Below are 49863 nucleotides of genomic sequence, written 5' to 3'. Positions count from 1 at the left end.
CGGAGCCCAGCCGGTCGCGGTCGGCGATGCGCAGCCCCAGGTCGGCGCCGTAGGCATCGAGGGAGACGGCCGAGACCGCGTCGCTGGCGGTGGTGACCACCGGGCGGGTGCCGAGCACCGAGGAGACGCGGGTCGCCAGGGCGTTCGCCCCGTAGTGGCCGCCGAGCACGGCGACGGCGTGCTCCAGCCCCTCGTCGACGCAGACCACCGCCGGGTCGGTGGTCTTTCCGCCGAGCAGCGGGGCCAGCACCCGGACGGTGGCTCCGACGGCGAGCATGCTCACCACCGCCCCGCACTCGGCGAAGGCGGTGCGCAGGGCGTCGGCCGGCCGCTCGGCCTCGACGATGCGCACCTCATCGGGCCAGGCCTGGGCCAGGCTCTCGGCGGCCACCCGGCCGCGTGCGGTGACGGCGATGACGCCGATGTCGCTCATGTCCACCTTTCCGGAAGGGGTCAGGGAATCAGGATCGGGGTGCGGTCAGGGGCCGGAGGGCGCAGAGCCGTCCGGGGCCGCGGTCCCCCACAGCAGTGTCACCGGGTTGGCGGCGGCCAGCCGCAGCGACCCGTTGGGCAGCGGGGCCAGGCGGGAGGCCTGGAGCTGGGTCCCCCCGACGTCGTACCCCGCGTCACAGAGCAGTGCGTGCACGGTCCCGACCCGGTCGACCGATGCCAGGGCCGCCACCGCGCGCGCGGGGCGGAAGCGGCGCAGGGCCTCGGCGGCCACGCGGTCGTCGCCCCCTCCGAGGAACACCGCGTCCGGGGCGGGGACCCCGTCGTCACCGGGGGCGCCGGGGAAGGCCTCGGGGAGGCGGCCGTGGCGGACGTCCACGTGCACGCCGTACTCAAGAGCGTTGGCCCGGATGCGCGCACAGTCCTCGCCGCTCTGCTCGAAGGCGACGGCGTGCGCGCCGAAGCGGGCGCACTCGACGGCCACCGATCCGCTGCACGCGCCGACGTCCCAGACCACGGTGCCGGGCCGGGGGGCCAGGCGGGCCAGGGCCAGGGCGCGCACCTCGGGCTTGGTGACCATGGAGGCACGGTGCTCGAAGGCGTCCTCGGGCAGCGCCCACCCGTCGGGGGCGCCCTGGTGGCCGGGCATCCACGCCATGGACGGGGCGACCGCGCGGGCGGGGTCGACCGACAGCACGACGTTGGGGTGCGCCCAGTCGGTGCGGTCGGCGTCGTCCGCTCCCGCCTCGACCACCGACTCCTCGGGGGTCTCCAGCCGCTGGGCCACGTAGACCGTGCGGCCGGCCCGCAGCAGGGGGCCGACGAAGGCCTCGGGGCCGGCACCGCCGGGGGCGGTCAGCACGGCGGCCTTGGGGTGGGCGAGCGCGGCGGCCAGGGCGCGCTCTGCGGAGCGGCCCGATTCGGCGCGGCCGTGCGCCGAGACCACGACGGCGTCGTCCCACGGCAGTCCGGCGCGGGCGAAGGCCGCGGCCACGGAGGAGACGGCGGGGTGCACCCGGGGGGTCAGGCCGCGCTCGCGCAGGGCGCGGACGATCCCGAAGAAGCCGGGGTCGCCGGAGGCCAGGACGGCGGCGGGCTCGCTCGAGGCGGCGATCCGGTCGAGGACGGGGTCGAGCCGCCCGAGCTTGACCAGCTCGGTCCCGGAGGGGACGAGGCCGGCGACGGCGTCCAGGTGGCGTGCGGCCCCGGCGACGGTCCGCGCGGTCCACAGCGCCCGCCGGGCCTCGGCGGGGAGCCGGCGCCCGTCCATGCCGATGACGGTGATGCCGGGGGATGCGGAGAGCCTGGTCATACCGCCTCCGCTTCCGCTTCTGCCGCCCGTGCTCGGGCCGGTTCCGGCGTTCTCGGTGTTCCGGGAGCCGCGGCTCCGACGCAGGACAGGGGTGAGTCGGCCGCCCCAAGCTGCCTGCGGCCGTGCTTCCACCGCCCTCGGCCCGCCACGGGGCATCGGCCCCCCGGCGGCCCGGCCCTGCCCGTACGGCTCGCGAACGGCTCGGTAGCGAGGCCGTCGGAAGCCGCGCGGGAACCACCCACGACAGGACGCCCCCCTGTCGTCGATCTCGGGGACGCCGGTCCTGTCAGGGCCCTCGCAAGGTCGGCGTCCCCGAGACCGACGCGGGTTCGGCAGGCTCGGGAGCGCGCACGCCCCCGGCACGGCACCGGCCCATCGGCCTGGGCCCCCGTACCCGCGCGGCCCCGAAAATCCTCAGGACGCACGAACAAGCCGCTCCCGCGGACACTCCCCAGGCGGGCGGTCGGCGCCCTGGAGGTACGGGCGGCGGCACCGCCATCGGCGACGCTGTCCCCTGCCCGCAAGGGGCTCCCGCTCATGCGCACGCTCACTGCCCCTCCTCCCGGGGCGGGTAGGCGGCCATGATGCGCTTGCCGGTGAAGTCCACCATGGCCACCTCGGCCTCCATCGCCCCTTCGGTGAAGCGGGACAGCACATCGGCGACCCTGTGGCACAGGACGTCCCCGGCGGTGCGCAGGAGCCCGGCCTCCTCCCACAGCTCGTAGGCGTGGCGGCCGGTGTTCGCGACGTCCACCCGGGCGGCCAGCTCCTCTCCCCCGCCGACCTCGCGGGTGATGTCGCCCAGCAGCCGCGTCGACACCTTCGACCGGGTGTAGTGGGTCATCAGCACCCCGGCGGCCAGTTTGGTCAGCTTGCCCGCCATGCCGACGAAGACCACCTTCGACAGCCCGTACCCGGCCGCGCGCCGCAGCGCGGCGCCGGTGAAGTCGCCCACCTCGACGAAGCACACCTCGGGCAGGTGCGGCAGCATCTGCATGGCGCCCTTCTCGGTGCGCCCGCCGGTGCACAGCACCAGGGTGTCCTCGCCCTGGGCCGCCATCACCGACACCGCCTGCTCCACGCTCGCCCGCCAGGACGCGGTGGAGAACGGGCGCACGATGCCGGTGGTGCCCAGGATCGAGATGCCGCCGATGATCCCCAGCTTGGCGTTGGTCGTCTTGCGCGCCATCCGCTCGCCGTCGGGGACGCTGATCACCACGGTCAGCTCCTGGCCGTCGGCGTCGGCGGCCTCGCGCACCGCCTCGCCGATCATCTGCCGGGGCACCGGGTTGATCGCCGCCTCGCCCGGCTCCAGCCCCAGCCCGGGCCGGGTGACCACGCCGACGCCGATCCCGCCGTCCAACCGCAGCCCGCTGCCGGGGGCGCGGGTCACGGTGGCGGTGATGTGCGCCCCGTGCGTCACGTCCGGGTCGTCCCCGGCGTCCTTGACCACGACCGCCTCGGCCCGGTCGGCGGAGAGCAGCGCGCACCGCTCGGTGGCGAAGGTCACCCGCCGCCCGGAGGGCAGGCCGATCTCCACGACCTCGACCGGCTCCCCGGTCGCCAGCGCCTGCGCGGCGGCCTTGGCGGCCGCCGACGCACACGCACCGGTGGTCCACCCGGTGCGCAGGGCCTTCTGCCGGACCTTCGCGGTGCGCGGCAGGTCGGGTTCGCGCAGTTCGGGTGCTGCGGCCCCGGGGTCGGCGGCGTCCGGTCCAGAGCCCGAACCGCCTCCGGCCCCGGTCCCGGCGTCGGTCCCGGTCCCGGTGTCGGCGGTCCGGGCATCGCCGCCGCGCCCGGGGCGGGTGCCGCTCGTGCGCTCAGGCTCGTCCGTACTCACCGTGGACGCCCTCCTGCGGTCGCCTCTGGTCTGCCGGCACCCGTGCCGGGGCCGGCGTTCGGCCGGCGGGGCGCCCCATGGCCGCCCTCGTCCGGCCCTCGTGCCCGCACTCACGCATGTGAGCGGTTCGCGGGAGCATCCGCCCCGCGGCCGGCGGGGGCGGCGCGGGGCGACCCCCTTCCGTGATTCCCGTGCTTCGGCGGGGGACCGCGGTCGCCACGGCGTGCGGCCGGGGCCGAGGACCGCTCCCGCGCGGCGCCGGCGCCGCGCGCGGGCCGCCCGCTCCACCGCGGGGTCCGGCGGCCGCCGGACCCCGTGCGCCTCCGGCCGCGCCGGAGGTCACGACCCCGCCCGCGACGCGCGCAGGGCGCGGCGGGCGTCGCGGTCGGCACGGCGGTAACCGTGGAAGTGGCCCGGGTGGTACAGGTGCGAGCGGGTGCCGCCCGCGTTCAGCGCCGGGCCGACCAGCACCAGGGTGTGCTTCCACAGCCGGTGCTCCTTGATCGTGGCCTCCAGCTCGCCCAGGGTGCACCGCGCGATCAGCTCGTCCGGCCAGGTCGCCTGGTAGGCCACCACGCACGGGGTGTCCTCGGGGTAGCCGCCCTCCAGCAGCTCGGTCTGCAGCTGCCCCGAGCGCGCCGCCGAGAGGAACAGCGCCATGGTGGTGCCGTGGCGCGCGAACTCGCGCACCTCCTCGCCCTCGGGCATGGGGGTCTTGCCCCCGCCCAGGCGGGTCAGCACCACGGACTGGGCCACCTCGGGGATGGTCAGCTCGCGCCCGGCGATGGCGGCGACGGCGCTGAACGCCGGCACCCCGGGGATGATCTCGGTGTCCAGGCCCATCCGCTCGCACTGGTCGAACTGCTCCTGGACCGCGCCCCACAGCGACGGGTCGCCGGAGTGGATGCGGGCGACCTGCAGCCCCTCGCGCGCCGCCCGCTCGTAGTAGGGCATGACGCCCTCCATGGGCAGCTTCGCCGAGTCGACGATCTCCGCGCCCTCGGCGGCGTGCTCCAGCACGTCCTCGTGCACCAGGCTGGCGGCCCAGATGACGATGTCGGCCTCGGCGATGGCGCGGGCCGCGCGGAGGGTCAGCAGGTCGGCGGCGCCCGGCCCGGCCCCCACGAAGACCACCCTGCCCCGGGCCCCTGGGGCCTCCGGTCCGGTGTCCGCGTCCGTTCCGGCGGTGCGCGCCGGGTCCTCCATCACAGCTTGCCTCCACGTCCGTTGCGGGGCGCCGGGGCGATCAGGGTCGACAGGTACGGCAGCTCGCACGCCCTGTCGCCGAGGTCGCCCACCGGCGCCACCTCCTCGTCGGGCAGTCCCAGCCGGGAACCGTACACGGCCTGGTCGTCGCGCCCCGAATCACGCAGCGCCTCGACGGTGTCGGCGGCGAACCGGCCGAACTTGTAGGCCACCACCGTCGCATCGCCGTCCAGCGCCTCCCGCAGCCGCTCCACTCCGCCGGTGACCGGCATCAGGGTGAGCGGCTCGGTCCCCTCCACCAGCACCCGCCCCGACCGGGCGGCCAGGTCCTGCATGGCGGTGATGCCGGGCAGGGTCTCGACCCGCGTGCGCGGGTCGCCCTCGCGCACCGTCTGCGCCAGGTAGGTGAAGGTGGAGTAGATGTTGGGGTCGCCGATGGTGGCGAAGGCGACCGTGCCCGCGCCGCGCTCGAAGCGGTCCAGCACCGTGCGGGCGGCCTCGTCCCAGGCGCGCACCCGGCGCTCGCTGCGGCCGCCGCGGTCGTTGAGGGCGAACACCACCCGCTCGATCCGGTCGGCGGGAACATGCGCGCGCACCGTCGCCTCGGCCCGTCCCGGCTCGTCCGGCGCCATCACCGGCACCAGGACGACGTCGGCCTCGCGCATGCGCCGCACCGCCTTGACCGTCACCTGCTCGGGGTCTCCGGGGCCGACGCCGACCCCGACGAGCGTCCTGCTCGCGCCCATCCCACCGCTTTCTGCTCGGGTTCTGGCGGCCTGAGCCGCGTCCGTGTCCTGCGGCCCGGCCGCGCCGCGGCGGGCCGGACCGCAGGACAGCGTATCGGTGCGGCCCGCGCGCGCCGTCGGCCGCCCTGCGCGTACCCTTGGCGGTCGCCGCCGGGGCCGGGTCCCGGGCGGCGCACGGTCGGCGGAGCGAGCAGGAGGGAGGCCCGGGTGGCGGTACCGCGTGTGGTGGTCGCGGCCCCCGCGTCGGGGAGCGGGAAGACCACGGTGGCCACAGGGCTGATGGCGGCGTTCGCCGCTCGGGGGGACCGGGTCTCCGGCCACAAGGTGGGTCCGGACTACATCGACCCCGGGTACCACGCGCTGGCCACGGGGCGGCCGCCGCGCAACCTGGACCCGGTGCTGTGCGGGGAGGGGCGGGTGGCCCCGCTGTTCCTGCACGGGTCGGCGGGCGCCGACATCGCCGTGGTGGAAGGGGTCATGGGGCTCTTCGACGGGGCCTCCCGGCCGCGGCACCACGCCGGCGCGGGCGACTTCGCCTCGACGGCGCACGTGGCCGGGCTGCTGCGGGCGCCGGTGGTGCTGGTGGTGGACGCCGCCCGCGCCTCCCGCTCGGTGGCGGCGCTGGTGCACGGGTTCTGCACCTACGACACCCGGGTGCGGGTCGGCGGCGTGATCCTCAACCGGGTCGGCTCCGACCGGCACGAGGAGCTGCTGCGCGCGGCCATGGACGACGCCGGGGTGCCGGTGCTGGGGGCGCTGCGCCGGCACGACTCGGTGGAGACGCCCGCCCGCCACCTGGGGCTGATCCCGGCGGCCGAGCGGGCCGCGGAGGCGTCCGAGGCGGTGCGGGCGCTAGGGAGCCTGGTCGCCGACTCCTGCGACCTGGACGCGGTGGCGGCACTGGCGCGCACCGCCGGCCCGCTGGACGGCCCGGCGTGGAGCCCCGCGGACGAGGCGGCGGCGCTGGACGCGGTCCCGGGCACCGGTCCGGCCCCCGTGGTGGCCGCGGCCGGCGGGGAGGCGTTCACCTTCGCCTACACCGAGAACACCGAGCTGCTGCGGGCGGGCGGCGCCGAGGTGCGCACGGTCGACCCGCTGCGGGACGAGAAGCTCCCGGAGGGGACGACGGGGCTCGTCGTGGGCGGCGGGTTCCCCGAGATGCACGCCGAGCGGCTGTCGGCCAACGCACCGCTGCGCGGGCGTGTGGCCTCCTTCGCCGCCGCCGGGGGCCCACTGGCCGCCGAGTGCGCGGGGCTGCTGTACCTGTCGGAGAGCCTGGACGGGGCGCCCATGTGCGGGGTGCTCCCGGCCAAGGCCCGGATGACCGGGCGGCTGACGCTGGGCTACCGGGAGGCGGTCGCGGTCGGCGACTCGGTGCTGGCCGCGGCGGGCACCCGGGTGCACGGGCACGAGTTCCACCGGACGGCGGTGGACCCGGCCCACGGGTCCGCGCCCGCCTGGCAGTGGAGCCCCGACGCCCCGGAGGGGTTCGGCGGGGCGACGATGTGCGCGTCCTACCTGCACCTGCACTGGGCCGGCGCGCCGGGTATCGCCGCCCGCTTCCTGGAGGCGGCACGCACCCACGCGGAGAGGGGGCGCTCGTGAGCACGGGCGGTGCGGGGACCGAGCGGATGCCCATGGTGGTCCTGGAGACCGAGCGGCTGGTCCTGCGGGCGTTCACCGAGGCCGACGTGGACGGCGTGCTGGAGGCGGCCTCGGCTCCGTCCACACAGGAGTGGGTCCCGATGCCCGCGCCGGGGGTGCCCTACACCCGGGACGAGGCGGAGAAGTGGTGCACGGTCACCGCCCCGGCGCTGCGGGCCTCGGGCGACGGGCAGCAGTGGGCGGCCTGCGACGCCGCGACGGGGCGGTTCGTGGGGGCGATCGGCCTGCTGCGGACGCTGTGGAAGGCGCGCACGACCGAGGTCGGGTACTGGTTCTCCCCCTGGGCCCGCGGCCGGGGCATGGCGACCGAGGCGGTGCTGGCGGTGAGCCGGTGGGCCATCGCCGACCAGGGCTTCGAACGGGTGGAACTGAAGGCGGCCACGGGGAACCGGGCCTCGAGGAGGGTGGCCGAGAAGACGGGCTTCACGTTCGAGGGCATCGAACGCAACGCCATGCCCCTCCACGAGGGCCGGACCGGCCTGGCGGTGTACAGCCTGATCCCGTCCGACCTGGTCTGAAGGTGCGACCGCTGATCGCTCGCCCTCCTTCCTTGTTGATCTCGGGAAAGTCGGGGTAATACCGGCGAGTATTACCCCGACTTTCCCGAGATCAACAAGGGTGTCGATGCGGGCGGCCAGCGGCTGACAGGCCCGGGCCCCACCACCCTTCGTCGCTGCCCGCACGCGGGACCGCTGCCGGCCTGGCGCCCGGCAGGCCGCCGAGGGGCGCGGTACCTGCTGCTCCGTCGCCGCTCTCGTCCGCGACCGTCCGCACGCCCGGTACCCGGCGGCGCTGCCCGGACATCCGCGGCCCTCGTCCTCGTCGCCGTCCCCTTGCACTCCGCCGGCCCGACACCCGGCCGACAGGCGTGAGCGGGGGACCCTGGGCTGCGGTCGGTCCGACGGACGGCGACGGTCGGGAAGAAGCACAAACATCGCCGCCCGCCGGAAGCGCCGAACCGAGCGCGGTCCCGGCCCCCGGCCGGGCGGCCGGCCGACCGGGGGGCCGGGACCGCCGCGACCGGGAATGGTGCATCGGTTCGCCGGACGCGCTCCCGGCGGTGCGCATATACCGTCCCGGGGCTCGCTGGTTCGCGGACGCCCGGGGACGTCCCGGAGGCGTCCTCCGGGACGGCGGGGTCACCACTCGATGCCGCGCTGGCCCTTCTGGCCGTTGTCCATCGGGTGCTTGACCTTGGTCATCTCCGTCACCAGGTCCGCCGCCTCCAGCAGGCGCGGGTCGGCGTCGCGGCCGGTGATCACCACGTGCTGGGTCCCGGGCCGGTTGCGCAGCGTCTCGACGACGTCCTCGGGGTCCACCCACCCCCACTTCATCGGGTAGGTGAACTCGTCCAGCACGTACATCCGGTAGGTCTCGGCCGCCAGGTCGCGCTTGATCTGGGCCCAGCCCTCGGCGGCGTCGGCGGCGTGGTCCTGCTCGCTGCCCGGGCGCTGGATCCAGGACCACCCCTCGCCCATCTTGTTCCAGGTGACCGCGCCGCCCTCGCCGGTGGCCCCCAGCACCTGCAGCGCCTTCTCCTCCCCGATGCGCCACTTGGCCGACTTCACGAACTGGAACACGCCGATGTCCCACCCCTGCGCCCACGCACGGGTGGCCAGCCCGAAGGCCGCCGTCGACTTGCCCTTGCCCGGCCCGGTGTGCACGACCACCAGCGGCCGGTGCCGCCGCTGCCGCGTGGTCAGCCCGTCGTCGGGGACGTAGTTGGGTTTGCCCTGAGGCATGTGCTCTTCCTGCTTTCTGTTCCGATGCCCGGTGGTGGGTGCGGGGTCGAGGCCGGTCTCGGGCCGCCCTCAGGCGACGCGGCCGCGTGTGCCGCGCACCAGCCCGGTGAGGGCCTCGGCCCCCAGCTCCTCCAGGCGGACCGCCTCGCCTCCGGCCTGGGCCGCCAGCCGCTCGGCCAGCCCCAGGCGGACCGGCCCCGACTCGCAGTCCACGACCACCGTCTGCACGTCCTGGGCGCCGATCCACGCCGCCGCCCGCAGTGCGTCGTCGAGGCCGCCGTGGGTGGCGCGCCCGTCGGTGACGAGCACCAGCAGCGGCCGGCGGCGCGCGTCGCGCAGCCGCTCCACACGCAGCACGTCCGCCGCCTGCAGCAGCCCCGCCGCCAGCGGGGTGCGCCCCCCGGTGCGCAGGTCGTGCAGCCGCCGTGCCCCCGCCTCCACCGAAGAGGTGGGCGGCAGCTCCACCCGGCCCTCACGGCCGCGGAAGGTCACCAGCCCGACCTTGTCACGACGCTGGTAGGCGTCCAGGAGCAGGCTCAGCACCGCCCCCTTGACCGCCCGCATGCGCTGCCGCGCCGCCATCGACCCGCTGGCGTCCACGCAGAACAGCACCAGGTTGCCCTCCCGGCCCTCGCGCACCGCCTCGCGCAGGTCGCCGCGGCGCAGGACCAGGCCGGCGCCGGTGCGCCCGCGCGCCCGCTGGTGCGGTGCGGCCGCGCGCAGCGTCGCGGTCAGGTGCAGCGGCCCGCGGCCCTCGCCGGGCCGGCGGGCGCCGGAGGCGCGGCCGAACGGGGTCTCCGCCCGCGAGCGGCGGCCGGGCGCGCCCGCGCCGATCCCCTTGACGCTGAACAGCCGGGGACGGAAGGTCTCGCCGGCCTCGGAGGACTGCTCGCCTCCGGCGCCGGCACCCTTCCGCTGCTCGTTCTCCCCGTCCTCCCCGGCCGGCCGCTCCTGCGGCCGGCCGGGAGGGGGGTCGGCGGGCGCCTCGCCCTCCTGCGCGGACTCCTCGGGGCCGCCGTCGCGGCCGTCGTCGTCCTCACGGGCCTCGCCGGCCTCGGGCGCCGGGCCCTGCCCGCCGCCGTCACCGCCGTTCCCGTCACCGCCGTCGTCGCCGTCACCGCCCTGTCCGCCGCCGTCTGGACTCCCCGGGCCGTCCGGGTCGTCCTCAGGGCCTTTTGGGTCCTGCTCACCCGCCTCCTGCAGGGCGTCGGAGAGCCGGTCCTCGTCCAGGCCCGGAGCGTCGAAGGGGTCGCGGCGCCGGCGGTGCGGCAGCGACAGCCGGGCGGCGTCGCGCACGTCGTCGGAGGTGACCTCGGTGCGGTCCCGCCAGGCGGCCAGCGCCATCGCGGCGCGCGCGGTCACGATGTCCGCACGCAGCCCGTCCACCTCGAAGGCCGCGCACACGGCGGTGACCTGGCGCAGCGCCGCGTCGGTGAGCACCACGCCGGGCAGCCGCTTGCGGGCCGCGCGGATCCGCTCGGCCAGCTCGCGCTCCTCGTGCTGGAAGCCCGCCGCGAACCCGGCGGGGTCGGTCTCGAAGGCCAGGCGGCGGCGCACCACCTCGGCCCGCTCGGCCGGGTCGCGGGTGGCGGCGACCTCCACGGTCAGGCCGAAGCGGTCCAGCAGCTGCGGCCGCAGCTCCCCCTCCTCGGGGTTCATGGTGCCGACCAGGATGAACCGGGCGGCGTGCCGCACCGAGACGCCCTCGCGCTCGACGTGGCAGGTGCCCATGGCGGCCGCGTCCAGCATGAGGTCGACCAGGTGGTCGTGGAGCAGGTTCACCTCGTCCACGTACAGCACCCCGCGGTGCGCGGCGGCGAGCAGGCCGGGCTCGAAGGCCGTCACGCCCTCGGTGAGGGCGCGCTCGATGTCGAGGGAACCGACGAGCCGGTCCTCGCTGGCGCCCACCGGCAGCTCCACCAGCCGGGCCGGGCGGTCTTCGGGGACCGCGCCGGCGGGGTGCGGGCCGTCCGGGCACTCGGGGTCGGGGGCGTCGGGGTCGCAGCCGAACCGGCACCCGGCCACCGCCTGCTGGTCGGGCAGCAGCGTCGCCAGTGCGCGCACCGCGGTCGACTTTGCGGTGCCCTTCTCGCCGCGGACCAGGACCCCGCCGACCGCCGGGGAGACCGCGTTGACGAGCAGGGCAAGTTTCAGGTCGTCCATGCCGACGACCGCGCTGAAGGGATAGCGAGCGGTAGCGCTCACGCGGGTCAGTCCTTCCTCGGGAGTCCACGCCCATAGGGGTCGGTCGCGGCGCCGTGCAGTGTCCTGGCTCCCGGATCGGCGCTCGCCCGCCGCCTNCCCCCCCCCCCCCCTCCCCGCCGCACACATCGGCGGTGGCGTCCTCCCGCGGGTCCGCTCCCCGGTCACAGTGGCGGGTCCGCCCCGGCCTCACACCGGCGTTCCTGCCTCGGCACCGCCCTACACAGTCTCATACGACGTGTTCCGGGCCGTTTCCGGCCAGGGGTCGAACCGGCGACCGGCCCGCCCCGGACGCCCCGGACGACGCCCTCCGGCACCGGCCCTTCCCCCCGAAATGGAACGCGTTCTACCATGCAGGCCACCCGACCCCTGGGGAGGCGCCGTGGCCACGGATATGAGGATCGGGCTCGCCCTCGGCTACTGGGGGGCCGAAGGCGAGGACGCCTCCGCCACCGTGCGCACCGCCGAGGCGCTCGGGTACGACTCGGTGTGGACCGCCGAAGCCTACGGCTCCGACGCCTTCACCCCGCTCGCCTGGTACGGCGCGCAGACCCGGCGCATCGGTCTGGGGACCGCCGTCGCACAGATCTCCGCCCGCACCCCCACCGCCACCGCGATGCACGCCCTGACCCTCGACCACCTCTCCGGCGGGCGCCTGCGCCTGGGCATCGGCGTCTCCGGACCGCAGGTCGTGGAGGGCTGGTACGGCCGCCCCTTCCCCCGCCCCCTGGAGCGCACCCGCGAATACCTCGACATCATGCGCCAGGTCTGGCGCCGCGAGGCCCCTGTCGTCTCCGACGGGCCGCACTACCCCCTGCCGCTGCCCGGAGGCACCGGACTCGGCAAGCCGCTCAAGCCCATCACCCGCCCGCTGCGCCCGCGCATCCCCGTCTACCTGGGCGCCGAGGGCCCACGCAACGCCGCCCTCGCCGCCGAGGCCGCCGACGGCTGGGCGCCCATGTTCTTCCACCCCGAGCGCAGCCCCGCCCTGTACGCCGACGCCCTGGCCGCCGCTCCCCCCGGCTTCGACATCGCCTGCACCGTCACCGTCGTGCCGGGCACCGACACCGCCGCCGCGCTGTACGCCGCCAAGGCGCCGCTGGCCTTCTACATCGGGGGCATGGGCGCCGCCCGCCGCAACTTCCACCTCCAGGCCTTCGTCCGCCTCGGCTTCGGCGACGCCGCCCGCAAGGTGCAGGAGCTGTTCCTGGCGGGCCGCCGCGGCGAGGCGGTGAGCGCCGTTCCCGACGAACTCGCCGACGCCCTGTGCCTGGTGGGCCCGCTCTCCCGGATCGCCGAGCGGCTGGAGGCCTGGCGCGGCACCCCCGTCACGACGCTGGTGGTGGCCGGCGTGCGCGACGAGCCCACCCTGCGCGCCCTCCGGGACATGGTCCTGGGGTGAGCCCGCCCATCGACCGGAGCAGGGGAGCAGGGAGGGGCGTCACCCGCGGGGGCGCGCATTCCGTTCCGCCTCCGGCCGCCGAAGCGGATCGGCGACCGGACCGCGGGCGCCTCCCGCCGGCCCTGCCCATGCCGCGCACGCACTCGACGGGCCCCGCGCCCGAGGCCCCGGAGGGCCGCACCGGTGGGCCCCGGCGGATCAGTCCAGCACCCGCACCAGCGTCCAGGACCCCGCGACGACATCGTGCCGCAGCTCGTAGACGCCCAGCGAGCGGTTCGAGCCCGCCTCGACCCGCCAGTGGCGCCGCNCAGCCGCTCGCCCGCCTCCGCCGCCCACTCGGCCCGCAGGGTCACCCAGTGGTCGATCACCCGGCGCACGGTGTGGATCCGCCCGCTCCAGGTGAAGCGGACCGGCCGCCCCTCCTTCTCCACCACGTCGATCTGCGCGCCGTACACCCGGCTCATCGGCCTCCTCCCCTTCCGGCGCCGGCGCCTCTGCGCCGACAGCACGACCAGAGCCTGCGGGGAAGGACAGGCTTCGAACACGTGTTCCCATCATAGCGGCGCCGGTCCGGCCGCGGGGACCGAAGCACCGATACCCGGGCGGTCGCGGCGTCGGTACGCTATGACGGCGAATCGCGACCCGCAAAGGAACTTCGGAACAGTGACGTCTAACGGGCACGACAGCGCCAGACCCCTGCGCACCGGCGACCCCCGCGAGCTCGGCGACTACACGGTCCTGGGCCGGCTGGGGCGCGGCGGCATGGGCACCGTCTACCTGGCCCGCACCGCACAGGGCCGACGGGTCGCGGTCAAACTCATCCACCCCGGCCTCGCCGACGACGAGGACTTCCGGCGGCGCTTCGGCCGGGAGGTGGAGTCGGCCCGCCGGGTGGCCCGGTTCTCCACCGCCGGCGTGCTCGACGCCCGCCTGGACGGCGAGCCGCTGTTCATCGTCTCCGAGTACGTGCCGGGCCCCAACCTGGCCGAGGCGATCGCCGCCGAGGGGCCGATGGTCGGCGGCACGCTGGACGGCCTGGCCATGGGCGTGGCCGCGGCGCTCACCGCGATCCACGGCGCCGGGGTGATCCACCGCGACCTCAAGCCGGCCAACGTGCTGCTGTCCTCGGTGGGCCCCAAGGTGATCGACTTCGGCATCGCCCGCGCCATGGAGGACGAGGGCGCGGTCACCCGCTCCAGCCAGCTCATGGGCACCCCCGCCTACCTGGCCCCCGAGCTCATCGCGGGCGACGACATCACGCCCGCCTCCGACATCTTCTCCTGGGGCTGCCTGGTCACCTTCGCCGGGACCGGCCGCGCCCCCTTCGACGCCCCCAGCGTCCCGGCGGTGCTGCACCAGATCTCCTCGATGGCCCCCGAGCTGGGCGACCTGGAGCCGCCGCTGCGGGACATGGTCGCGGCCGCCCTGTCCAAGGACCCTGCCGGCCGCCCGACCGCCCAGCAGCTCCTCAACCGCCTGGTCGGCAAGGAGGACCCCAGCGCCTCGGTGGTCGACCAGACGCTGGTGCGCTCCTGGACGCCGCCGTCGACCGCGCGCCCCACGCAGGCCGTGGCCGCACCGGCGGCGGAGGAGGACACCCCCACCGCCGACCTCCAGGCCCAGCCGACCGCCGCGCTGCCGCCGCAGGGGCCGACCCCGCAGGGCCCGTCCCCGCAGGAGACCGCCGCGGCGCCGCCGACCGCGCCGTACGTGCCGCACCCCCCGTCCGGCCCGCAGCAGCCCGTGCCGGGCGCCCCGCACGGGGCCGTCCCCTCCGGGCCGCAGCAGCCGCAGTACGGGGCTCCCCCGCAGGCGCACGGCCCCGGCGCCCCTGCAGGCCCGGGTGCGCCTCCCGGTGCCGGCGGCCTGGGTGCGCCCTCGCCCCCGCACGGTGGGCCCGCGCCCTTCGCGGCGGCCGGTGTCGGAGGTCCGGGCGGTCCCGGTGGACCGGGAGGACCGGGCACCCCGCCCGGCGGCCAGGTGCCGCCCGGCGGGCGCAAGCGGCGCTCCAAGCCCGTCATGGCCCTGATCGGCGGGGGCGCGGTGCTCGTGCTGCTCGCCGCCGGCGGGGCCGCCCTCTACCTGAACCGCGACCCGGCGTTCCCCACCGAGGCCCGCAGCGTCTACCAGCAGGACTTCGACAGCGGCGAGACCTCGTGGACCGACAAGTACGACTACGAGTTCGAGGACGACTCGACCACCGGCCACACCGACCAGGCCTTCGCGATGCGCGCCGACGAGGACGAGCCGTGGGTGCGGGCCTACGCGCCGCTGGGCGACAAGCACCCGGTGCACATGGCGGCCTCGGCCGACCTGCGGTGGGACTCCGGTCCCGAGTACGCCGAGGCGGGGATGTACTGCTTCGGCTACGACGCCGACGAGGACCGCTACGACGAGGACTACCGCCAGTACGAGGTCATGCTCCGCAAGGACGGCAAGGAGCTGGTCATCCGGCGCAACGGCGGGTCCGAGGAGGGGCAGGGCACCCTGGCCGGCATCACCGAGGTCCCCGGGTACGAGTCGGGCGACGAGGCCGTCAACACCCTGCAGATCACCTGCGACCGCACCGTCGAGGAGGGCCAGGACCTCGAGGACGGCGTCGTGACCGTCCGCGCCTGGCTCAACGGCGAGTTCGTGGCCGAGGCCACCGACGAGCAGCCGATCCTGGGCCGCGGCACCGGCCTTCTGCTGACCCGCTCCGGCGGCAGCGGCGACGACGCGGTCGCCCTGTTCGACGACTACAAGCTGATGGAGACCGCCCCCGCCACGGAGGACGAGGAGCCCCAAGAGGACTCCGAATCGAGCGAGGGCTGATGCCCGGGGCCGCGGTTCCCAGAGGTCTTGGGCAGAGACCGGACCCGGCCCCCTATGGCGTCATCGGTACGGAGCCGCCTCGTCCACTGCCGGAGGGGACGGTGACCCGCTAAGGCCGCCACCTCCGCGTCCGGCTGGGTCCCTGGCGTCACGACCCGGCGTATCGAATGGGCACGGTGTGCGCCCCATGCCCGCAGGCGGTGCGGCGAAACGGTCGTCCGCACCGGACCGGGCCCCGCCGACGGCACCGGCGCCCCGGCGTCCTCGTCCGTGGCCGGGCCCCGTAGCCCGCGCGCCCTCGTCCGTGCTCTTCACCCCCGACACGGCAGCGCCGCCCTGGCGTCACACACCGGCGGCCGCCGTGGCCTCCCTACCGGTGCACCTGCTCTGCCCGCCGACTCTGCCCACCGAAAGTCCCTCCCCCGCTACCACCCGGAGACCCGGCACACCCGGCGCCCCCGGCGAGGGGCGGGACTCACCGCCGTCCTGCCCGGGCGCTCCGGCGCCCCCGTCCCGGTGTCGGAGGCCTCAGCGCTCACCGCCGCTCTGCTCCGGGATGCCGGAGTCGGAGACCGTCCCTCCGGCCGCGGCCGCCTCCGCCGCCCTGCGGGCGCTCTCCACCGCCTCGGCCGCGCTCTGGGCGGCCTCGTCCGCTGCGGACCGGGAGGCACGGTCGCCGTACACGCCCGAGGTCAGCTCCGGGGTCGCGCCCTCCTCCAGCTCGTCCGTGCGCTCGGAGCGCCCCGCGCTCTCGTCGCCGCCGTGCTCGCCGCCGCCGTCGGACGCGGCGCCCGCCTCCCCGGCGAAGGCCCGGGTCACGTTCTGCACCGCCGAGGTCAGCTCGCCCGGGATCACCCAGAAGGTGTTGCCCTCGCCGTTGGCCAGCGCCGGCAGCGTCTCCAGGTACTTGTAGGCCAGGAGCTTGGGGTCGGCGTTGTTGCGGTGCACCGCCTGGAAGACCCGCTCGACGGCCTGGGCCTCGCCGTCCGCACGCAGGATCCGCGCCTGCTGGTCGCCCTGCGCCTCCAGGATCGCCTGCTGGCGGGCGCCCTCCGCGGTGAGGATGCGCTGCTGCCGCTCGCCCTCCGCGTGCAGGACCACGGCCCGCTTGTCGCGCTCGGCCCGCATCTGCTTCTCCATCGCCTCCTTGATGGTGGGCGGCGGGTCGATCGCCTTGATCTCCACCCGGTTGACGCGGATGCCCCACTTGCCGGTGGCCTCGTCCAGCACGCCGCGAAGCTTGGTGTTGATCTCCTCCCGGGAGGTCAGCGTGCGCTCCAGGTCCATCCCGCCGATCACGTTGCGCAGCGTGGTGACGGTCAGCTGGTCGATGGCCTGCAGGTAGTTGGCGACCTCATAGGCCGCCGCCTTGGGCTCGGTGATCTGGTAGTAGAGCACCGTGTCGATGTTGACGACCAGGTTGTCCTCGGTGATGACCGGCTGCGGCCGGGAGGAGAACACCTGCTCGCGCAGGTCGAACTTGGTATTGACGCGGTCCACCACCGGGATGATGAAGTTCAGCCCGGGCTGGAGGGTGCGCTGGTAGCGGCCGAAGCGCTCGATGTTGTAGGCGCGGGCCTGCGGAACGATCCGCACCGTGGAGACCACCAGCAGTACCGCGATGGCCGCCAGGACGATGAAGAGGATGTCGGCTCCCATGATGTACCTGCCCTGCGAGTCGGATCTAGGGGTCGGTGCGTGGGGCTCACGGCAAGGCCTCGCGCGGATAGACCACGGCGGTGGCGCCGTCGATCTCCATGACGTCCACGTGCACGCCCGCGGGGATCACATGGTCCTCGTCCAGGGCGCGCGCGGACCACTCCTCTCCGAGCAGCTTGATGCGCCCGTCGTCGCCGGTGACCTCCTCGATGACCACGGCGGAGCGGCCCACGAGGGCGTCGGTGCCCGACGGCAGCAGCGGCGGCTGGCGCATGTGGCGGCGGGCGATGGGGCGGATCACCAGCAGCCCGGCGGCCGACGTCACGATGAAGGCCAGCACCTGGGCCACCACCCCCATGCCCGCGGCGCCGACGACACCGGCGACCAGCGCCGCGACCGCCAGCAGGCCGAGGGAGAGGGTCAGGGTGAAGGCCTCGGCGACGCCGAGCGCAACGGCGGCGATCAGCCAGAGGACCCATAGCGGCATAAACGGCCTCCCGTCCAGCGGGTACCCCTAAACTACCCGCGCCGTGGTGAGGAAGCACACATCTTTCGGGCACGGGATCCCCTCCGTTCCGGAGGTTTCCGGCCCGCCGCACCGCACCCGCACCGCCGCCTCTCCGAAGAGGCCCGGGAGATCGGCGCAGCGTCCGCCGCGCGCGCCCCGCGCCGCCCCGGAGAAGGGCCGCCGGACAGGCGCGCGGGGGCGGGCCGCCGGCCCGCCCCCGCGTCCGGCGCGGGTCAGCCCCGCCGGCTCTCGAACTGCATCACCATCTGGTAGGTCGGCCGGTTCTGCCAGGCGATGGGCCACATGTTGATGCCGCCCAGGGCCTGGTGCACGACCGTGTCGGCGCACAGCTGGTCGCCCGCGTCGCAGCCGCCGCGGGCCGGGTAGACCTCCTCGGCGGGCACCGCCGCCGCCTCGGCCAGGGTGTCGGCGAGCACCTGGGCACAGACGTCGGCGTCGCCGCCCCCGCAGTAGGGGCCGCCCAGTCCGCCCTCGACGTCCTCGCCGAGCACGGTGCGCAGGTCCTTGTCCACGTAGGACCACCAGCCGTACTGGAACGCCGAGCCCTTGTGCTCGCCGTCCCCGTGGGGCGTCTCGCCGAGCTGGACCGCCCTGCCGATCTCGCCGTACAGGGCCTCGCCCAGCCCCGGCTCGAACTGGGCCTCCACCAGGCGCGGCCACCAGGCGTCCATGACCCGGATCGCGTCGGCGTGCGCATAGGACCCGGCGTCGCGCTCGGGCTCGCGGCGCGGAGCGCCCGCCTCCTCCCAGGCGGTGAGCGCCTGCAGGGCCTCGGCCGCCTCCGGGTCGGAGGTGTCGGCGCGCTCCAGCACCTCCAGCAGCACCGGCAGCACCTGCTCACCGCGCAGGTCGGTGTGGCCGGCCTCCATCATGGTGGCGGTCAGGGAGGCCCGGGTGAAGGCGTGCCCGTCCTCGATGAGGCCGCGCACCCGCCCGTCGAGCAGGTCGCCGCGGTGCACCGACCCGGTCCCCCAGCCCGAGGTGTAGCCCCGGCCGGCCTTGTTGTTCCAGTTGACGTAGTAGTCCTGGCCGACCGAGTTGGGGTGGTCCTGCCGGGGGTGGTACTCGGCGCCGTTGTCGGCAGGGTCCCACCCCTTCCACCCGGCCTCGGAGCCGGCGGCGATGGGCAGGTCGGGGTCGGTGCCCTCGGTGCGCACCGGGTTGGCGCCGGAGTTCTGGAAGGCGACCTCGCCGGCGTCGGCGTAGTGCCAGTTGAAGGCGTAGCCGACGTCGGCGGCGGCCTCCTGGAAGTCGGCGGCCGATCCGATCTCGCCGGGGTCGTTGAACCGCTGGAAGCCGATGATGGAGTCGACCTCCCGCATGTAGGTGGAGCGGCGCACGGTGAAGGCGACGGGGGCGCCGTCGACCGTGCCGAACGACTCCACCAGCCCGTACTCCGAGCGCAGCGAGGTCAGGCGGTAGGACCCCTCGGGCGTCTGGTCGGCGACCGTGGGCTCCCAGGAGTTCTCCACGGTCAGCTCCTCGAAGCCGGTGCAGGAGCCGTCCCGGGCGACGTAGGACCGCGAGCCGGTGTCGGGGTCGGACCCGTCGGACTCGCACAGCTCCACCGCGAAGGTGTCGGTGATGTCCTGCCCGGCGGAGGTGGCGCTCCAGGCGTAGTCGGCGCCGCGCCCCATCTGCACGTAGAAGCTGGTTCCGGCGAAGGAGGCGCCGCGGGCGCTGATGCCGGGCCCCTGCAGCTCCTGCACCATGAGCAGCTGCGGGGAGAAGTAGCCGGTCTGGGGTCCCATGACGGCGATCGGGCTGCCGTCGGCGGTGTGCTCGCCGGAGACCATGAGCGCGTTGGACATGCCGCGCGGCTCGGCCAGGTCGGCGGGGAGGACGCCGTCGTTGAAGATGCCGGCGGCCTCCTCCAGGTCGCCCTCCTCGGCCTTCTCCTCCAGTTCGGCCTCCTGGTCGGCGGGCAGCTCCTCCACGGTGCCGCCGTCCTTCTCGGCACTGGCCGCCGAGGCGGCCTCGGGGGCGCTCTGCGTGGCCGCCTGGCCGGATGCGGCCGACCCGGACTCGTCGTGGACGATGTCGTAGGGCTCGACCGACCCCTCGTCGGGCATGGCGCGCCCGACCGGCTCCTCGGGGGTCCGCGCGTAGGGGAAGTCCCCGTCGACCGTGGCCACGGCCTCCGGGTCGTTCTGCATGCGCCAGGCCTGCCAGTGCCGGTCGCCCTCCTCCTGGCCGTACCGGTTCTGGAAGGACAGGCGGATCAGCGCGGACTGCACCTCGCCGCCGCCCCCGCCGCCGAACAGCGCGCCCACCAGGGAGGCGATGCCGACGACGTCGGTCGGGCGGAAGTGCTCGATCTCGCCTTCCTGGGTGATGGCGTTCTTGTGCCCGGTCAGCACGTACTCGCCGGGGTAGTCGCGGCGGTCCTGGGAGCGGTCGATGTAGGCGTTGATGCCCTCGACGTAGGACTCCACGTCGGCCAGGGCCTGTGCGCCCCGCTCGCCGGAGGCGGCGACCCGGTCGATCTGGGCCTGCTTGTCCTCCTCGGTGTAGGGGGCCGTGCGCCAGAGCATCTGCTCGAAGGAGCGGTTGCCCGGCGCCCCGCCGGCGAAGGGGGTCAGCTCGCCGCGGCCCAGGTTGCGCAGCACGTCCATGAGGAAGAGCCGGTCCTCGGCGGCGGCGTAGCCGGCGCCGTACATGGTGCCCTCGCGCGTCTCGCCGTAGATGTGGGGGACGCCGAAGCCCTTGTCGCGCTGGATGGTCACGTCCCCGCGCGGGCTGTACTCGCGCTCGACGTCGCCGGGGTCGACGCCGAAGGAGGCGTCCATGAAGTAGTCGTCGAGGCCGGAGTCGTCCAGGCCCTCGTAGTCGTGCAGCAGGTCGTCGTACCGGTCGAGCTGGTCCGAGGAGTGCGCCGGGCGGGTGCCGAAGGCCTGGTTGCCGAGGATCTCGACCAGGGTGGCATCGCCGTTCTGGCCGGGGGGCAGGACGTCGCGGCAGCCGGCCTCGCCGCAGTGGTCCTCGATCGCGGCCATGATCTCGGCGGGGTCGGGCCCGTCCGCGGCGGCCGCCGGCGCGGCTCCGCCGAACGGGCCGGGGGCCAGGGCGAGCGCGCAGGCGATCGCCAGCCCCGCGGCGGGGATGCTGCGTCGGGGGTGCTGGAGCATGTGTCGTACCTCGATCGGCAGGGGGATCACCAGGGGGTCGGTACGGGTGGTGTCGAGGGTCGTGGTACGCGTCGGGTCGGCGGCAGGTTACGCACCGCAGCGGTGATCGCGAAAGAGTTTCATGTTCCCCTCCGCCGTACGTGCGGCCGATCGGTGCGGCGCGCGCCCCCGGGCGCCCGGTCCGGACCGCTTCCGCTACCAGCGGTAACAGCACTGAACGGGCGGCGCCGGGCGTCATCGGTGCCACATGCGGCAGGGATGGCCACATCCGGTCACGACGGCCCCGGGGGGAACGCGACCGCTCGGAAGAGGACGGGGCGGCCCGAGCGCGGAGCCGGCCCCGGGCCCTTCACATCCGGCGCCGGGCCACCCCGAAGAAGCAGGTGAGCAGGCCCGCGGTACGCTCACCAGCGAATCGGGGACGCATTCACCCTCCGGGGCGGTATCCCCCGGACCTGAGCGGAGACCTGATTGCGATTCCGTCACCGGCCGCGGCGCCTCGCCTCGGCGGCCCTCATCACCGTGACCGCGCTCGTTGCCGCCGGCTGCGGCATTCCCACCGAGCTGCTCTACGCCGACCCGGAAGGGCGGATCTTCCGGGACGACGTGATGGGCACCTGGGAGGACGACCAGGGCCGGACCATCGAGTTTCGGGACGACCACACCTACACGGCCATGGGCGACGCCATCGGTCCCGGTGAGGGGCAGAAGGTCGAGGGCGGGCGGCTCGACGGCGACTGGGACCTCTGCTACTACATGCAAGAGCTGGAAGAGCAGAAGCCCGGCGACCCCACCGGGCTCGGGGAGTGCGAGATCAATTCGACGGGCCATTGGATCACGATGGACTCCCCGGACACCTGGCAGGGCTACATGGTCGTCTCCTTCGAGGAGGACATCCGGTTCTACCTGTACACGCCCGGGGAAGGCCGCCACGACGCGCACTTCTACACCAAGGTCTGATCCCGGACCGCTGAAGAAGAGAGCAGACCCGCCCGGCTCCGCAATCACCGCCGAGCGCGACGCGACGCGTCTTCCCGCCTCTTCTCACCGCGCCCTTCAGGACCCGAACACGGGCCGCGCAGGCCCCGCCGTTCGCTCAGCCCCTCCAGTCCGGCTCACCACGCGCCGCCCCTGAGGGCGGATCGGTCGGGCGAGGCCGTACGGCTCCACGGGACCCGCCTCACGCGATCGGGCCGGTGCCGCTGCTGCGGCACCGGCCCGATCGCATCAGGGGCCTCCGACGGTCGCCGACCGCCGTCAGTCCTCGTCGTCGCCCTCCAGGTCGCCCTCCAGGCGCAGGTAGGTCTCCCGAAGGCGGTCCAGGACCTCCTTGTCGGGCTCGGCCCACAGGCCCCGGTCGGCCGCCTCCAGCAGGCGCTCGGAGATCCCCCGCAGCGCCCACGGGTTCGAGTCCTCCAGGAACTCGCTGTTCTCCGGGTCGAACACGTAGGTCTCGGCCAGGGTCTTGTACATCCAGTCGTCCACGACCCCGGCGGTGGCGTCGTAGCCGAACAGGTAGTCCACCGTGGCCGCAAGCTCGAACGCGCCCTTGTAGCCGTGGCGGCGCATCGCCGCGATCCACCGGGGGTTGACCACGCGCGCGCGGAACACCCGGCGGGTCTCCTCCCCGAGGGTGCGGGTCTTGACCCGCTCGGGGACCGCCGAGTCGCCGATGTAAGCGGCCGGGGACTCGCCCGTCAGGCGGCGCACCATCGCCACCATGCCGCCGTGGTACTGGAAGTAGTCGTCGGAGTCGACGATGTCGTGCTCGCGGGTGTCCTGGTTCTTGGCCGCCACCGAGATGCGGCGGAAGGCCGACTCCATGTCGGTGCGGGCCTCGGCCCCGTCCAGCCCGCGGCCGTAGGCGTAGCCGCCCCACACCGCGTACACCTCGGCCAGGTCGGCGTCGTCGCGCCAGTTCCGCGAGTCGATCAGCGGCAGCAGGCCCGCCCCGTAGGCGCCCGGCTTGGAGCCGAAGATGCGGGTGGTGGCGCGCCGCCAGTCGCCGTGCTCGGCGAGGTCCGCCACCGCGTGGGCGCGGCAGTAGTTGGACTCGGCCGGCTCGTCCAGCTCCGACACCGCCGCGATGGCGTCGTCGACCAGGCCGATCACGTGCGGGAAGGCGTCCCGGAAGAAGCCGGAGACGCGCAGCGTCACGTCGATGCGCGGGCGGCCCAGCTCCTCCAGCGGGATCACCTCGAAGCCGGTCACCCGGCGCGAGGCGTCGTCCCACACCGGGCGGCAGCCCAGCAGCGCCAGCACCTCGGCGATGTCGTCGCCCTGGGTGCGCATGGCGGCGGTGCCCCACACGGTGATGCCCACCGAGCGGGGGTAGGCGCCCGTGTCGGCCAGGTGGCGCGCCACCAGCGAGTCGGCCAGCGCCTGGCCCACGTCCCAGGAGTTGCGCGCGGGGATCGCCTTGGGGTCGACCGAGTAGAAGTTGCGGCCGGTGGGCAGCACGTTGACCAGGCCGCGGGTGGGCGAGCCGGAGGGACCGGCGGGGATGTGCCCGCCGTCCAGGGCGTGCAGGACCGCGTCGATCTCGGCCCCGGTGGCGTCCAGGCGCGGCACCACCTCCTCCGCGGCGAAGACCAGCACCCGCACCATGTCGGCCGTCGCCTGCGCGGCCTCCCCGCCGCCGTCCGCACCGGCGGCACTGTCGGCCCGGTCGCCGCCGAGCACCGCGGCCACGGCAGCCTCGGCGCGGTCGGCCCGCCAGCCGTCCTCCTCCATGTACTCGACCATGCGCCGGGCCAGCGTCTCGATCAGGTCCACGGCGTCCGAGGCGGTCCGGGCGGGCCCGTCGACCAGGGCGCTCAGCTCCCCGGGCACCTGCACCCGGGCGCCCGGCTCGGCCAGCAGCTCCTTCTCGTCCAGCCCGAACCGGCGGGCCAGCGCCGCGCGCAGCCCCGGCAGCGCCCCCACGCGCCCGCCCCACACCTGGGTGGCCCGCAGCACGGCGAGCGCGAGGTTGACCCGCGCCTCCCCCTGCGGGGCGGCGCCCAGGATGTGCAGGCCGTCGCGGATCTGCACATCCTTGATCTCGCACAGGTAGCCGTCGACGTGCATCACGAAGTCGTCGAACTCGTCCTCGGAGGGCATCTCCTCCTGGTGGAGGTCGTGGTGCAGCTCGGCGCTCTTGATCAGGGTCCAGATCTGCGCGCGCAGCGCCGGCCCCTTGTCCGGGTCCAGGTCGCTGACCAGGGCGTACTCGTCGAGCAGCTGCTCCAGCTTGGCGATGTCGCCGTAGGTGTCGGCGCGCGCCATGGGCGGCACCAGGTGGTCGACCACGGTGGCGTGGCCGCGCCGCTTGGCCTGGGTGCCCTCGCCCGGGTCGTTGACGATGAAGGGGTAGACCAGCGGCAGGTTGCCCAGCACCGCGTCGGGCGCGTCCTCGGCCGCCATGCCCAGGCCCTTGCCGGGCAGCCACTCCAGGGTGCCGTGCTTGCCCAGGTGCACCACGGCGTGGGCGCCGAAGCCGCCGTCGGCGGGGGCGGCCTCCATCCACCGGTAGGCGGCCAGGTAGTGGTGCGAGGGCGGCAGGTCGGGGTCGTGGTAGATGGCGATCGGGTTCTCCCCGAAGCCCCGCGGCGGCTGGATCATCAGCACGACGTTGCCGAAGCGCAGCGAGGCCAGCACGATCTCGGGGCGGCCGCGCGAGTCGTCGACGTACAGCTCACCGGGCGGATCGCCCCAGTGGCCGCGGACGGCCTCGCGCAGCTCCTTCGGCTGGGCCTCGAACCAGCGCCGGTAGTCCTCCAGCGGCACGCGCACCTCGGCGGCGGCGAGCTGGTCCTCGCTCAGCCACTCCACGTCGTGCCCGCCGGCGGCGATCAGCGCGTGGATGAGCGGGTCCCCGTCGTCCTCGCGCCGGCCCTCCTCCGGGGCGGGCACGCGCCACAGCGCGTCGTCGGAGCCCAGGTCGTAGCCGCGCTCGGCGAGCAGGCGGAACAGGCGCACCGCCGAGGCGGGGGTGTCCAGGCCCACGGCGTTGCCGACCCGGGAGTGCTTGGTGGGGTAGGAGGAGAGCACCACGGCCAGCCGGCGGTCGGCGTGCGGCACCGAGCGCAGGCGGCCGTGGGCCACGGCGATCCCGGCGATGCGGGCGGCGCGCTCGGGGTCGGCCCGGTACACGGCGATGCCCGCCTCGCCGACCTCCTTGAAGGAGAAGGGCACGGTGATCAGCCGGCCGTCGAACTCGGGGATGGCGACCTGCATGCCCGCGTCCATCGGGGTGAGCGCGGCGTCGGAGGCCTGCCACTGCTCGCGGGTGGAGGTCAGGACCAGGCCCTGGAGCACCGGCACGTCGAGCGCGGCCAGGGCGCCGGCGTCCCAGGCGTCCTCGTCGCCGCCGCCGCTGGCGTCCGCGGCCACGGCGCCCCCGGCGGCCAGCACCGTGGTCACCACGGCGTCGGCCCGGCCCAGCAGGGTGAACAGCCCCGGGGCGTTGTCGGTGTCCAGGCCGCGCAGCGAACCGGAGAAGACCGGCAGCGGGTGGCCCCCGGCGTCCTCGACCGCGCGGCACAGCACGTCGACGAAGTCGGTGTTGCCGGCCAGCTCGTGCGCCCGGTAGAAGACCACGGCGACGGTGGGGCGCCCGGCCTCCGGCTCCGGGTCGGCCTCCTCGCGCCACGGGAGGCGGTGCACCCCGAACTCGGGCATCTTCGCCGGCGGCTCGAAGCCGTCGCCGGTGAGCAGCACCGTGTCGGACAGGAAGCGGGCGAGCTGGCGCAGGTTGCCCACGCCGCCCTCGGCCAGGTAGGCGTGGGCCTCGGTGGCCACCCCGGAGGCGACCGTGGACAGCGCGATCATCTCGGCGTCGGGGGCGGCCTCGCCGCCCAGGGCGACCAGCGGGACGCCGCTCGCGCGCAGCGCCTCCAGCCCCTCCTTCCAGGCCTCGCTGCCGCCCAGCAGGCGCACCACCGCGATGTCGGCGCCGTCGAGCAGTGCGGGGACCTCGGAGGCGGGGGTGCGCGCCGGGTTGGCGGTCCGGTAGCCCGCCTCCGCGGCGCGCGCGGCCAGGAGTTCGGTGTCCGCGGTGGACAGCAGCAGGATCGTTGCCACGCGTGGCCCTTCGTGTCGAGCCGGGGTCCGCGCCCCGGTGCCGAGCGTTCTTCGAGCGCCGCGAAGTCTCCTGGCTCGGGGATCGACGCCCGGCCCGTGCCTTCCCGCCGGCGGACCGGCAGTGGCCTGCGTCGGGGCGGACTCCTCCCTCACAGTTGCGGGACAGCCACGGCTTCGCACCCCGCCGCGGCGGGGCTCCGTGTTCCTCGGCGGCGCAGGCCCATCTTCGCAGAAGCGGCGGGACCGGACCCGGCCAGGGTTGTCGTCCCGTCCTGTGCAGGGCCGGGGTTTGCGAGAATCGGCGCATGAGCGACTATCCCCAACCCCCTTCGGACCCGGGCGACCCGTACGGCAGGCCGGCCGACCAGGCGTACGGCGGACAGCCCTACCCCGGCGGAGACCTCCCTTACTCCCACGGCGAGATGGTCCCGGCCGGCACCGGCGGGTGGGACGCCGCCCCGCAGCCCGCGTCCGGCGAGCCGATCCTCACCTCGATCGGGGACATCACCCTCACGCAGAGCGAGGTCATCACCCCCTCCGGGCGCTTCCCCATCCGGGGCGCGCAGTGGAACGTGACCGACATGAGCCACGTGGAGGAGAAGCTCTCCACGACCGGGCTGGTCCTGACGATCGGCTCCATCGTGCTGTTCATCTGGTTCTGCGGTCTGGGGCTGCTGGGCCTGTTCTTCCTCCTGATGAAGGAGAAGGTGACCACCGGGAACATCCAGGTGACGGTGTCCAACGGCAACTCCCACTACGCCACGGTCATCCCGGCGCGCACCCCGGAGACCATGCAGCAGGTCACCCAGCAGGTGAACTACGCGCGGTCGCTGTCGGCCATGTAGAGCGCCGCCGGGCGCGAAGAGCGCGCTGGGCCGGTGGCCGGGCCGCCCGAGCGGTCCGGCCACCGGCCCGGCCGGCGACCCGGGCCGCTCAGGCGGGAGCGCCCGGGACCGCCCTACGGTGCGGCGCGGTCGCTGTCGGCCGGTCGGTCGCGCTCGGTGGAGCCGTCACCGGCGCCATCGGTCGAACGGTCACCGGTGCCGTCGGCACGGGCGCCGTCCGAGACGGAGGGCGCCTCCGAGGTGAGGCGGTCCAGGACGGCCTCGCGGACGAACAGGGCCAGGGGGCGGCCCTCGGCGGACATCTCCAGCTCGGCGAACTCCTCCTCGGAGAAGGCCACGCTCAGGGTGCGGCCGGCGCCCCGGACGGGGGTCAGCCCGAGCATCCGCCGGTGGACCCGCTCCAGGGCCTCGGCGGGCACGGAGCCGTAGCAGGACTCCAGGTGGCCGAGCCAGTCGCGCATCTCGTTCCAGCGGGCGTAGCGCCCGGCGAGGACGTACAGGTAGGAGCCGACGGTCCGCCCGGCGGCGGCCCGTTCGAGCTCGGCGTGGGTCATGGGGTCGAGCTCCAGGACGACCCGGTGCGCCGGGTCGGCCGCGCTGCGAGGGCCGTCGGCAGGGGACGCATCGGGGCGCCCGTCCGGACGGCGGTCGCCGGCGGGCTCGGTGGTCGGGACGTGGTCGGCGCTCATGGAACCTCCGTGGGCACGGGCCGTGGGCCCCTCCGGAGACGTCCGGAGGGCGTGGCGGCCGCATTCCTTCGAGGGCCGCATCCGCGTCGCGCGTGTGCTTCGGGCCCGTGTCCCCGGTCCGCCACCGGTCGCCCACCACGGTAGAGCGCGCCGCAGGCCCCCGCCACCCGTCGTCCACAGGCCCGGTCTCGGGGGATGCGCGCCCGGATGCCCTTCATGAAACCCACCGCCGGTACGGCTCCATGACCCGCACAGCCCAGAACGCACCCGGACCACACACGCAGCCCCGCTGCCCAGCCCTCCTGACGGAAAGAGAACGGGGCGCGCATGATGCGCGGCTGTCGGACGTGGCGGCTAGTGTTCCGCCATGGTCCAGGTCACGATCGCACCGGATTGCGGCAACGCACCCAGGAAACAGCTCCTGCGCGACTTCACGATCGCGCTGGCGAAGCGTGATGCGCAGGCGCTGCTGCCGACCGTCGCCGACGACGTCGTCTGGGAGATCGTCGGACGGCGCACCGTCCGCGGAAAGGCCGATTTCGCCGATGCGGTGGCCACGGCCGTCGAACGGCAGGCGGAGACCCTGCTGCTGGACAGCATCCTCACGCACGGGAGCGAGGGAGCGGTCAGCAGCCGCATGGCCTTCCCCGGTGGAGGCGCAATGCGCTGCTGCGACGTCTCCGCCTTCAGCGGCCACAGCAAGACCGCGAAGATCAAGCGGATCACGTCCTACTGGATCGAGGAGTGAGCGACGGCTCATCTTCACCGTCGACAGAGCCGTCGGCAGACCGGCGAACGCGCGTTCCACGCCCCGAAGCCGTGCTCTGCCCCCGGCGGGCGACCGGAGTCATGTCCCGGTCGCCATGGGGACGCCCGGCTCAGGCGACACCGCTCCGACCAACCTGCTCAGCCGGGTGGCGTCGTCGTGTCCGCCGCCCGACGGCGTTACAGCGATCCCGGCGGTCGGACCAGGAGCAGTTCCTTGACGTTCGGATACACGAGCCGCCGATCGCTCCCCGGAAGCGGTCCAGCACGCGACCTGTACGCAGCCGGAGCCACACTCCTCCCCTGCCTCGGGCGCCGCCAGGCGACCCCGATGTGCAATACAGGCAGGACGCCCCAGAGCGCTGGCAGGTCCGGACGTGCTCGCCGCCCGGCGGCGTCCACTCCCCCGGCTTCGGCCGTCCCTCCGTCCCACACCCGGCTCTTCTCTCCAGGGTGGGCCGCCCGCCTCGAACGATGTTCCCTCAGGAGGCCTTACAGCGGTGGCCCGGCCGGCGGGATCACCGGCAGTCCCTCTGGCGCGCCCTCCTCCAGCAGCCGCCACACGGCGTCGGTGTCCATGTGCTCCTCGACCAGGTCGCCCAGGGCGTCCAGCCGGGACGCGCGCGCCTGCGCGAAGTCGGTGTCGGGCGCNCCGCCCCCCCCCGCGCCCGCCACGTCGGCCAGGAACGCCCGCCGGAAGGCGTCGTTCTCCAGCGCGCCGTGCCAGGTCGTGCCCCACACCGCTCCGGCCCGGCAGCCGTCCAGGAAGGGCTCGGGCGCCGCCCCGTACCCGTCGGCCTCCCGCGGGGTCCCCTGCCAGTCGACCTCGGCCACCCCGTGGTGGATCTCGTAGCCGAGGACCTCCTCGCCATATGCGGTGCCCCGGGGATTGCCCAGCGTCTTGTCGGCGGCGAAGCGCACCCGGACCGGCAGCAGGCCCAGCCCGTCCACGCTGCCCGCGCCCGACTCCACCTCGTCGTCGATGCGGTGGGCGAGCATCTGGTACCCGCCGCAGATGCCCAGCACCGGCAGGCCGCGGCGGGCGCGCTCGACCACCGCCCGGTCCAGTCCGCGCTCGCGCAGCCAGGCCAGATCGGACACGGTGGCACGGCTGCCGGGCAGCACCACCAGGTCGGCGTCGTCCAGCTCGTGGACGCCGGTGACGAAGCGGACGTCGACGCCCGGTTCCACGGTCAACGCGTCGATGTCGGTGAAGTTGCTGATCCGGGGCACCCGCACCACGGCCACGCGCAGCGACCGGCCGCCCACCGGGGCCTGCACGGGGCCGCGGTCCACGCTCAGCGCGAGCGAGTCCTCCACGTCCAGCCACAGGCCGTCGAGCCAGGGCAGGACCCCGTGGACCGGGCGGCCGGTGAGCCCTCGGACCATCTCCAGGCCCGGCTCCAGCAGCTCGGGGGCGCCGCGGAACTTGTTCACCACGAAACCCGCGACCAGCGCCTGGTCCTCGGGCTCCAGCAGCGCCAGGGTGCCGTACATCGAGGCGAACACCCCGCCCCGGTCGATGTCGCCCACGACCAGCACCGGCAGGTCGGCGGCGCGGGCCAGGCCCATGTTGGCGATGTCCCCGGCGCGCAGGTTGATCTCGGCGGGGCTTCCGGCGCCCTCGCAGATCACCGCGTCGTAGCGGGACCGCAGCTCGGCCAGGGACTCGGCGGCGACGTCCCGCAGCCGGTCGCGGTAGGCGCGGTAGCCCACGGCGTCGGCCTCCCCCTCGGCGCGGCCGCGCACCACGACCTGGCTGGTGCGCTGCCCGCCGGGCTTGAGCAGGACCGGGTTCATGGCCGCGGAGGGCTCGATGCCCGCGGCCGCGGCCTGCATCGCCTGGGCGCGGCCGATCTCGGCGCCGTCGGGGGTCACCACGGAGTTCAGCGACATGTTCTGCGCCTTGAACGGGGCCACCTTGACGCCCTGGCGGGCCAGCCAGCGGCACAGCCCGGCGGCGACGACGCTCTTGCCGGCGTCGGAGGTGGTGCCCGCCACCAGGAGCGCCGGGGCCTGCCCGGCACGCCGGGTCACTTCCGGCCCCCGGGGAGCGCGGCGACTGCCGCGGCGACGGCGGCGGCCCCGGCGTCGACGGCGCGCGCCAGGGCGACGGCGCGGCGGATGTCGTCGGGTTCGGGGTGGCGGCCCTCCCCGAGTTCGGGGCGGTGCTCCACCCGGTCGCCGTACCGGTTGGCGCCGCCCAGGCGCAGGTCGAGCGCTCCGGCGAAGGCCGCCTCGCAGTGCCCGGAGTTGGGGCTGGGGTGGTTGCGGCCGTCGCGGGCGGCGACGCGCGCCGCCCTGCGGGGGTCGCCGCCGACGATAGGGGCCGCAGCGCAGGCCAGGAGGGCGGTGAGGCGGGCGGGGGCCCAGTTCGCCACGTCGTCCAGACGGGCGGAGGGGGCGCCGAAGCGTTCGTAGCGCTCCGAGCGGTGTCCGACCATCGCGTCCAGGGTGTTGGCGGCGCGGTAGCCGAGCAGGCCGGGGAGGCCGAGCAGGGCGCCCCAGACCAGCGGGGCGACGACGGCGTCGGAGGTGTTCTCGGCGACCGACTCCACGGTGGCGCGGGCGATGCCTTTCTCGTCCAGCACGGAGGGGTCGCGCCCGCAGAGGCCGGGCAGGCGGCGGCGGGCCTCGTCCAGGTCGCCGGCGTCGAGGGCGTCGGCGATGGCCTCGGCCTCGCGGGCGAGCATCGCCCCGCCGAGCGCGGCCCAGGTTCCGGCGGCGGTGGCCACGGCAGTGGCGGTCGCCGCGGCGGCAGAGGTCGGAGCACTGGCGATCGACGCACCGCACCGCCCGGCAGTCTCTGCGCCCCGCTTCCTCCTCGCCCGCTCCCTCGCCGAGCCGAAGGCGCCATCCAGGGCGGCACCCACCCCGGCGGCCGCCCCGACGGCGACGGCGCAGAAGAGGACTCCGCGGGCTCGGGAAGGGGCGTAGAGGGCCTGCTCCAGCCGCGCGGCGGCCGACCCGAACAGGGCGACGGGGTGACCGCTCCGGGGGTCGGGCACCAGGCGGTCGAGCACGGCCCCGGCGACCAGCCCGGCCGACGTCGGCCACGCCGGTGCCTGCCGCGCCTGTGCCGCCTGCACCGCAGCCGGGCGCACCGGGCGCCCGCGACCGGCGGGCCCTGGGGCGGACTCGGGGACGGCCCCAGAAGCAGGAACGGACACGTACACGGGCTCGCGCCGTCGCGGCGACGGCCACGGCGACAGGGCCAGGGCGCGCGGCGCTGCGGAACGGGATCGAGGCGAAGTCACGGTCACAACCGTAGCGCCGCCGGTCACAGGGCCCGACGCCAGGCCGACCGCTATCTCCCCGCCCCTCCCGCCTTCCACGACCGTGTCCGGGATCGGCCAAGACATCGGCAACCGGCGTTTGCCCTGCCCAGAGCACGAGCATCCTCCGGGCCCGCTTCCCCTCTCCTCCCCGCCCCGGGCTCCCCGATGGGTGGATGCGCAGATGAGAGAGGGGGGATGATGGGCATCCTGACGGCCCTGAACTGGCTGACCTACGTCGGCGTGTTCTGGGCCTTCTGAGGCCGTCCGGCCCGCCGCCCGGCCACCGCGGCCGGGCGGTCCCGGCGGCCTCGGCTGTTCCCGCGGCCCCGGCCCGGCACCCGACTTCGCGAAACGCGCCGAGGGTACGCCACACGCAGGGTTAATCACGGGTAACGTGTGGTCAGGCACCGATAGCAGTCGATTTGGTGGAGCCCGCGTGGTAACGAGACGCAACTACGATTGTCCGTAGTTGTTATATTTTTGCCCGGCCATGGGGGACATCGCCCGAATACCGTAGGATGTCGCCCCGAGGTCGACGGCAGGCCGCGATACGGACCCCGCCACCCGATCGCAGGATCATGGGCCCCGCCCCACCCGGCCCCTGCAACCCCGCAGGTCACCTGGCACGGGCGCCGCACGCACCACGCCACAATTGAATCGGGCACCCGTAGCTCAGTGGATAGAGCACCGGACTTCTAATCCGACGGTCGCAGGTTCGAATCCTGCCGGGTGCGCAACAAAACCCCAGGTCAGACCGCCAAGCGAGCCCCACCAGGCCTGGGGGCCACCCCATCTGGGGCTCATGGTTCGCTCTTCAGCTGGGACCCGGCTCGCAGAGCACCTCCGGTTACCGGAACAACGGGCCTCCCCCGGTTCCGTTCCACGCATGCGCCCGGAACCACCCCGCACCCCGTGCGCGGGTCCGCCCGCAGCACCCAGTCCCCCGCCCCATGACGCCAGGCGGCACCACCCGCCCCGGAAACGGCCACCGGACGGCACGTCCGCCCACACCCGGGCACGCACAGCGCGACCCAGCACCGGACGCACACCGCCCGATGTTCCTTTTCGGGGTATGAAACCACCTTCAACGCCCTGACCTGCACCTTCAGCTTCTCCGCCCCCTAGAACCACCGAATTGCGTCGACCCCAGGTCTGTCCGCCGACTGCACAGCGACGGCCGTTGCCCAACAGTCGGCACGCTCGTCAGCGGGCGTCCGGGGTCAGCTCTGGACGCTGGTACCTGACAGGGTGCCTTCGAGCACGTCGCGGAGTTGCGAGCGGGCGGTGATGCCCAGCTTGGGGAAGACCCGGTAGAGGTGGGAACCGACCGTGCGCGGTGAGAGGAACAGTTTCTCCCCGATCTCACGATTCGTCAGACCGCGGGCCGCCAGATGGACGATCTGCTGCTGCTGGGGGCTGAGTTCGGTGAAGGCACTGGGCACGACGGCGGTCACCTCGATGCCGGCGGCGCGCAGTTCTGCCTGTGCCCGATCGATCCACGGCCGCGCCCCCAGTCGCTGGAATGTTTCCAGGGCGGCGCCCAGCAGTGGACGGGCCTCGGCGATACGCCGCCGGCGCCGGAGCCATTCCCCGTAGTCGAGCCGGGTCTGTGCCCGTTCGAACGGCCACTGCTCGCCCGCGTGCTGCACGAGCGCCGCCTGAAAGAACGGCTCCGCGTGCTCGGGATCCGCCAGCAGGGCGCGGCCCCGCTCGATCAGGGCGGACACCCGAGCCGACATGCCCGTACCGAGGCGCCGCGCCGACCGTTCCAGTAGCTCTGCGGCGTGTTCCTGCTGCCCTCGGCGGACGGCCGCCGCTGCCAGTTCGGCCAGGACGGTGTAGGAGACGTGGTAGTGGACCGGATCGCCGTCGTCGGTGAACGCGGAACGGAACTGTGTGTACGCGGTGTCGTAGTCGCCCTCGGCCACGGCCGCCATCCCCAGGGCCCGGCATGCGGAGACCGCGACGGAGCGGCTCTCCAGCGGATCCACGAGAGACAGGGCCCGCTCGGCGAGCCGGCGTGCGGCGGCCGGGTCGCCCAGCAGGCCGACCACTGTGGCGTCGAGTACCTGAGCACACGCCTCCGCGTGGTCGAGTCCGGCAGCCGATGCCGTGGCCGCGATGTCGGCCGCCACCGAGCGGGCCTCGGCCCATCGGCCTTGTTCCAGGCGGGTCCAGCCGACCGCGCATCCCAGTCCGTCCGGGAGCGGGCCGTGGGCCCGCCACTGGTCGAACGCCTCGTCGAAGGTCCTGGCAGCGAGGGTGGTCTGGTCGAGCAGCCAGGCGACGATGGCAAGCGCGGTCAGGCGCTGGGCGTCGCCCTCGGCTTCGGCGATGAGCCCGGGCAGCACCGGTGCGAGGGACGCTCCTGCGCCGCTGGGGTCGGAGACGGCCCGTACCCATGCGTGCAGTGCCGCTCTGGAGGCATCGTCGGGCACCCGGGAGACCAGGCTCTGGATCTGTCGCTGCTGGGATTCCTCGCCCGAGTAGTAGCGGACCCCCGCCGCTGCGGCCAGCGCGTCGAGTACGAGGGGCGACCCGGCGTCCGTCCCCTCGTTGGCGACGCGCATGAGCAGGGCGAACGCTGCTGTGTGGTGGGGGCCCAGGGACATGAGCCGGCCGGTGGCCAGCGCGGCTTTGCCCAGCAGCGCCTGGTCGTCGGTGCACTCGCGGACTTCGGCGGACAAGTGCTCCACCCAGCCGAGTTGACCGGTGAATACGGCGGTGGCGGCGGCCTCGGTCAGCAGGCGCGCCCGGTCCTCGCGGCGCGGGCTGAGCTCTGCGGCGCGTTCCTGGGCCGCGGCAGCGGCCGCGAAACCACCTCGGCGCCGGGCACGGTCGGCCGTCTGCTGCAAGGCGGCCGACACTTCCTGGTCAGGGCGCACCGTCGCGGCGGCGAGGTGCCAGGCGCGGCGGTCGGGCTCCTCGCGCAGCAGCTCCGCGAGAGCGAGGTGCGCCCTGAAGCCCGCGGAAAGGCGCCAGAGATGAGCCACCACCCCGAACCCGTCGTGACCATCGCGCAGGGAGCCGTCCGCGGTCTGCGCGGTGACGGCGGCACCGCCGCCTTCCTGAACATCCCCTACGCCGCCCCTCCCGTGGGCGCCGACCGGTTCGCGCCGCCGCAGCCGCACGAGCCCTGGGACGGTGTACGGGACGCCACCGTGCCCGGCCCCAACGCGCCGCAGTCCGAGCGCAGGCTCGGCAGCATCGACATGGCCCCCTACTTCGGCACCGGCTGGAGCCGCGGCGAGGACTACCTCACCGTCAACGTGTGGACGCCCGCCGCCGCGCAGGGCGGCCTGCCCGTGATGGTGTTCGTCCACGGCGGAGGATTCGTCGCCGGCTCGACACGGTCCGCCATGTACGACGGTTCCGCCTTCGCCCGTGACGGCGTCGTCCTGGTCACCGTCAACTACCGGCTCGGCATCGCCGGGTTCCTCGACCTCCCCGGGGCCCCTGCCAACCGCGGCCTGCTCGACGTCGTCGCCGCGCTGCGCTGGGTGCGGGAGAACATCGCCGCGTTCGGCGGTGACCCGGACAACGTCACGCTCTTCGGCCAGTCGGCCGGGGCCACCGTCGTCGGCGGCGTCCTGGCCCATGCGGAGGCCGCGGGACTGCTCCGCAGGGCGATCGTGCAGAGCGGCAGCGGCCTGGGCGCGTTCACCACCGAGCAGGCCGCCCGCGTCACCGCCGCGGCCACCGAGGTCCTGGGCGTCAAGCCGCACGTGGACGCCTTCGCGGAGATCTCCGACGAGCGCCTTGTGGACGCCGCCTCCGAGCTCGCGGGCATCGACCTACAGACCGCCACCCACCACGACCCGCTTATCGGCCTCAGCCCCTTCAGCCTGGTCCTGGACACGCAGCCCGCCGTATCCGTCGCGGCCGGACACGGCTCCGGCGTCGACCTGCTCGTCGGGACCAACACGGAGGAGGGCCTCCTCTACCTGGTCCCCGTGGACAGGTACGCCTCCTCGACCGCCGAGGACGTGGACGACACGGCGGCACGCTCGCACCCGAACCCGGCACAGCTCGTGGAGACGTACCGCAGGACACGTCCTGGAGCGTCCTACGGCGAACTGCGTTCCGCCATCATGACCGACGCTCTGTTCGGCGCGGGCAGCCGGGCCCTGGCCGGCTCCCATGCCGCCCACCCCCGGGTCCGCGACCTTCGCCTACGAATTCGCCTGGCGCTCGCACGCCCTGGACGGAGAACTCGGCGCCGCGCACGCGGTCGAACTGCCCTTTGTCTTCGATCTCACGCACCTGCCGCAACTGCAGGGACCCGCCGCCCTGCTCGGCCCCGACGAGCCCCCCGCGGATCTCGCGGCCCGCATGCACGAGACCTGGATCCGGTTCGCCACCACCGGCGACCCCGGCTGGGATCGCTACGACACCGAATGCCGGGCCACGATGCGCATCGACGCCGAGTGGTCCCAGGTCGACGACCCACGCAGCAAGGAAAGACAGGCCTGGAGCTGACGCCCGTACGGGTGTCACCTGCTCCCCCTCCAAAGACCACCACCGCTTCAAGGAACACCGTGACCAGAACCGTCATCACCACCGGGGACCTGCTCATCCGGCGTGATGGCGCGGCGGCGCTTCAAGACGGACGAGCTCAGTGCTCCTGCTCCGTCCATGCCTCAGAGCCGGTCGGTCACGTCAAGCCCTCCACCGGCCGACCCGCTGCGAGGCGCCTGCACACCGTGGTCGGAGGCCGTACCGAAGTAGGTGGGCTCCCCGACCTCGGCCGCGGCTCCCAGGGTCGCCTCGAGGTCTCTCAGGGCCTGCGCCAGACGGGGCGCGTTACCGCGGTGGACCTCGGGATGGGGGCGCCCGAGGAAGTCGTTCTCTGCCCAGATGTCGTGGTGGACGCTCAGCTCGACCATCGTGTCCTCTGTCGCGACGTCGACAGTGACCATGACGAGCCCTACTTCGCCCCTTTTGCTCCCATCAGAGGCGATCCAGTTCCCGGGGCCGTTGAGGACGAGCGACTCCGGGTACGCCTCCGGCTGGCCGGTCGGCCGCGAGTTGCGCACCCTCGTCGCCAAAGCGGTGGGGGTGAGGCCACTGCAGTAGAGGATCCGAGACCGGTATCCGGTATGCCCGCTGCCGTACTGGAACCAGTCCACATCGACACCGTCGAGGTACAGCAGGTCGCGGTTCTTGAGAACCTCCGCCACCGACGCCGCTGTAGCGCAGCCGACCTCCACCACGTCTGATCCCTCAGCGTGCTCGACCACCCACGTCCACGTGGCAGTCGCCTTCGGCGCTCTCATCAATAGGGACATGGTTCCTCTCGATGCAGACCGCAGTACAGAACCGAAGCCTCGGGGATTTCGAACACATGCCTCTACCAACAAAGACAATCGAAGGACTTGAAAAAGGGAAGCGAATCGGAGATCAGGTCAACCTCAGTCGATCCTGTCAGTTCTGTCGATATCCCAACCATTATCAAGATCGCCCGGTTCGGGTTCAAATATGCCATACCCCTCTACGGCACCGAAATAGGTGACCTCTCCAGGGTTTATAGGTGTCTGCAGCGTGGATTCGATCTCCTTCAATGCCGCTGCGAGTCGCGGAGCGTTGGCGGCGTGCACCTCCGGGTGGGGGGCACCATTAAATGCGTGAGGCGCCCAGACGTCATGGTGAACGGATACGTCCACAGCGACGTCTTCATCCAACAGCATCGTCTCGGCGATTACGAGGTCGGCTTCTGTATGGGCGTTCCCTTGGGCATCGATCCACGTACCGTTACCGTGTACCCGCAGCAGCAGCATTTCTGCGTCGGAGACGTCCTGCGGGCGGGTGGCAAGGAGGCTCTCAGCGCACTCGGGCGAGTCAACGGCCCCGCATACAGGAACGGTCCGCCAGTCACGAGGCCTACGCCGACCGCGAGGATACTCCCAACAGATCTCGACGGCATCGACCGTGAGAAGCCCATGGCGGTGAAGGACCCTGGCAACCACCTCCAGCACGGATAGGGAATCGGCAAAACCTGCCTCCACTTTCCCTGTATCGAAGAACCACTCCCATGAGCCAGCGGGCTCAGGAGCCCTGAGGAGTCCCCCCATCAGTTTCCCTCCTTGTAGATCTGTGTACCCCGGGGAAGGGTGATCGTATCATCCTTGAAATGAAGATGGAGACTCAAATTCCTTTTCTTGGCCCACGCCTCCATCGCTTCGATGTCACCATAAGGAACATCCCCACTGTCCATACGCATCTCCACTACGCCCACCTGATTTTCCGTGTCAGCCTCAAAGGGGAGCTGCTTCGCAAGTTTCTTGCGAGCCGACTTCATCGGGTCAAGCGAGTCAGGGGAAGGAAGGTATGCTTGATATCCCCTAACCGTGTTCCCAGTGTCGTCCACGACGGCAACATCCAAGTCCTCACCGGTCGACTTGTCCTTGCCGCGAAACTCAATGTCCTCCACAGGAACACCCGACCGGTGGATGTCGAGCGCAAGTCGAATCTCTTGGTTTTTGGACTCGATCTCCCTTTGATCCTTGAGTGCAGCCACGATTCCACTGAACCCCTTCATCTTCGTCACAGGGGTCTCGAGGATCATCTCCGCGGTCTGCTGTCCGTAGGGCTTGTTGCTGAGGTTCTTGATGATCTGCTGGTATTCAGCATCGTTGAAGCTCAACTGGCGCACGCCGGGTGTGTTCTTCACAGCGTTGAGGACCTCAGGAGCAAGTGCCGGGTCCATCCGGCTGTCGTCCGGAGGCAGGTATTCCGGCCTGCTGGGATCAGGTGTGAGGAGGGACCCGTCGCCCTTGCCGTCAGCGCCGCCTCCACCGGGGGCGCCAGGCGAAGGCTGCTCAGGAGCTCCAGGATTCTGCTGGGAACCGGAAGCGCCTCCCTCTCCTGAAGGGTCGTCCGCTCCTTCGTCGTCGCCGCCTCCGGTGGTCGTGCGGTCCTTCGGGGGATCGTCGGCACCGCCTCCCGCACCGCCTGCGGCGGCGGTGTCGGGTCTCTTCGGCTCCTCACCGGGCTTGCCGGCCTCTTCCTGGTCGTCGTCTCGGTGCTGAACCGGGCCGTCGTCCTGGCCGTTCTCGCGGACGCGCGGGGACTCACTCGCCGGGCGCCCGGGAGGTGCGGGGGCACCGGGCTTCTCACCGGCTCGTCCCGGTAGGCCGGCGTCTTCCTTGTCTTCCTTTTCCGGGCGTTCTTGGGCGCCCTTGTCGCCTGGGCGAGCGGGTGGAGTACGGCCCTCTTGATCATTTGGGGTGCCACCGCGCTGCGGCGTGCCCAGTTGCTGGGAGGGGCCGTCACTCCCGGAGTCGGGCGTGGGAGCGGGATTGGGCCGGTCCGGCCGCCCCGAAGGGGCAGGGCGGAGCCGGTTGGGGTCCAGCAGCGACTCCCGTACCGTCTTGAGCGAGTGTTCGAAGCGTTCGGTGGTCAGGGCACCGCCCCCAGGGCGCTGGGGCAACGGGCTGCTGGGCCACCCGTTCGTCCCCGGGCCTCCGTGCGCGGTGGACTTGCCGGAGCCGCCTTCCTCCTCAGAATCGGGGGAGTCGGAGGAGTGTTTCCCGTTCGGGGCGTCCACGCCCGTTCCGAGCACGATCTTGGCGGCCTTGAGAGGCAGCCCGCCCGTGAACATCGCCGCATTGGCGACCATGGTGGTGTTGGAGTAGCTCGTGCCGTCCTCGCGTGTGGACCAGGCGGTGTAGCCCTCGACCAGTTCATCCTTGCTGGCTTCCACATTGCCCAGCCACCGGTCCCACCCGGCGCCCCAGCCCTCGCGGCCGCCCTCGCCGGGATCCCACAGCCACCCGTGCTCGTCGTGGACCCCGACCAGGGCCGCCGTGTCCAGCGCCGCGCCCTTCCACGCCGCCTTGAAGTTCTCCCAGCGCCCCGAGAGGTCGAACCGCCACCCGCTCTTGGGGTTCCAGAAGCCCAGCTTGGAGTACAGCCCCACCCCCGCCCCCCACAGGGTGTCGGTGACCACGACGTCCCAGACCGCCTGCCCGGCGTCGTTGCCCCACTCCACGTTGGAGGGGTCGATCTTGTTCCCCGCCCACCCGGCGAAGTCGTTGAACCTGCTGTTGAGGCCCTCGAAGCTCAGGGCCTGGTCCAGGGACAGGTCGCGCTCACCGGCATCGGGGGCCAGCCCGTAGACGCGTACGTCCTTTCCGCCGCCCTCACCGGACGAGACATAGGTGGGGCCGCCGAAGAGCGCCGAGATCTTGTTGGCGCAGTCGTTCTCGGCCTGGTTGAAGGTGGACCAGGCGCTGTTGACCGCGTCCTTGATGCGGATGTTCTCCAGCAGGGCCCACTCGTCGGTCTGCTCGTCCTTGGTCAGCCACCAGATCGGCTTGTCGTGGTTGCGGTTCCACAGCCCCTGGGCGTCGATCCGCAGGTTGTTGAGCGACCGGCGGGCGGTCTTGGCGGCTTCGGCCAGCTCCTCCAGTGCGTCGGCGACGGTGGACAGGTCGCTTTGGAGGTCCTCGCCCCGGGTCGCCACGGGCTCCATCTTGGAGAAGAGCTTCTCGCTCTCCGGCGCCTCGTAGTGGGCGTCCAAGCCCTTCCAGGTCGAGCGCAGGTCCTCGGCCCCGTCGAGCAGGTCCTGCCCCTTGGTGCGAAGCGTCTCGGCCGCGGAGGCCAGCGACTCCACATCGGTCAGGGGGTAGGGGATGGCGTCGGGATCGATGAGCGTGTACATGTTCGGATCCACGCCGGGCTGGACTTGGGTGGGTTCGAAACTCACCGGGGGCCTTCCATGGGGGTGGAGGGTCAGTCACAGGTCGAGGTTGTCGCCGCTGCCCGCCTCCTTCTGGGCCTGGGCCGCCATCTCCTCCTGGCCCTGGTTGTAGGCGAGGGTGGCCTCGCTCGCGCCCTGGATGCAGGACATGCTGCGGACGAACATGGCGTCGGTCTCGTCGAAGAAGTGGTCGAAGAAGCCGCCCAGGGCGCCCTCCACCGGCGGGCTCTTGGCGTTGTTCAACGCCGTCTCGATGCCGTCGGCCGCCGAATCGATGGTGGAGGAGAGCCCCCCGCCCTCGATACCGAGCTTGTCCCCGAGATTGGTCAGGACCACCGAGACGCCGTAGACGTCGATGTTCCATCGGCTCACCGGCGCTCCCCCTTCGCGGCGGAGAAGCGGTCGGGGCGGAACACCGCCCCGGGGGCGGTCGGCGTGCCGGCATCGGCCAGGCGGTCGGCCTCGGCCGCGCACTGCTCGGCGGCCTGGGCCGCGAGCAGGTTCAACGAGGCACGAACCCCGTCGAGGGTCGTGGCCATACGCTCGCCCACGGGGCGGGCCGCTGCCTGGTCCGGTGCGCCTGTACTGGACGCACCCTCCCCCACATTCCCATCACCGGCGGGTACAGCGGGACGGGGCCCCGCGTCGGCGGTCTCGCCTGGAGGATCGACCCTCTCGAACTTCACCGGCGGCACCTCCCGGTCGGTTTCGTCTACTCCGCACACGTTCGCGGCACAGTTGTAGCAGCATGCGCATACGGGGTGACATTTCGCGAATGGTTTCGGTTCGCCGACAGGGCCGACCGCATGCGGAATCAGGGCAACAGTTCCGAGGGTGACGAGCGGAAAGCCGCAGGCCAGAGCTATAGCGGTGGCGTGTGCCACTTTTCGGTGCGAGGAAGGCCTGGCCCCGGCGGACCGGAACCGGCCATTTCACCTCGCGGACGCCGTGGCCAGATATTCGATGTGCCGATGCAGGAGATCCAGTGCCCGCAGGGGAGCATCGGCCTCCCCCATCACCGGGTACCAGACGGCCTGGTCGCCGCCATGGCCGAGGAGCGTGCCGGCGATCGGTCCCGCTTGGGCTCGGTCGGCCCCGATCCGCCGCAGGCGCTCCGGCCCGATCGCCAGCCCGACGGGGACCGCCGGCCCCGCCCACACGGGCATGTAGGTCACGTCCCTGCGGCCCGGGATGCGGCGCACCCGCAGCGCTTCCAGCCCGCCTTCCGCTGCGAGCGCCTTCACCAGCTCGGGCAGCGCACTGAAGGGCGCTGCGTCCTCGCCCGCGTACCCGAAGGCCACCGACACCCGCTCCAGGAACCGGGGGCCTCGTCGAGCCATGTGGACCTGCCCGGAGAGCGGGCTCCTCTCATCCAGGGGCCCGGACAGGTACAGGATCGAGGGCTTGGGCGCGCGCTCGCGGACGAACCGGCCCATCCGGTCGCGGTCCCAGGACCTGAGCGCGGGTTCGTGCGGCCCCCATGAGGCGGGTGCGGCCCCGGCCAGGTGCTCGGTGACGATCTCCGCTGCGCGGCCCGGCTCCACAACGAACGGGTCACAGTGGAGCACGGAGGCCTCCACCACCAACTGCGTCCCGGCCTCCTCGGCGAAGCCCGCGAGGAAGCCCGGGGCCGGCTCGGCGTTCGGCTTGCCCTCGGCCCAGGCCGGCCCGACCGGTTCGTCCTCGGCGCGGAATCCGTACTCCTCGTCCCAGTACACGGGCAGGCCGGTGATGCCATCGAAGTAGCCGCCGTCGAACCCCTGCACGACCCAGCGCCCCAGGGATCCGGCCGCGAAGGTGCGCATCGCGTATGTGAGCCGCGCGCCCGGCGGGGTGAGCAGTTGGATCATCCTCTCGCGCCCATGAGTGGCGACCACATCGCTGAACCACGATGAGAACGGCACCACGTCCCGGTCCTGGGCGACCAGGAGTGCCCTTTCCGCGGTGCGCTCCACCGCCGGGTGCTCCGGCTCCTCCCACAGACCGAAGTCGGCCTGCCCCGATGTCCACACCGCTCCCCCGAGCCGCAGTGCGAGCCCGTCGGCGAACCGGTGCGCGACCTCACGGCCCAGCGCGTCTGGGCGGGCACGCGATTCCACCCACCAGAAGCACTCCGGCAGACCGGCCACGACCTCCTCGCCGAGCAGGCCTGTGACCACTTCCGCGCGCTCTACCTGCTGCCCGGGTTCGAGCGTGGCCAGCAGACGACCGTCCCCGTCCCGAATCTGCAGGACCTCGGTATCCCCATGCCGGTACAGCCACAGGTCGGGATCCACGCCGTCAAGGGCATCGGCGATCGCCCGCTCGTCGGGCATCCCGGCGACCAAGGCCACCACGTCGTAGCTCAACGGCTCTCCTCCTGTGGGTAGGGGCGATGGGAGGGATCACCTGGGCGATGCCCCGAGGGAAGTCACTGTTCGTAGACGAGGATAGCCAAATCGTCACTAAGACGGTGATGGCGCCCTTCGGGGGCCGGGGCCGCCACTGGCGCGGTCCGTACGGACGGCGGAGCGGAGCGGCCCAGGTCATGCGGGTGTACCGCTGCGTCATGGCCGACGCGGAGTACCGGAGGATCTGCTGATCCGTCCGGATGTCCTCGCCCTGGACGCGCAGCGGCGTCGCCGCACTGCGACGGGGACCTCTCCCCCGCGCTCTCACGAACGGGCCCCAACCAGGTCACAACCCCATTGCAGCCTCAGAACGTGATCATGGAGTCGATCACCCGGAACACGGTTCGCCGCAGCGGTCCCGCTGTTCTCATGCGCCGGCCCTGCTCCCGTCCGACGCCGGAGCGCTGCCGCACGCCGTCACCGGAGCCCGAGCGCCACAGGAGGCCGTCATCATGGCATCACCGGTCGGCCGTACCCGTGTCGACTTCGGTTCCGCCGCCGATATCCGCGTCCGGGTGACCTTCAGCCACTACGCCAGCACGTTCGCTTTGGCCTGCGATGCCGCGAGGGCCCGGACACAACGGGGTTCCGGCTACGCGGCCGAGCTGGCCGCCTGCCTGCCCGCCAAGGCGCACCGCGCCCTATGGCCGATCGTGGCCCCCGGGCACTCCCTCTCCCCCGACTGCCTCAGCCCCGGCGACCCGGGCCGCGACGCCACCCTGGCCGAGGAGCTCGACCGCCTGGGCTCGCTGACCGGCGACGACGTGCGCGCCGACCTCGAACGGACCTTCGCCGACACGGGGCTGCCCGCTCACTGGAGACCGGTCTGGGCCTCTCCCCGCGAGTGGGTCGACGGGGTGGTGGCCGCCTTCGACCAGATCGGCCGCCACCTCGAGCGGGCGTGGCGGCGCAGCGCCGCACAGCGTGAGCACGAAGCCCAGCGCATCGGTACCGCGGTGGCCCGTGGCGCCACCGACGTCGCGCTCGCGCTCTCCCATCCGCGAGGGCACCTGAACGGCACCTGCCTGGTCTTTCCCGATGCTGAGCCGGTCGAGCTCGATGCCGCCGGCCGATGCGTCGTGCTGACGCCGATGATCGGCAGCCCGCACACGTCCGTGTGCAACCTGGACGCCCCCGACACGCTGTGGTTCGGCTACCCCCTGCCCCGTGCCCTCGGCGACGGCGGGGCCTCCGGAGCCTCCGCCGCCCTCGACGCCCTATTGACGCCGATCCGGGCGCGGTTGCTGCGCCGTTTGGACCGCGAACTACCGATGCATGAGGTGGCGAGCCTTCTGATGTGCAGCCCGGCGACCGCCACCTACCACTGCGCCCAGCTCGTCAAGGCGGGGCTGATCGAGCGGCGCCAGCGGGGCCGCATCGTGAACATCGCACGCAGTTCACGGGGCGATTCGCTCCTCGACACCTATTCGGTGGCCCTCTGAGCCCGAACTCCGCAGGGCCCGAACCGCACAGAGACCGCTCACAGGGGCCGGCCGGCGGCGCGCGTCGGCCGGCCCCGTTCAGGCCTCCAGGGTCAGCACGTCGGGAACCGAGGGGTCGCGCACGGCGGCGAGCCAGTGCGCGAAGCCCCCGAGACCGGTCATCAGACCGGGCAGCGGGACCGAAGGCGCCATGCCGGTCTCGAACTCCGGCCGCGGGCCGAGCAGGAGTGCGTCCGGGCCCCCAAGGCCGCTGACCAGGCGGTGCACGCGGTCGCGTGCCTCGCGTGCCTGACCGTCGGACGCCGCCCCCCGGCGCCGGAGGCGCTCGGCGACCTGTGCATTGCCCAGCAGGCCGTGGCAGAGGTTCAGCGAGGCGCCGGGCGCGCTCCGTTCCATCAGGCCGAGCGCGGCTTCGAGGCCTGCGCCGCCGTCCACGGACCGCCACGCGGCGCGGGCGAGCGCGATGCCCGGGGCGCCGTGGCACCAGGCCGACATCGTTGCGGCGGCCTCGTCCTCCTCGGCCCGCAGGTCGGGCCAGACGCCACCGCGGCGGCGGGCGTCGTCCCAGCGGAACGTGGCCGCGGCGAGGTCCGCGTCGGTGCCGCCGCCCCCGCCCCCTCCTGGCCCGCCCGGCGCGCCGGCCAGGCCGTGCTCACCGGCGCGTGCCAGGGCGTAGAGCGCACCGGCCGAACCGTGGGCGAAGCCGAGCAGGGAGGGCTCCCCATCGGCCATCGGCCAGTGGACTCCCCCTCCGGTCTCCTGCGCCCGCGCCCTCAGGGTGCCGACCGCGGCGCCGGCGACGGCCCGCAGGCGCGGCGCCCAGGGGGCTCCGGGCACCAGCTCCAACGCGCCGGTCGCCGCCAGCACCGTGCCCGCGGCTCCGCCGACCACGTCCATCGGCGCGTCCTGGGCGCGCTCGACCAGGTCGAGCAGCCGCTGCGCGGACGAGGCGCCGAAGTCCGCCCCGTGGCGCGCCGCCAGAACCGCACCCGCCCACAGCACGCCCGCGATGCCCCCGTGCGCGCCGTGCGAGGGCGTCCCGTAGCGCAGCACCTGCCGCACCGCCGAGGCGTGGACCTCCGCGGCGAACGCACGGTGCTCCGGGAGGTCGAACGCGGCACCGAGCTCGGCCAGGGCGACGGCGATCCCGGAGAGTCCGTCGTACAGCGCCGGTCCCTGCGTGTGCATGATCCAGCGCAGCGGGTCGCGTGTCGTGACGCCGAAGGTGATGAACTCGCCCTCCCGGGCATGGACGCCGCGGCGGACGTGCTCAGCGAGCCGCAGGGCCAGGCGCCGCTCCGCGGCCGCGGACCATGTCAGCGGGGCCGCGGCGGTCGCCGTCCCCGGTTCGCGCCCCTCCGCCTCCGCGGCCGCGGGCTCGTCCGCCCGGGACGGGGGCGCGGCGTAGTCGTTGACCGGCGTGCTCGCGGTGGTGCCGCGCGCCCGGTCGCAGGCGAAGGAGAGGCCGATGACGGTGCACTGGAACTCCAGGTCCGCCTCACCGGCGCGCTCCATCCGGCCCCGGATCCGGCTGACGGCGTCGTCCGCGAAGTAGTCGGCGACCACCGCCCCGTTCGCGGCGCGCACGTCTCGGCCGCCCCCGGTGTGCTGGAAGTAGGGGATGTCCCCGCGCACCAGGTCGCCGTGTTCGTGCGCCATCAGCCGGGCGAGGGCGGGATAGGTCTTCGCCATCGTCCACAGGCTGGAGAGGACGACGTCGGGCCCGAGCGGGTCCCGCAGGACGTTGGGGTGGGTGCTTCCGCTCAGCTTGGCGCCGTAGGTGCGGGTCGGACGCGGGACGTACCGCAGGGTCACCGTCTCGGCGCGCTCGAGCAGGCGGGAGAGGCGGCCGGTGCGCCAGAGCGTGAGCATGCCCCGGTAGGCGGTGCGGTACCCGTCGGTGAAGTCGTCCTCGTACTCCAGCACCGCCCCCCGGCCCCGGGTCCCCTTCGGGGCGTTGGCGCCGTGCGCCGGCAGGTCGAGGTCGCGCATCTCGTAGCGTGGTCCCCTGCCGTCGTCCACCAGCCGCCGTGCGCGCATGCTCGCGGACTCGATCCCACCGGTCAGGGCGCTGATCTCGACGGCGCGCGCCCCCGGGTCGACACCGGGCAGGATCAGCAGGTTCGCGACCGAGTCGCGGACGGCCGCCGCATCGGGAGGGTGGCCGCCCTCCGGTCCGCCCTCGGTCGCCGGCGGCATCAGGGCGCCCGTCAGCAGGGTCTCGCAGTCGATGACGGCCGGCCGGTCGCCGACCGCCACGATGTTCTCGTAGTGCAGGTCGATGGAGCAGATCAGCGTCGTCACGGCGGCCAGGGCGCCCAGGTTCCGGTAGTAGCGGGCCGGGTCGGCCTCCTGGTCGTTGGCGAGGAACTCCTGCCACCCGTACTCGCCGCGGTCCAGCGTCAGGGCGCAGCGGATGTCGGCGACGCCGTGTTCTCCCAGCAGGGAGCACAGCTCGGCCCACCACTGGTCGATGCCGGCGGGGCGCGGCTTGTACATCAGGACGGTGCCGTCGGCGAACGCGACCCGGTGCGTGGTGCGGCCGCCGCCGTGCCGGTCGCCGAGCGCCCCGGTCAGCGACGCCACACGGGTGTCCGGGGCCAGGGAGAAGGTGGCGGACAGCAGTCCGCGGTCGGCGGCCAGCCGGTCGAGCAGCTCCGCTCGGGCGTCCGCCCAGTCGGCCGCCAGTGTCCTGCAGTAGGGCTCCAGGCGCGGGTAATCCGCGAGCAGGGCGGCGATGCCCTCGGGCGTCCGCAGTCCGGAGAGGATCTCCGCCTGCCGCGCGGGGCGCTGGGCCTCCTCCACCTCGCGCAGCCGCAGGTGCACGTGGAGCACCACGGCGCGCGCCGTCGCCTCGGCGCAGAGCCGGGTGGCCTCGGCCAGGGGTTCGTGTTCCGGTGCACCCGCCGGCACCAGGTCGCCGAGCGGGCGGTCTCCGAGTGCCAGCGTGAGGAACCACGGCAGCAGAGCGGTCTCCGGAGTGAGAGCGACGTCGGTGAGCTGCGGGAGCNCCGCCGCCGATGCGGCGGGCACGCGGAAGGCGGCGGGTGCGCCGGGTGCGGGGGCCGCCGGTCCGGACGCGGGCGGGGCCGTGCTCAGGATCGCGTCCGCCCACTCCTCAGCCTCGGTCCGGTCGGCGAACCAGGTCAGGTCGGCGAGGGAGAGCCCGGCGATCCGCTCGGGCGCGGCGAAGGCGTCCGGGGTCCGGGCGAGGGTGGCGAGTGCCGGCGCGGCGGCCTCCAGGGCCGTGTCCGTTTCGGAACGGCGAAGCGGTGGCATGGTCGGACCTCCGAGTTCGATGGCGTGGTCGGCCGGTCAGGCCGACCGGGTGGTGAGCGGGGCCCGGGTCAGGTCGACCACCCGGTCGGCCTCCTCCGCGAGGCGTTCGTCATGCGTGGCGACGACGACGGCCCCTGGGTGCGACCGCAGCCGGTCCACCACGGCGGCGGCGGAATCCCGGTCGAGCCCGGCCGTGGGCTCGTCCAGGAGAAGCACGGCCGACCGCCGCAGCAGCGCCCGCGCCAGCGCGACCCTGCGCCTCTGTCCGGCGGAGAGCTCGGGGCAGCGGGGGGACAGGGCGGACGCGAGGCCGTCGGGCAGCCCGTCGATGATCTCCTCGGCGCCGAGGGCGGCGAAGGCCTCCCGGATCTCGCCGTCGCCGAGCGGAAGGCCGGCGGCGACCATCGCGCCCAGGGGCCCACCCGGCAGGACCGGCTCCTGGGAGACGAATGCGGTGGCGTCCGCGTCCTCTGGCACGGAACCGTGGACCACCGAGCCGGTGGCGGGCGGGACCAGCCCCGCCAAGGTGCGCAGCAGCGTGGTCTTGCCGCACCCGGACGGACCGGTGACCGCGATCAGCTCGCCGGGTTCGACGCGCAGATCGAGGGGGCCGACCACGGGGCCCGCCGCACCGGGCGGCGCGCAGGCCAGCCCCCGGGCCTCGACGGCCGCTCCCCGGGCCGCGTCCGCGGCGGTCTGCGTGGTCTCACCGCCGTGGCGGCGCCAGGGAGGCGGCTGCAGCCGGGCGCCCGCTTCCCATTTCACGGCGGTCGGGGCCATCGCGGTGTAGCGCTGCAGATCGTTGGCGAGCGGGACGAACGCCCCGACCGTGACGACGGCGACCATGTTCAGGCCCAGGGCCAGCGGCAGCGACAGGTCTCCGGACGTGATCCGGTCGTGCGTCAGCGCCAGCATGGCCAAGGGGACGAGGAGCGTGGCCACCCGCTGCACGGCGGTCCCCGCGGCNGCGCGCCCCAGCCAGTCGGTGCCGGTGGAGCGCCACCGCTCCAGGAGCCAGGCGTCCGCCCCGATCCCCCGGTGGTCCTCCAGCGACTCGACCACCACACCGGTCTGCGCGCCGAAGGCCCGGAACTCCTCCATCTCTCCCTGCGAGGCGTCGGACTGGCGCCGCCCCACCCCTACCGCCGAGAGGAACGCGAGCACGGACATCACCGCGGCGGCCGAGAAGTACGCGGGCTCGAACGCGAGCAGGAAGCCGAGGCCCAGCCCCGCGGTCATGAGGGAGCCGATCGCCGACAGGGCGGCGGTGGTGGCGGCCTCGTGCGCCGCGGGGCCCTCCACGAGTTCGTGCGACACCTCGTGCGGTGAGCGCTGGGACAGGTAGAAGGGGTCCAGAGTGCGCAGCAGACCGGAGAGGTAGGCGATCCGCCCGGCCTGGGCCCGGTCCTGCGCACGCCTGGCGGCCGACTCGCGGACGACCGTGAACGCCGCGAACAGCCCGATCGCGAGGAGCAGTCCCGCAGCGGCCAGGACGCCGTCGGCGATCGGGGCGTCGGCCATCAGCCGGCGGTAGAAGTACTGGGTCGCCGCGGCCGGGAGGAAGACGGCGGCGGCTGCGAGCAGCAGCACCGGCAGAAGCCGGCGCCAGGGGCCGGCCGTCCCGTCCCCCGCGTCGAACAGGAGCCGGTGCTGGTCGCGCAGGAGGGCGGCGCGCCGGGGCAGCGGCGCTCCCGGCGGCTCGACACCGATCACCACCCCGCTGAACTCCCGCTCGAACTCGGCGGTGGAGAGCCTCCTGCGCCCCGACGAGGGGTCGACCACCGTGAGGCGCCCGCGCCGTGGAGAGACCGACTCGACCACGACGTAGTGTCCGCTGCCGTAGTGCGCGATCAGCGGAAGCGGCAGAGCTCCCAGCTGCGCCGCGGAGGCCCGGAAGCCGCGGGCGGCGGCACCGGACCGGCGGGCGGCCTGGACGAGGTCGTAGGCGCTGGCTCCCCGGGTGCGGCTGGGCAGTACGGCGGCGACGGCGAACGGGAAGGCGGGGATCCCGCGGGCCCGCAGCACCATGGACAGGCAGACGGCGCCGCAGTCGCGCGGTGACGTCTGCATGAGCGCGCGCACGCGGGGCATGGGCGTTTCCTCCCGGGGTGATCGAGGACGGCCGACGCGGCCGGGCCGGACGGCGGTGACCGGGCCCCGGGCCGGGGCACGCCCGGCCCGGGGTTGCGCGTCCGCGCTCAGGCGCAGTTGCAGATGGTGTTCTGGCAGGTGTCGGCCGTGGCCGGGCCAGTGCTGGTGATCCCGCAGAACTCGGACATGATCACCGTGCAGATCGGGCCCAGGGTGGGGCTGCCCCCTTGGGCCGCGGTCAGCTCCTCGTCCCCCAGCTCCACCGGGCCGATCGGGTGCCCGGAGTCGGAATCGGTGAAGCTGACGCGCAGCAGGTCGTTCGCAGGCATGGCCTCTTCCTTCCTTCTTCATGGGGACGGGCACCGGCCGGAACCGCGCGCCCGAGGATGTCCGCGTTGCCGCGGAGCCGTCGCCGCGCCCGGTCTCCGTCTCCGACCCGGCGCCCCGCTTCCCCCGTCGAACCGTTCGGCGCTTCCGGGACGGGTCGGTGTCCCGGCGGCGCACAGCAGGAAGCATCACAGGAGAACGCCGGCGCGCCCCCACGTTTCGCCGATCTTCGAAATCAATCGCCGAGGCGGCCCGAACAGGAGGAAGGCCGACTCGGCCCGGAGGCCGCGCCCATCA

At 73.8% G+C, this 49863-nt stretch carries 31 protein-coding genes, 1 tRNA gene, 4 pseudogenes and 1 riboswitch; of the genes and pseudogenes, 11 read left to right on the top strand and 25 right to left on the bottom strand.

Features of this window, described 5'->3' with window-relative positions:
- From D450_RS30085 to cobI, 5 genes and pseudogenes are all read right to left on the bottom strand, one after another.
- A pseudogene (locus D450_RS30085) lies at positions 1-433 on the bottom strand (precorrin-3B C(17)-methyltransferase); the annotation flags it as partial.
- 45 nt (positions 434-478) lie between these two features.
- Positions 479-1762 (bottom strand): precorrin-6y C5,15-methyltransferase (decarboxylating) subunit CbiE, encoded by a 1284-nt coding sequence (gene cbiE, locus D450_RS0112800; protein ID WP_017539066.1) that lies wholly within the window; start codon positions 1760-1762, stop codon positions 479-481.
- Between the two features lie 547 nt (positions 1763-2309).
- A complete protein-coding gene (locus D450_RS0112795; RefSeq protein WP_017539065.1) occupies positions 2310-3602 on the bottom strand; it encodes a cobalt-precorrin-5B (C(1))-methyltransferase in 1293 nt (430 codons plus the stop codon).
- A 339-nt stretch (positions 3603-3941) separates the two neighbouring features.
- Entirely contained in the window at positions 3942-4808 is an 867-nt protein-coding gene (gene cobM / locus D450_RS0112790) for a precorrin-4 C(11)-methyltransferase (RefSeq protein ID WP_017539064.1), read from the bottom strand.
- Positions 4808-5554: a precorrin-2 C(20)-methyltransferase gene (gene cobI / locus D450_RS0112785; protein WP_017539063.1), complete on the bottom strand. Its 747-nt coding sequence runs from the start codon at positions 5552-5554 to the stop codon at positions 4808-4810. The genes cobM and cobI overlap by 1 nt, the downstream gene beginning before the upstream one ends.
- Positions 5555-5776: 222 nt before the next feature.
- On the opposite strand from cobI, the gene D450_RS0112780 reads away from it, so the two are divergent.
- Positions 5777-7159, top strand: a complete 1383-nt coding sequence (locus D450_RS0112780; RefSeq protein WP_017539062.1) for a cobyrinate a,c-diamide synthase — start codon at positions 5777-5779, stop codon at positions 7157-7159.
- Positions 7156-7737: a GNAT family N-acetyltransferase gene (locus D450_RS0112775; protein ID WP_017539061.1), complete on the top strand. Its 582-nt coding sequence runs from the start codon at positions 7156-7158 to the stop codon at positions 7735-7737. Before D450_RS0112780 ends, D450_RS0112775 begins: the two co-directional genes overlap by 4 nt.
- Before the next feature lie 621 nt (positions 7738-8358).
- Here the strand turns inward: D450_RS0112775 and cobO are convergent.
- Positions 8359-8964 (bottom strand): annotated as a pseudogene (gene cobO / locus D450_RS0112770) (cob(I)yrinic acid a,c-diamide adenosyltransferase); the annotation flags it as partial.
- Positions 8965-9030: 66 nt separating this feature from the next.
- Positions 9031-11166 carry a putative cobaltochelatase gene (locus tag D450_RS0112765; RefSeq protein ID WP_017539059.1) on the bottom strand — a complete coding sequence of 712 codons (2136 nt, stop codon included), beginning with the start codon at positions 11164-11166 and terminating at the stop codon, positions 9031-9033.
- A gap of 379 nt (positions 11167-11545) precedes the next feature.
- On the opposite strand from D450_RS0112765, the gene D450_RS0112760 reads away from it, so the two are divergent.
- Positions 11546-12565 (top strand): LLM class F420-dependent oxidoreductase, encoded by a 1020-nt coding sequence (locus tag D450_RS0112760; RefSeq protein ID WP_026128519.1) that lies wholly within the window; start codon positions 11546-11548, stop codon positions 12563-12565.
- Positions 12566-12763: 198 nt separating this feature from the next.
- On the opposite strand, the pseudogene D450_RS35435 reads toward D450_RS0112760, so the two are convergent.
- Positions 12764-13029 (bottom strand): annotated as a pseudogene (locus tag D450_RS35435) (DUF6504 family protein).
- Positions 13030-13228: 199 nt separating this feature from the next.
- Here D450_RS35435 and D450_RS0112750 point away from each other — a divergent pair.
- The gene (locus D450_RS0112750; protein WP_017539056.1) at positions 13229-15379 is read left to right on the top strand and encodes a serine/threonine-protein kinase; all 2151 of its coding nucleotides are present in this window, start codon (positions 13229-13231) and stop codon (positions 15377-15379) included.
- Positions 15380-15907: 528 nt separating this feature from the next.
- On the opposite strand, the gene D450_RS0112745 is transcribed toward D450_RS0112750, so the two are convergent.
- From D450_RS0112745 to D450_RS0112735, 3 genes are all read right to left on the bottom strand, one after another.
- Positions 15908-17038, bottom strand: coding sequence for an SPFH domain-containing protein (locus D450_RS0112745; RefSeq protein ID WP_017539055.1), 1131 nt, complete (start codon positions 17036-17038; stop codon positions 15908-15910).
- A gap of 46 nt (positions 17039-17084) precedes the next feature.
- The gene (locus D450_RS0112740) at positions 17085-17525 is read right to left on the bottom strand and encodes an NfeD family protein (protein ID WP_017539054.1); all 441 of its coding nucleotides are present in this window, start codon (positions 17523-17525) and stop codon (positions 17085-17087) included.
- A gap of 254 nt (positions 17526-17779) precedes the next feature.
- Entirely contained in the window at positions 17780-20695 is a 2916-nt protein-coding gene (locus tag D450_RS0112735) for a penicillin acylase family protein (RefSeq protein ID WP_017539053.1), read from the bottom strand.
- A 522-nt stretch (positions 20696-21217) separates the two neighbouring features.
- Between D450_RS0112735 and D450_RS0112730 the strand changes: the two genes are divergently transcribed.
- Positions 21218-21655 (top strand): hypothetical protein, encoded by a 438-nt coding sequence (locus tag D450_RS0112730; protein ID WP_241483138.1) that lies wholly within the window; start codon positions 21218-21220, stop codon positions 21653-21655.
- 297 nt (positions 21656-21952) lie between these two features.
- Here the strand turns inward: D450_RS0112730 and cobN are convergent, their stop codons facing one another.
- Positions 21953-25759: a cobaltochelatase subunit CobN gene (cobN, locus tag D450_RS0112725; protein ID WP_017539051.1), complete on the bottom strand. Its 3807-nt coding sequence runs from the start codon at positions 25757-25759 to the stop codon at positions 21953-21955.
- A gap of 63 nt (positions 25760-25822) precedes the next feature.
- Positions 25823-25967: riboswitch (cobalamin riboswitch) on the bottom strand.
- A gap of 97 nt (positions 25968-26064) precedes the next feature.
- Here cobN and D450_RS0112720 point away from each other — a divergent pair.
- On the top strand, positions 26065-26604 hold the full coding sequence (locus D450_RS0112720; protein ID WP_017539050.1) for a hypothetical protein: 540 nt from the start codon (positions 26065-26067) through the stop codon (positions 26602-26604).
- 113 nt (positions 26605-26717) lie between these two features.
- Here the strand turns inward: D450_RS0112720 and D450_RS0112715 are convergent, their stop codons facing one another.
- Positions 26718-27293: a hypothetical protein gene (locus tag D450_RS0112715; protein ID WP_017539049.1), complete on the bottom strand. Its 576-nt coding sequence runs from the start codon at positions 27291-27293 to the stop codon at positions 26718-26720.
- 367 nt (positions 27294-27660) lie between these two features.
- Here D450_RS0112715 and D450_RS0112710 point away from each other — a divergent pair, with 367 nt between their 5' ends.
- Complete coding sequence (locus tag D450_RS0112710; RefSeq protein ID WP_017539048.1) at positions 27661-28041, top strand: nuclear transport factor 2 family protein; 381 nt, start codon at positions 27661-27663, stop codon at positions 28039-28041.
- Positions 28042-28550: 509 nt separating this feature from the next.
- Here D450_RS0112710 and D450_RS0112705 read toward each other — a convergent pair.
- Together D450_RS0112705 and D450_RS33035 are read right to left on the bottom strand one after the other, a co-directional pair.
- The gene (locus tag D450_RS0112705; RefSeq protein ID WP_017539047.1) at positions 28551-30095 is read right to left on the bottom strand and encodes a cobyric acid synthase; all 1545 of its coding nucleotides are present in this window, start codon (positions 30093-30095) and stop codon (positions 28551-28553) included.
- Positions 30092-31147, bottom strand: a complete 1056-nt coding sequence (locus D450_RS33035) for a cobalamin biosynthesis protein (RefSeq protein ID WP_017539046.1) — start codon at positions 31145-31147, stop codon at positions 30092-30094. Before D450_RS33035 ends, D450_RS0112705 begins: the two co-directional genes overlap by 4 nt.
- A gap of 850 nt (positions 31148-31997) precedes the next feature.
- On the opposite strand from D450_RS33035, the gene D450_RS0112695 reads away from it, so the two are divergent.
- Positions 31998-32070: transfer RNA gene (locus D450_RS0112695), tRNA-Arg, on the top strand.
- A 486-nt stretch (positions 32071-32556) separates the two neighbouring features.
- Here D450_RS0112695 and D450_RS34660 read toward each other — a convergent pair.
- Positions 32557-33075, bottom strand: coding sequence for a helix-turn-helix transcriptional regulator (locus D450_RS34660; protein WP_241483139.1), 519 nt, complete (start codon positions 33073-33075; stop codon positions 32557-32559).
- Positions 33076-34320: 1245 nt separating this feature from the next.
- Between D450_RS34660 and D450_RS34655 the strand changes: the two are divergent.
- Together D450_RS34655 and D450_RS34650 are read left to right on the top strand one after the other, a co-directional pair.
- A pseudogene (locus D450_RS34655) lies at positions 34321-35286 on the top strand (carboxylesterase/lipase family protein); the annotation flags it as partial.
- A gap of 190 nt (positions 35287-35476) precedes the next feature.
- Positions 35477-35815, top strand: coding sequence for a carboxylesterase family protein (locus tag D450_RS34650; RefSeq protein WP_017539044.1), 339 nt, complete (start codon positions 35477-35479; stop codon positions 35813-35815).
- A gap of 161 nt (positions 35816-35976) precedes the next feature.
- Here D450_RS34650 and D450_RS0112680 read toward each other — a convergent pair whose 3' ends face one another.
- The 6 genes from D450_RS0112680 to D450_RS0112655 form a co-directional block, all read right to left on the bottom strand.
- The gene (locus D450_RS0112680) at positions 35977-36612 is read right to left on the bottom strand and encodes a hypothetical protein (RefSeq protein ID WP_026128517.1); all 636 of its coding nucleotides are present in this window, start codon (positions 36610-36612) and stop codon (positions 35977-35979) included.
- A 135-nt stretch (positions 36613-36747) separates the two neighbouring features.
- Complete coding sequence (locus D450_RS33350) at positions 36748-37407, bottom strand: hypothetical protein (protein WP_083932613.1); 660 nt, start codon at positions 37405-37407, stop codon at positions 36748-36750.
- Entirely contained in the window at positions 37407-40043 is a 2637-nt protein-coding gene (locus D450_RS0112670; RefSeq protein ID WP_017539041.1) for a hypothetical protein, read from the bottom strand. Before D450_RS0112670 ends, D450_RS33350 begins: the two co-directional genes overlap by 1 nt.
- A gap of 30 nt (positions 40044-40073) precedes the next feature.
- A complete protein-coding gene (locus D450_RS0112665; protein ID WP_017539040.1) occupies positions 40074-40409 on the bottom strand; it encodes a DUF6507 family protein in 336 nt (111 codons plus the stop codon).
- Entirely contained in the window at positions 40406-40576 is a 171-nt protein-coding gene (locus tag D450_RS33990) for a hypothetical protein (RefSeq protein ID WP_017539039.1), read from the bottom strand. Before D450_RS33990 ends, D450_RS0112665 begins: the two co-directional genes overlap by 4 nt.
- Positions 40577-40969: 393 nt before the next feature.
- On the bottom strand, positions 40970-42385 hold the full coding sequence (locus tag D450_RS0112655; protein WP_017539038.1) for a DUF6177 family protein: 1416 nt from the start codon (positions 42383-42385) through the stop codon (positions 40970-40972).
- Positions 42386-42879: 494 nt separating this feature from the next.
- Here D450_RS0112655 and D450_RS0112645 point away from each other — a divergent pair, with 494 nt between their 5' ends.
- Positions 42880-43869: a winged helix-turn-helix domain-containing protein gene (locus tag D450_RS0112645; protein ID WP_017539036.1), complete on the top strand. Its 990-nt coding sequence runs from the start codon at positions 42880-42882 to the stop codon at positions 43867-43869.
- Between the two features lie 78 nt (positions 43870-43947).
- Here the strand turns inward: D450_RS0112645 and D450_RS0112640 are convergent, their stop codons facing one another.
- The 3 genes from D450_RS0112640 to D450_RS0112630 all read right to left on the bottom strand — a co-directional run bounded on the left by D450_RS0112640 (position 43948) and on the right by D450_RS0112630 (position 49568).
- Positions 43948-47148: a type 2 lanthipeptide synthetase LanM family protein gene (locus D450_RS0112640; protein ID WP_017539035.1), complete on the bottom strand. Its 3201-nt coding sequence runs from the start codon at positions 47146-47148 to the stop codon at positions 43948-43950.
- A 36-nt stretch (positions 47149-47184) separates the two neighbouring features.
- Complete coding sequence (locus tag D450_RS0112635) at positions 47185-49218, bottom strand: cysteine peptidase family C39 domain-containing protein (protein WP_449289464.1); 2034 nt, start codon at positions 49216-49218, stop codon at positions 47185-47187.
- Between the two features lie 128 nt (positions 49219-49346).
- Entirely contained in the window at positions 49347-49568 is a 222-nt protein-coding gene (locus D450_RS0112630; RefSeq protein ID WP_017539033.1) for a hypothetical protein, read from the bottom strand.
- Positions 49569-49863 lie beyond the last annotated feature (295 nt).

The sequence above is a fragment of the Nocardiopsis halophila DSM 44494 genome (genome assembly GCF_000341245.1).
GTDB lineage: Bacteria > Actinomycetota > Actinomycetes > Streptosporangiales > Streptosporangiaceae > Nocardiopsis_A > Nocardiopsis_A halophila.
The sequence above is the reverse complement of the archived record's forward strand: the minus strand, read 5'-3'. Positions and strand labels throughout refer to the sequence as shown.

Bases quoted from the DNA above. Each gene is read 5' to 3' on its own strand.
- cobM (WP_017539064.1), bottom strand. From the start codon at position 4,808: ATGGAGGACCCGGCGCGCACCGCCGGAACGGACGCGGACACCGGACCG.
- D450_RS33350 (WP_083932613.1), bottom strand. From the start codon at position 37,407: ATGGGGGGACTCCTCAGGGCTCCTGAGCCCGCTGGCTCATGGGAGTGG.
- D450_RS0112740 (WP_017539054.1), bottom strand. From the start codon at position 17,525: ATGCCGCTATGGGTCCTCTGGCTGATCGCCGCCGTTGCGCTCGGCGTC.
- cobI (WP_017539063.1), bottom strand. From the start codon at position 5,554: ATGGGCGCGAGCAGGACGCTCGTCGGGGTCGGCGTCGGCCCCGGAGAC.
- D450_RS0112715 (WP_017539049.1), bottom strand. From the start codon at position 27,293: ATGAGCGCCGACCACGTCCCGACCACCGAGCCCGCCGGCGACCGCCGT.
- D450_RS0112710 (WP_017539048.1), top strand. From the start codon at position 27,661: ATGGTCCAGGTCACGATCGCACCGGATTGCGGCAACGCACCCAGGAAA.
- D450_RS0112630 (WP_017539033.1), bottom strand. From the start codon at position 49,568: ATGCCTGCGAACGACCTGCTGCGCGTCAGCTTCACCGATTCCGACTCC.
- D450_RS34650 (WP_017539044.1), top strand. From the start codon at position 35,477: ATGCCGCCCACCCCCGGGTCCGCGACCTTCGCCTACGAATTCGCCTGG.
- D450_RS0112645 (WP_017539036.1), top strand. From the start codon at position 42,880: ATGGCATCACCGGTCGGCCGTACCCGTGTCGACTTCGGTTCCGCCGCC.
- D450_RS0112720 (WP_017539050.1), top strand. From the start codon at position 26,065: ATGAGCGACTATCCCCAACCCCCTTCGGACCCGGGCGACCCGTACGGC.
- D450_RS0112745 (WP_017539055.1), bottom strand. From the start codon at position 17,038: ATGGGAGCCGACATCCTCTTCATCGTCCTGGCGGCCATCGCGGTACTG.
- D450_RS0112735 (WP_017539053.1), bottom strand. From the start codon at position 20,695: ATGCTCCAGCACCCCCGACGCAGCATCCCCGCCGCGGGGCTGGCGATC.
- cbiE (WP_017539066.1), bottom strand. From the start codon at position 1,762: ATGACCAGGCTCTCCGCATCCCCCGGCATCACCGTCATCGGCATGGAC.
- D450_RS34660 (WP_241483139.1), bottom strand. From the start codon at position 33,075: ATGTCGGCTCGGGTGTCCGCCCTGATCGAGCGGGGCCGCGCCCTGCTG.
- D450_RS33990 (WP_017539039.1), bottom strand. From the start codon at position 40,576: ATGGCCACGACCCTCGACGGGGTTCGTGCCTCGTTGAACCTGCTCGCG.
- D450_RS0112680 (WP_026128517.1), bottom strand. From the start codon at position 36,612: ATGAGAGCGCCGAAGGCGACTGCCACGTGGACGTGGGTGGTCGAGCAC.